The organism is Streptomyces sp. NPDC032822, assembly GCF_055578825.1.
This window is the reverse complement of sequence record NZ_JBVIOL010000036.1, coordinates 1-48,078: the sequence shown is the minus strand read 5'-3', so window position 1 is coordinate 48,078 and position 48,078 is coordinate 1. Positions and strand designations below refer to the sequence as shown.

Sequence of the window (48,078 nt, the reverse complement as noted above, 5' to 3'; positions counted from 1 at the left end):
TCCGCGACGACATCCACGAAGCCTTCCTCAGCCTGGCCTGCGGCATCATCTGCTGGCGCCGACTGAAGAACCTCGCACTTTGTTAGGAGTTCTTAAGGCCCAGGCCGGAGGTCAGTGCGATACCCCCGAGCCAGGAACCCGCGGCGATGCCGACCTGGAAGGCGGACGTGGCCAGGGCCATGGGAAGGGACCGGCCGGCTCCGGCGATGCGGACGACCTCGCCGACCACGATGGGGTTGCAGGCGAAGCCGGCTGCGCCGAGCAGCACGACCAGGACCACGGCCACGACGCTGTTGGTCGCCCACAGGGTGATCGCGCCCAGGAGTACGGCCGTGACTGCGGTGGCCGGGATGAGCGTGGTGTAGGGCCGTCGGTCGCCGAGGCGTCCGCCGACCGTGGTGCCGGCCAGGGCGCCGATGCCGAAGCCGAGCATCGCCAGCGGCACCACGGAACTCGCGAGGTGGGCCCGCTCGGTCAGCAGCGGGGCGACGTAGCTGTAGGCACCCATGATGCCGGCCTGGATGAGCGCGATGGCCAGGTAGACCAGCCACAGCCGCGGATGCTTGAGCGCGGCCGTCTCGGCGCGCAGAGATGTGTCGACGTGTGTGGTGTCGGCGGGCAGCCGGCGGGCCACCACCGCGGCGGCAGCCACGGCGAGAGCGGCGAGCATCCAGAAGGGGGCCTGCCAGCCGCCCAGCTGGCCGGCTGCCGTACCGAGCGGGACGCCGACGATGTTGGCGAGGGTGATGCCGCCGACCATCACACCCGTGGCACGGGTACTGGCGGCCGGTCCCGCGGCGGCGGTCGCCACCACCGCGCCCACGGCCCAGAAGGTGCCGTTGCCCAGCGCGGCGGCGACCCGGCCGACGAGCGCGAGCCCCAGGCTGGAGCTGAGCGCGCTGACGACGTGACCCGCGGCGAAGACCAGCAGCGCGGCGACCAGGGCCGAGCGACGCGGCAGGCGCCGGGTCGCAATCGACATCACGGGCGCGCCGATCATCATGCCGACGGCGAAGGCGGTGATCAGTGTCCCGGCGCTGGAGACGCTGACACCGAGGGCTCCGGAAATTTCCGGCAGCAGACCGGAGACGACGAACTCGCTGGTGCCCATGATGAAGGTGATGGCACCCAGCAGCCACACCACCGGCGGCAGCTTGACCTTCCCGGCAGGCGCTGCCGTGCCGCCGTCACCCGTCAGGGGTGCGGCGGCCGAGGGGTCCGGCTTCGTGGACGAGGGGGAACTCACTGACGATCCTTTCAAGAGAACTGGCGCGGGCCCCGGTCATCCGGAGACGTTCCGGAGAAGCGGCATGCGCGCCGTAGGCGGTGCGGGCGGTGCACTTCTGACCCGCCGCAATCCACCAAACCAGCAGCCGGGCCCGGCAGACAGGCACGCTTGTGAGGGGTAACAGCAGGGACCCCCTCAGGCCGAGAACCTGAGCGTGCACATGGCGAATCGGGGTACGGCCGCGGCACGGGAGGCGGGCCGTCCTTACCGATGCTCGCGCAGGTGGTCAGAACTGCCGCACGCCCGGTGGAGCAGATCGAGCCGGACCGCGATGCCGCCGCCCTGATCACCGACAACGCTGGGCAACGCCTGAACTGCGCTGCCCGCTCCCTTCACCCGCAAGGAGCTCCCGATTGACCTCGGTGCCGTACTCGGGCCTGCCCGATACTGGTAACTACGGCTATTCGGACCTGCGGAATTGCAGGTCCGGATGCGGAATGTCCCTCTGCATGGTGAGGCCGGCCCACTTCGGTCCCACGGTCCTGTCTCCCGCGGTCCGCTGCAAACGAGACGAGTGCGCTGTCTCGGAGGAATGGCGCCGGGCACAGCCCGCGTGGCTCTGGCCACGGCGGATGGCGTGTGGACTCGACGCCGGAGGAGCGTGGTTCCGCCATCGCACCGGACACCGTCCTGCCGGTGTGCGAGGTGCCCGACGCCGGCTCAGGTCTCGGCGGGCAGATGGATCGAGGCGAGTTTGGCCGGGTCGACGACGATGTGGATGCCGGTGATCCGGCCTTCGGTGACGGTGAAGGCGATGAGGGAGAGAGGGGTTCCGTCGGGGTGCCAGGACATGTGGCCGGGGATGCCGTTGACCAGCACGCGTCGATGGCGGGCGACCTCGCCGGAGAACATGCGGGCCCCGGAGGCGACCTTGGTGGCGCCGAGGGTGACGACCACGCCGTCGGAAGTGTCGACGGTCAGCTTCACGTTCGGGTCGAGGACACGCAGGAGCGCTTCGAAGTCGCCGCTGCGGGCGGCGGCGCCGAATGCCTGGACGACCTCTCGGTGCTCGCGGCCGGAGCCCGCCGGCCGGTCCGTGGCGTGGACCTTGCGGCGGGCGCGGCTTGCGACCATCTTGGTGGCGGCGGTGGACTTGCCCAGGATCCGGCCGATTTCGTCGAACGGGACGGCGAACATGTCGTGCAGGACGAACGCCAGGCGCTCGCTCGGGGTGAGCGAGTCGAGCACGACGAGCAGGGCGAGGCCGACCGAATCGGCCAGCGCCGCCTGCTCGTCCGGCGCGGGGTCATCGTCGGGTATCACCACGAGGTTCGCGAACTCCTGCTCGTAGGCGATCTCGGGGTGGGCTCGGCGGGATCTCAGGAGGTCCAGGCTGATGCGGCCGACCACCGTGGTCAGCCAGCCCGCCAGGTTGCCGATGGTCGCCGCGTCCTGACGAACGAGGCGCATCCAGGCTTCCTGGACCACGTCCTCGGCGTCGGCATGCGAGCCCAGCACGCGGTACGCGACGGCGCGCAGCCGATCGCGCTGGGCTTCGAACGCCTCGGTCACACGGCCGGACGGGTGGGCGGTCACGGCTTCCGCTGCTGACGGAGCGAGACCCGGTTGCCGTCCGGGTCCACCGCCTCGATGCGGACCCCGAACGGATAGTCCTCGGGCTCGGACTCTTCGAAGACGACGCCGCGTTGACGCATGATCTCAAAATCCTTTCGCAGATCGTCGGATTCGAGGATCAGCGGACCGGGCGCGCCCGCTGCCCCCGGTTGCCCCGCAGCCGCCGCATGCGACCACAGGATGATCTGCACCGGGCTGTCTGGAACCCCGACGGTGAGGAACCGTCCGTCGGGCCCCGGGAAGTCGAGCCGCTTTTCCAGGCCCAGTCCCTCGGTGTAGAACTCCAGTGCGCGGTCCTGATCGGTGACGTAGATCGTCACGTACATGATCTTGTTCAGCATCCTGCTCTCGATTCACTCGTTGATGCGACCGTTCGTATGCGGTCGTCCCTCCCATGACGAGTGCCGACGGGAGAAGGTAACAAGACCGGTCCGCGGGAGCGGAAACGGAACAAGCCTCACCGCTGATGCCTGAGAAGCATCGTGCGGGCTTCGTCTGACGTAGTCCGGTACCTACCGGGCAGTCGATGCAACTCCCCGGCCTTGAACGGGCTGACCTTGCTGATCGGAGACCCCGGCGCGGGCAAGTCGACGCCGGCCCGCACCTGGCCGGCCTCCCAGATCCTTCTCGCTCGCCGCGGCGCCCGCCGGTGTCGACCCCGTCCGGGCCGCCACCATCCCCCTCAACGGGCTGACCGCGGCCCAGTGCGTCGAGCTGCTCGGTGTCCAGGCGGGCCAGACCGTGCTCATCACCGGCGCGAAAGGGGTGGTCGGCGGCTACGCAGTGCAGCCGGCCAGGCGACGGGGAGCTGTGGTCATCGCGACCGACCTTTCGCCCGAGGGCGAGTTCGCGACCAAGATGGCAGGGGCCGACGTGTACGTGCCGGCGTCCCAGCCGCTCGTCGAGACCGTCCGCACGGTGCGCCCGCCAAGGGGTTGACGCCGTTCTGGACACGCCAGGCCGGGCGGACCGCCATCGGGGCGGCGGCGGACGGCGGCAGGTTCGTGACCACACGGCTCGACGCCCTGCCCCCGACCGAGCGGGGCATCCGGGTCCTCCTGACGCAGGTCGGCCCGGACGGAGTGATGCTGTCCGAGCTGGCCGCGGTGCAAGTCTCTTCGGGGTGAGACCTCCGCGAGAAGACAGCCGCCGCTGCCTCACGGCGATCCCCACGCCGGCACGCGGACGGGAGGCGGTCGACCAGCAGCACCGGGCCGGAGTCGGGCTGGGTGGCTTCACAGCCGGCCGGTGATTCCCGGTCGGCACCATGGGCCGAGGCCGGAGACGAGCCGCTGCGTGTCCGGTACGGCCGGGCTGATGCCCCGACAGACGGGCCCGGCAGCTGGGATTGTGCGGCCGAGTGCCCCGCAGTTGCCGGCCGGGGTCAGTGCTCGGTGTCGGCCTCAGCGGCGGCCGGGTCCCGGTGCTGGCTCGCTGCCCAGCTGGCCAGGAGCTTCAGGGCGTCAGCGGCCAAGGTGCCCGGGTCGGCGCTGTACACGGTGATGGACAGCCCCTGTTCGCCGGGCAGGTCCAGACTCTCGTGAAACAGCTCCATCTCTCCTACCGCCGGATGATGGAACCGCTTGGTTCCCTCGGTGAAGACGTGCACGTCGTGCGCGCCCCACAGGGTGCGGAAGGCGTCGCTGCGGGTGGACAGTTCACCGATCAGGTTCGACAGCTCCCGGTCGTAGGGGTTGTTGGTCGCCTCGACACGCAGCACCCCGACCCCGTCGCGGGCCACGCGTTCCCAGTCGGGGAACAGCCGGGGGGCTCGGGGGTCGAGGAAGACGAACCGGCAGGTGTTGACCGGCTCCACCTCGAACACCTCACTGAGCAAAGCGCGGGCGAGCGGATTGGCCGCCAGGATGTCCATACGGTTGTTGCGCACATAGGCCGGCTGGTCGTGCAGGGCTTCGACGATGCGCAGCACGCTGGGCCGCACGATGGCCTTCTTCGGGCGCCGCCTGACCCGGGCCGCACTGGTGTTGGCCGCCCGGGCCAGGGCGTAGAGGTGATCCCGCTCGGTGTTGTCCAGCCGCAGGGCCTGGGCGAGAGCATCCAGGACGCTGTCGGAGACCCCGGTGAGGTTGCCGCGCTCCAGACGCGTGTAGTACTCGACGCTCATCCCGGCGAGCATCGCGACCTCGCCGCGGCGTAGCCCGGGCACCCGGCGCTGCCCGTACACCGGCATGCCCGCCTGCTCCGGTGTGATCTTGGCGCGGCGGGATTTGAGGAATGCGCTGACTTCGGCCCGATTGTCCATGGAGCCCAGCGTAGGTAAACGAAGCGATCAGTGGGGGTCCCTGTCAGTACCCCTCACAGCACGGACTCCCACGACAGCGCCGGAGCGGAGTTCCTTGCTACCGCGCTGTCGCCGGCACCGCCGCAGTCGGCCTGAACTTCGAGGCACTTCTCTTTGCCGCCCTGCGCTGAGAGACCCCCTATACCGGCACATCCTTCGAAGAGTCCACGGCCACCATCGCGTCCAGCCCGCGGACCAAGCGGCGGCTACTCAGCGAGCCCGAGGACCTCCTGCGAGTCGCGACCCCCGACCTGGTCGCATCCAGGAGCTGTACGACCAGCAGCTCGCCCGACTGCCAGGCCCAGCATCTGAACTCCGCCCTTGTCATACGCCGTTCAGGCACGAGCCAGAGCCCGGACCACCGTCGAAGGCCTGCCCCTGGTGCTCTCACGAGACCGTGTCGATCTCTCTCTTCACCAGCCTTCATGCCCCCCATCATCGACAGCTTTCACGCCGCCCCACGCCGGTGCCGCGTTCTGCCGCCCTGGGCTGTCTCCTAGCGCATCCCCAACGCGCCGAGGGTCTGCCTTGTCGTTCGGGAGCAGGGCCGAGGTGTTCATGCCCAGAGGGCGGGCCGGTGAGCCGTAGCTCCGGGACGTGCGCTCCTTCAGGGCCCGCCGCGGCGCCGCGAACTCCGCCACTTCGTCGGTGTCGTGGCCGTCATCGTGCGCCGACACAGGCATTCCTCGTCCTCGCACGGCCTCATCCGGCCCTGGACGGCATCCCAGGTGCTCTATGTATCTGCAGGTCAGACTGTGTGGGATGGTTCCACCGTGTCCGATCGGCCGTGGGTTGTTGCGCTCGGCCCCTGTGACCGCCGATGCTCTTGGTGTCGCGCCGACCAGGTCCGGGTTGACCAGCCGGCCTCGCCGTGACATCCACGTCCACGCACTCATCCACGGGGGAACACCCATGTCCATGCGCATCCGAACGAGCGCTCTCACCACACTCGCCGTCGCCGCCCTCGCGGCGGGCACGGTCCTGACGGCACCGGCCGCCGGCGCCGCGCCGAAGGCCGCCGCGCCGAAGTTCCTGTCGGCGTCCCAGCTGCCGCCGCACCCGACGTCGTCCTGGACCGCCGGGCCGGTCACCGAGGGGTTCCCGGAGTCACTCGGCGCCTGCGTGAGCACGGAGGGCGTGCTCGACTACGACTACCGGCACCGGGAGTTCCGGACCGACCTGGACACCAACGCCGTGCAGCTGACCGTCGTGACGGGCTCGCCCGCCCTGGCCAAGGCCCTGGCGAAGCACTACGACGACCTGATCCGCACCTGCGCCGCCCGCATCGAGAAGGCCTCGCCCGACGTCGAGGCCGAGGGCCGCGACTACGGCAAGCTGCCGGTGGAGGAGGGCGCCCGCGTCCGCGGCCTGCACACCGAGACGTCCGGGGGCGCCACCGACATCGCCCTGCTGTCGGTCGGACGGGACGGCAAGACCGTCACCGTCGTCAAGTGGGGACAGATGGGCGACTTCAAGAATGCGCCCGTGGCTGCCTTCAAGAAGACCACGAGCACGGCGGTCAACAAGCTGTACTGACCGGGCGGCCACGGGAAAGGGTCGGGGCTGTCCTTTTCGCCACGGGGGTCGAAAGGACGGCCCCCGTACCGGTCATGCCCCGAGGCGGGGACCGTCGTACTGCGGTCAGGTTTCCCCTGAGGAAGTATCTTTCTTCCCCGGCGTTATGGGCATCTGAGGCCCGGCCGTTGACGTCGCCGCTCAGTTCGCGAGACTGACACAGCAATGGAGCTCCCGCCGGGGGCTGATACTCCAGCTGTGGATCGTGATCTCGCTGGTGGGAGCTGGTGCGGGGATAGGGCGCGGCCACCGCTGATCATCGTGAGTCGTGTGGACTGACGATGAGACGGTGGCCGCAGGTCACAGCATGAATCCGGCTCGCCGGCGGGAGGCTTTCGAGGGCCTGACGGGACGCATAGCGGGTCGCTTCGCGAGGGTTGAAACTCGACGCAGGGCTGGGCGGTCGGTCCTGGGGCTGCTGGCGGAGCCGCCGTGCAAGACCTGCTGGACGATCGCCGAGTGGGCCGGGGAGAAGACCCCGCACGGGATGCAGCACTTGTTGTGTCGGGCCTCCTGGGATGCCGACGCGGTACGTGACGATGTCCGCGACTACGTCGTGGAACATCTGCATGACGAGGACGCGGTGCCGGTTGTCGACGAGACCGGGGACGTGAAGAAGGGCGTCCACACCGCCGGTGTCCAACGTCATTACACCGGCACCGCCGGGCGGATTAGGGATTCCCAGGTCGCCGTCTACCTCGTCCAAAGGTTGTCCCGCAATCTCTGGCTGGTTGTTCCTGACGGCGCCCTATGGTGCGGCGGCCGACATGCTTGTTGGGTTGGGAGGCGTAGTTGCCTGGCCCGGGATGTCCAGCCATGCGCCGATGCGGGTGACTGCATCTTCCACGGTGGCGCGCGGGGCGCCGGAGGCTTCGAGCGAGGTGCGGGCCACGGCGGCGAGTTGGGGGTCGGTGAGGGCGAGCGCCGTGCGGGCTGTTTCGTACTCCTGCAGCAGACCCGGACCGAACAGGAGAGGGTCGTCGGCGTTGAGGGTGCACCGGACGCCTGCTTGCAGGAGCCGCGCCAGGGGATGCGCAGACAGGGATGCGACGACCCCGAGGGCGACGTTGGAGGTGGGGCAGACGTCGAGGACTATGCCTTCCGCAGCCAGGCGGGCAAGAAGAGCCGGGTCTTCGACTGCCCGTACGCCGTGAGCGATCCGTCGGGCGCCGAGTACGTCGAGTGCGGCGCGCACGCCGGCCGGGCCGACAAATTCCCCTGCGTGCGGGGCGGGAATCAGCCCGGCATCGCGGGCAATGGCGAACGCCTCAGCGAACGGCTCAGGGGCGTGGCGGGCCTCATCTCCGGCCAGGCCGAAGCCGACCACCCCATTATCCGATCGTCTAACCGCCAGGCGGGCGGCCTCGACCGCTTCCGACGGGTCCGCGTTGCGTCGGGCGAACACCAGGATGCCGAAGCCGACGCCCAGCCGCGCGCCCGCGCGGCGGCCCTCGTCGATCACCGTGTCCAGGACGTCGAGCGCGGCGTCCGGATCGCCCTCATAGGTCAGGGGGTTCAAGTGCGGCTCGATCCATACCGCTCCGTCCGCGGCGGCGTCCTCGACCACCTCGCGTACCAGCCGCAGAAGGTTCCTGCGCGGGCCCTCGCGCACCACCCGGGCAGCGGCGCCGTACAAAGCGCCGAAGTCCTCAAACGAGGTGAAGCCGTTTGAATCTGGAGGTCGTTCGCCACGCTCGCCCGCCAGCTCCGCGAGCGTGGCGGGACGCATCGCACCTTCGAGATGTAGATGGAGATGGGCCTTCGGCAGATGGTCCAGGCGTCGCATGGCGCCTCACTCTATGGCTAGCCTCTTGACGGCCGTTGGGAGATGCAACCATCACTGCGTGGCTAATGTGATCACGGCGTCGGTGCCGTCATGGTCAGAGCCCTTCACGGGTCTGACCCCACGCTGCTTCGCCAAGTTGGTAGCCGAGGTTCGACGCGAGCGGGCTGCGGATCAACAGTGCGGGCGTCCCTGGAGTCTGCCGCTGGAGGACCGTGTTCTGCTGGTCACGGCGTACTGGCGTACAAACTTGACGATGCGACAGCTGGCACCGTTGTTCGGGATTTCGAAGTCGGCCGCAGACCGGATCATCGACCACCTCGTCCACTGTTGGCGCTCCGGCAGCGAAGACGGTTCCGTAAGGACACTGTGCTCATCGTGGACGGGACCTTGGTGCCGACCCGCGACCGCACGGTCGCCGAGCAGTCCAAGAACTATCGCTACTCCACAGCCCACCAGGTCGTTATCGACGCCGACACCCGCCTGGTCGTCGTGGTCGGCCGACCCTTGCCCGGCGGCAACGCGACGCTGCGGACATCGCTGGAAGCACGCGGCATGAGCTACGTTCTGGCCATCGCCTGCTCGGCCGAAGTTGCCACCGGCGCAGGCCGCATCCGGGCAGACAGCCTGGCCAAACGGCTGCCCAAGCGAGCCTGGCAGAAGCTGTCCGCCGCGGCGGGTGCCAAGGGGCACCGCTTCTACGACTGGGCCCTCATCGACCCCGCCGAACCGGGCCCGGGCCCGTCACCAGATGCTGATCCGCCGCAACCGCACCACCGGCCAACATGCCTACTACCGCTGTTTCTCACCCGAACCGGTGCCTTTGGCCGAGTTGGTGCGGGTTGCCGGATCCAGATGGCGGGTGGAGGAGACCTTCCAGAGCGGGAAAGGGCTGGCCGGGCTCGATGAACACCAGGTCCGCCGCTATCCCTCCTGGGCCCGCCGGGCCACCCTTGCGATGCTCGCCCACGCCTTCCTCGCCACCGTCCGCGCCGAGGAACACGCCCGCCGGCCCGCACCCGATGGGCTGTTGCCGCTGTCCTGCAACGAGATCCAGCGCCTGTTCATCGCACTCATCGTCCGTCCCGTCGACGACGCGGCCCACCGACTCGACTGGTCCCACTGGCGGCGCCGCCATCAAGCCCGAGCCCGCGCCGGCCGTCACCGTCGGCAGGGGACCGGTGGCCGAGCACGGCCGGCACCGTTGTCGGCCACTGTGTGGTTGCAGTGCCGGAGCTGCTACCTGGGGGACATGACTTCGTAGAGGTTCCCCGCGTCATCGGTGAAGTACAGGCCACGAGGGCACAACGGGTGGTCGATCCGACCGTTGTCGGGCTCGCTGGGATCGTTGCCATAGGGCACCGCGGCGGTTCGGAGCCGGTCGAGGATCGCGTCGAAGGACGACGGGTCCACGTCGAACGCCAGGTGATGGCCGACCGGATTCTCGACGGACATGAAGTCCAGCGTCAGAGAATCGTTGACCTGCACCGGCGCGAAATGCCGATCTGCACCCCGATAGTCCAGTCCCATGACGGAGGCGAAGAAGCGTGCTGCCGCCTCGTTGTCGACGGCTGGGACGATGGTGTGGTTCAGCGTGATGGACATGCTCTGCCTCTCAGTTCTCGACCGGCTGGGACAGGGCGCCGTGCAGGAAGACATCGATGAGGTCGTGCACTCCCAGCTGCGCCGACGAATCCGCTGACTCGCCTCCTACCGGCGGCCTGCCATTCCCGACGAACAGCAGACCCAGGAAGATCAGTGCTGCCTGCTCGGGAGGCAACCGCAGTGACTCCCGCTCAGGTTCGAAGAGTTCGGCGAGCGCCTCTCGCACGGGCAGGGAGCCGGCCGCACGGTCAGGCGGCGCCTCTGAGCTGCTGGGACGGCCACTTCGTCCCCGCCCTCCCGTCGCATGAAGCGCACCAACCACCGCGCCGACCCGGTCCAAGTGGGCATGCAGCGCAGAGGCAGCCTCGGTCAGCCGGGCAATGAGCGGCTGCTCCATGGACACCAGAGCGAGTTCATCGAGGGCATGGGCCGGGCTGAGAGCCTCCGTGACGCATGCGTCCAGGAGCTCCTCCTTGTCCGCGAAGACGCGGAAGATCGTGCCCTCTCCGATGCCTGCGGCCCGAGCGATCTGGCGCGTCGTTACCGCGCTGCCGTGCTCGATCACGAGGGGAAGCGCAGCACGAACGATCATTTCCCGGCGGCTGTCGGGGTCCATTGCCGGCGCTCTTCGCCGACTTGGTGTTGTCGTCATGGCCACAAGTATCGGAGTGAGTACTCACTCCGGTCAAGGGGCCGCCGAACGGAAGGGTGAGCTGCCCGCCCCGGCCGCCCTGCCCGACGTATGAAGATCACGATCTACAGCTGGAGTACCAACCCGACGCGGGGGTCCTTCACGCAAGAGCTGCAACTCCCGTACAGCCAGTCCTATGTTTCGCGCATCTGAATCAGTGACCGCTTGAAGCAGCACCGATTCCGGCGATCAAGAGGAGATGCGATGCGCAAAGCCGTGCTCGGTTTGTTCGTGGCACTGGCGGCGGTGCTCGCGGTAGCACCGCTCACCAGTGCCGACCAGAGCGAGACCATCGCCTGCTGCGGCAAGCCGCCCGGCCAGAGATAGAGGGCGCTCGCTGTGATCTCGACGTTGCATGAGGGGTCGTCAGCTCACCGGCGGCCCCTCGTCCTCGTTCGGAACGGTGACCAGATGAAGGGTCGGTCACGTCCGCTGGAGTGTTGTATTGACGGCCACTCGGTGATCTCGTCTTGAGGCTGTGCGGTGAGTCTGGTGGACAGGGTTGTCTCGTCGGTTTCTGACTCGATCGGATGGAGGCGGGCCTTGGCCAACAGGCCGAGTCCTGTGCAGTGGTGGGCTTCGGTCCACTCATCGTTCTACTTGGCCGCACCGCGCCGACCAGCCGGATGACGGCGGTGCGGTCGGGGAAGATGCCGACCAAGTCGGTGCGGGCGGGTGTGTCGGAGTTCGGGGAGCCGATGGTTGGTGCCCGGGGTGAACAGCCTGGACGCCGGTGCCCGCGTACGCCTTCGGCGTCACAGTGAGCAGAAACCGGCCGCTCGGATGGTCGGCCGATGGCCGGGAGTCGTGGATGGCATGGACGGCGGGCCAGGAGTGCCCGAAACGCAGCAGTTCGGTGGCGGTGACCGCGGCGGCTGTATGACCAGGCACTTCGCCCGGGAGGGTACAACCCCCAGTTGGCCGCGAGGAAAGCGGCGCCCACCGACGTCTGACGGCGCAGCTGCTCGTCGCAGGGCCACGCAGCGGCGAGCGGCAGTCGCGAGCGCGCCGTCTGGCGCACTGACCCAGCTTCGGGAGGGGTCCCGAACCCCGCCGCTACTGTCCGCCCATGCGATGGTTCCGCGGGAGAGGCAAGGAAAGTCAACTGTCCGGTGAATCGCGGGAGACGGCTGCTCCCGAGGCGGGATCGGAACCCGAACCGAAGACGGGGGTGGAGCCCGAACCTGAGCCGGCTCCGAAGCAAGCGGCGGTGCGCGGTGGAGCGACCGGACCCAGGCGCAAGCGGAGAAACCTCAGGAGTGACTCGCCGCCCACAGGGCAGCGAGAACCGCAGCCGGAGTCCGCCCCACGAGGAATTTCGGCGGGCAAGGTTATTGCGGAGAAGTCCGATCGCATTGAACCGCATCCGAGATGCGTGAGTTGCCGACGATGCATCGATCCTGAGGACTTGCGTCCCGACCCGATGGGGGAGCGGGGTTTGTGGGACGTCGCCGCGAACCTCGGTCTGACCCGGGAGGATCTGGCTGGGCCGATAGCCGAGGTGAGCGCCCAGCTCTACGCGCGGCGGTGTGATCGCTGCAATTCCTGGATGTGCCATGTGTGCGTGGACAAGCTCACTGGGCACGGCCGGCGGCCGGCCAGGCACCAAAGCTGCGGAGGCATCTTCCAGCCGAAACAGGTCGGTTGACGGAACGGGCTCTCTGCTCCTACCGGAGCAAGTGAGGCCCAGTACGGCCACGCAGGCCCCACGCCGTTACTGCGAGCATCCACGAACCGCCAAACGAGTGATCAAGGTATCAGGAACACGCATTTAGCCCCACGGCACGAGAAGGCGACAGGGAAGGGACGAAGCCATGGCAGGGGATACCGTTGCCTGGATCGCATTAGGCATCGTTTTCGGGATGCTGCTGATTTGGGAACTCTGGGCGTGGGTGTGCCGCGTGCGCGACCCGGATGAGTCTACGGAGACACCTCGAAGGGAAACCGTGCCAGCACCGCACTCGGCCTATACGCTCTCCTGCGCCTACTGCGGCTATGCGTGGCCAACTCCGGATCCTGCATCCGACACACTGAAATGTCCCAACCCTGCGTGCGGTCGAACACATCAGGGAATCCGGTACCCCGACCCTTGGGGCCGACCACACCGGTAAAGCAGAAGCGATCCTTCGTCGTGCGGAACCTCGGCATCGCTGCCGAACTGATCGTCTTCACCGCGGAGACGAACACCCACAGGCTCCTCATCGACCCGCAGAACATCCCCATCGAGTCGTTCGAGAGCGAACTGGTGGACATGATCAGGCGCTACCTGCGCGGCGGTCGGCAGCACGCAAGGGACGGACTCAACCACAGCCTCACGCTCTCCCTCATCGCACCGGCTCGCCAGCCCGCCTCGCTCGCCGGCGCACAGCCTGAACGCAACAGGCGAGGGGCCCGGGCATGTCCACCCATCGACCGTCGATCATCCAAGGCCGGCGCCGGAGCGGCCACAGCACCGTTACCCGCAGCTCATCGCGAGGTGTCCATCGGTCCGGAGACAGCTGCTCACGTCCAGTTCGAACTGGTTTCGCAGGGGGGAGCGGCCACCGCTTGGCGACGAGTCTGGGCAGTACTTGTCGATCACCGAGCCGTGAAATGCCGAGGAGCACTGACACCGCTCGGTGGCGGAGTCGACGTCATTGCTCTGCTCTTTGGTGGTGCTGCGGTTGCTGTTCAGGATGTCTTCGGGGTTTGCTGCCCTCGCCGGTCCGCGTCCTGTCGGCGAAGGCCCTCGAGAATGACGTTCATCAGAGGCCGTGCTGTCGGTTCCCATTGATCTCGGTCCAGTCGGCCGAGGTAGGCGATGAGCAGGAGGACCCCGCGGGCGTCCACGTCCGTGCGGATGGAACCGGCTGCTTTCCCGGCGTCCAGCAGTTGGCTCAGGGCGCCTTCGATGGGGTTCTGGCTGTGGGCGACAAGGTCTTGCCATGCTGCCGGCTCGAGTACTGCCAGGACGCCGTACTTGATCTCGGCGTAGTCGATCACTCGGTCGAGCCAGTGACGCAAGGCTTCCACGGGCTCGTGTTCCGCCAGTAGAGCGGAGGCGGCGGTCACGAGTTCTTCGACGTCGCGCCGGTAGACCTCGGCGAGCAGCGCTTCGCGGTGGGGAAAGTTCCGGTAGAGCGTTCCCTGTCCTACCCCGGCGCGCTTGGCGATCTCGTTGAGGTGAACGTGGTGGGACTCGGCGAGGGCTGCGCGAGCAGCCTCAACGATGCGGGTTCGGTTCTGCACCGCATCCGGACGGCGTGCTGGCGCACTCATGGGCCTCTCCTGAGGTTCCGACTCCGACAAGTGGACACGTGTCCGGTAGGTTGGGCGTGCAGCGGACACGTGTCCACTTTACTCGGAGGCAGTAGTGCTTTCTCTTCACGGCAAGATCGTCGCCATCACCGGAGCCAGTGGCGGTATCGGCGAAGCCACGGCCCGGCTGCTCGCTCAGCGCGGCGCTACGGTCGTCCTCGCAGCGCGCCGCAGCGAGCGTATCGACGCCATAGCGCAGGAGGTCCGGGAGCAGGGCGGCCGTGCCGCCGCGTGCGTCGTCGACGTCACCAAGGCCGAGGACCTGCAGCACCTGGTCGCCACCACCGTCGACCAGTACGGCCGTATCGACGTACTGGTGAACAACGCCGGCATCGCCCCGATCAGCCCGCTGGCCGACCTCGACACCGAGAGTTGGTCGGCCATGATCGATGTCAACCTTCGCGGCATGCTCAACGCCGCCGCGCTGCCCGCCTTCCGCGAGCAAGGATCGGGTCACCTGGTGAGCATCGTCTCGGTGGCCGGTCTGTCCGGCGTGTCCCCCTCGATGGCTGTCTACGCCGCGACCAAGAACGCGGTGCGCACCGTCCACGAGGGGTTGCGCAGGGAGTCCACCGACGGGGTGGTGCGCACGACGGCCATCTCACCGGGATACATCCGCACCGATCTCGCCGACTCCATGGCAGAGCCGAACATCCGCGAGCAGACGCGCAAGAGCATGGACGTGATGGGCATTCCTCCGGCGGCGGTCGCCCGCGCGGTGGCCTTCGCCATCGAGCAGCCCAGCGACGTCGAGATCGGCGAGATCAACGTTCGCCCCACCGTCCAGGCATGACACTTGCCGTCACCGGTCAAGTGAGCCGGCCGCCAGCTGTCTGCGCAACGCCCCTGTCTGGCCGGGCATCCCGACGAGCAGAACACAACTGGCGGGCGGCATGACCCGCCTCGTCGGGGAGGTAGGGGTGGTCCTGCCGCTCTGGCTGATGCCGGCAGCCGAGTCCTCGGTCAGAGAGTCGGCTGGCGGGCTCGGGCCGCCTCAATGTCCGGGACATGCTCTTCGGCCCAGAGCCGCACGGCGCGGAGTGGGATGAGCAGAGAGCGGCCCAGCGGTGTCAGGGCGTACTCGACGCGGGGCGGGTTCTCATCGAACGCTTGGCGGCTGATCAAACCGTCGCCTTCCAGGGCGCGCAGCGTCTCGGTCAGGGTCTTCGGGGTGATGCCCTGGATATGCCCCTTCAGTTCGGTGAAGCGGCGAGGTCCGTCGGCGAGGGCGTTGACGACGAACACGGTCCAACGGGCACCGATACGGTGCAACACCGTGCGGCTCGGGCACGTCGCTGCCATCACGTTGTAAGCCTTGCCCATGGCTGCTCCCCGTTCCGTTGAAGATACCGGTATCAAATCCATACCGTCGTATCCGATCCTACGAGAAGGAGTGAGACGCATGGAGCGGATCCTGGTCATCGGCGGTGCACGGGCGCTCGGCGCGGCCGTCGCGAGGCGTGCGGTGAAGGACGGGTACGACGTTGTGGTCGGCGCCCGCGATCTGGCCGCGGCCGATGGGCTGGCGCGCGAGATCGGAGCCACCGCGATACGGGTTGATCTGCAGGACGAGACGACGCTCGCGGACGCGGCGGAGCGTCTGAAGGAGGGAATTGACCACATCGTGACGACCGGTTCGGCGCCGCACGATGTTCGCGCGACCGAGCTGGATCGCGACAAGCTGCTGGCTGCGTTCACAGCGAAGGTGGTCGGCCCGATGCTGGTGGCCAAGCACTTCGCGTCGGTACTGCGGCCGACCGGGTCCATGGTGCTGTTCTCCGGTGTTGTCGGCTGGCGCCCGGGGCCGGGATCACTCGTCAAGGGGGTCACGAACGGGGCGGTCGAGTACGCCGCGCGCCACCTGGCGGCGGATCTGGCGCCGGTACGGGTCAATGCCGTCTCGCCTGGTGTCGTGGACTCGGGCGCATGGGATCGCCTCGGTGACAACAAGAGTGCCTTGTTGGGCAAGAGCGCGGCCGGGACCTTCGTCGGACGCCACGGCGAGCCCGACGACGTCATCGACGCGGTGATGTGGCTCCTCCGCGCGGGTTTTGTCTCCGGCGAGACGATCCACGTCGAGGGCGGCACCCGTCACAAATCCGCCTGACGCCTAAAAGGCGTCCCGCAACTACTGGTCAGGGTTGGATGATTTTGCTGTGGCCGGCGTGATCACGGCGTCAGAGTCGTGCTGGACAGCTCGCCGTAACGACAGCTTGGTTTGATAATCTGCGGCGATGGACGAGGTGTTGGACGAGGGGCCGTTCTTTCATGGCACGAAGGCCGAGCTGAGGATCGGAGACCACCTCACCGCCGGTTTCCGTTCCAACTACCGGCCCGAAATCGTGATGAACCACATCTACTTCACCGCGTTGCGCGACGGCGCGGGACTCGCCGCCGAACTCGCCGCCGGCGACGGGGCCCCGCGAGTGTATGTCGTCGAACCGACCGGGGAGTTCGAGAACGACCCAAACGTCACCGACAGGAAGTTCCCCGGCAATCCCACCCGTTCCTATCGCAGCGGGGAGCCGCTCCGGATCGTTGGCGAGGTCACCGACTGGACGCGACTGACACCCGAAGCGCTCCAGATGTGGCGGGACCGGCTGGCCGCAATCCGTCTGGACGACCGCGCCGAAATCATCAACTAAGGGTGTTACGCAAGGCCGCGACCTGGCCATCTCCCTTGTTTGGCAGGGGCGTTGAGGGCCGATCGGGTGTAGGCAGAGAGGTTCACCGGGCTGCGGATGACGCCGTTAGCGCGTCTCGATGACGCAGGTCTCCGTTCACCCGGGCGCGGCGCCGGGTGGATGACTCGCCCTGGGACGCATTGGCCAAGAGGTCGTCTCATCCTGTTGCTTTATCCCTGGATGCGGCTTTGGTGTGCTGGTGTCGGATCTCGCCAGGAGATGGTGTTCTCGCCGGTGAGGCGGCGGGCCATCAGGTCGGTCATCGCGAGGTGGATCACTGCTTCGGAGCGGTGTGGGTGGGTTTCGTAGTCGTGGGACAGGCGGCGGTGGAGCATCAACCAGCCGTAGGTCCGCTCCACCGCCCGCGGTTTGGGGATGGGGGTGAATCCCCTGATTGCTGGGGTGCGTTGGACGATTTCGAGGTCGATGCCGAGCGTGGCTGCGTGCTCGACGAAGTGCTTGGGGTAGCCGCCGTCTACCCAGGCCTTGCGCAGGCCGGGGTGGTCGGCGGCAACCTTGTTCCAGGAGGGTGCGGCCGGCCGTGGAGTCCTGGTCGCTGGCCGCGGTGACCAGCACTGCCAGCAGCAGGTCGAGGGTGCGGTGATGATGCTGCGCTTGCGGCCTGCGATCCTTTTGTCCGCTCTGCCAACGGCAGAACAGCGGCCGGACCGGGCTCGACGGTCACTACCGTCCAGCCTCATGACGACGATTACGACGCGTACGGTCGAGTACCCGGCCGACGGTCTGACGATGATCGGGCACCTCGCGCTCCCGGCCGGTGTCGACCGCCGGCCTGCAGTGCTGCTCGGACCAGAGGGCACGGGGCTCAGCGACGTCGAGCGCCGCCGGGCCGATGCTCTCGCCGAGCTGGGATATGTAGCGCTGGCCTTCGACCTGCACGGCGGGCGCTATTTGAGCGACCCCGAGGAGATGCTGGCCCGTTGCATACCGCTGCTCGCTGATCCCGACCGGATGCGGGGCATCGGCCATGCGGCGCTCGACGTGTTGCGCACCGAACCGCGGACCGACCCCGACCGGATCGCTGCCGTCGGCTACGGCACCGGGGGTGCCGTCGGGCTGGAACTGGGGCGCGACGGCGTCGACCTGCGCGCGATCGGGACAGTCAACGCGCTGACCACGGGCCGACCGGGCGAGGCGGCGCGCATTCGCTGCCCGGTGTGGGCCGGGGTCGGGTCGGAAGACCCGATCATGCCGCCCGCGCAACGGAACGCGTTCACCGCTGAGATGCAGGCCGCGGGCGTCGACTGGCGCCTCGCGGTCTACGGCGGCGCCTTGCATGCCTTCCATCACCCGGCGGTCGACCACCCCACGGTCCCCGGCGTCGGCTACCACCCACAGCACGCGCAGCGCGCCTGGCGCGACGTCGTCGACCTGCTCGCCGAGTGCCTGCCCGTGACGGAGGATCTGGGGGCATGATTCAAGCGACCATGCTGGCGCCAGGCTCGGTCGGCGTCATGCACTGACCAGGTCGAGCGCAAGGCGGTCTTGAACGACGCGGTCGACGGCATCGTCGCGTCCATCGCGATGCCGCTCCCGTGGGACCTGTGGGGCCTCGAGCAGCGTGGACGGGTTCGGCAGATCGGGGCAAGGGTGCCTTGGGCTGGACGGCGGGCCGGGTGAGTCTGCGGGTCATGAGCGTGATCGAGGCAAGGGTGAGCATCGCCTCGGAGTGCTCAGGCCGGGTCTCGTAGTCGCGCACGTTCCGACGCGCATGCGATAACCGGGCCAGCGACCTCTTGACCACCCAACGCCTCGGCAGGATCACGAAGCCCTTGGCGCCCTGGGGTCGGCCGTCCGCGGGCGCGACCGCGCGCCGCGAGCGGCGGTACCACCCGTGGACGTGATGCGCGCCCTGCGCCCGCACCGCACCCCCCCACGCCCGCGCCCGCGCCGTCTACGGCCGGGCCCGCTCGACAGCGGCCTCACCCCGTTCGGCCGCCCCAGCCTGAGGCTCGGCGCGGCGCAGCCCTCGTTCCGGCTGGCCCGCCGAGCATCGACTCCGCGATTCACAGACCGTTTTCCATGGCCCGAACCGCTCAGGCAGGTCGCGCCACTGCACCCCGGTCCGCACCTGGTGCAGAATCCTGTCGATCACCTGCCGATGATCGCGCCACCGGCCACAACATCTGTTGCTGACCGGCAGGAACGGACGCGGCTGTGCCCACTCCGCACCCGTCAAGTCTCCCCGCCCCATGTCTGGGACGACGAGACAGCAGTTGGATGGTCACATGCTCGGACGGGCGGGCCCTAGTCGACGCCGGGCGCGGTGTTCTTCCTGCTCCGCGTATCGGCGACGGCGTACGGAAGCCCGGGAAGGAGCAGCGCCAGGGCCGCCCACAGCGGCAGTGTGAACAGTTCCCCGTCGCCGCCCAGCCATTGGGAGAGCAGCACTGCGGGCAGGCCGACGACAAGGGCGACCACCAGGGTCCTGCCGATCCCCAGGGTGCCGCGCCGCAGCTCCCAGGCGACCGTGACCGCTGCGACGACGGTCCAGAAGGCAACATCGTTGGCGCTCACGACCCGTTCGGTGGTCCACCGGAGCAGACACGTGGCCAGTATCAGCCAGCCGATCATGAAACAGACCATCGCCGCCGTGCGCAGCAGTCGGCGGGCAAACGGAGCGCGGGCCCGGGCCCAGGTGGCGGCGAACTCCCTCACGTCGTTGCCCACGACGTCCTGGGGCGTGCGGCCTGCGGCTACCGCGTCGTCCAGGTGGGCGGAGAGCTCATCGAGCATCTCCCGGACGGATCCGTCGTCGATACCCCGGTACTCCCAATTGCTGCGGCAGACCGCGAGTATCTGTTGGTTAGTCATGGTTCGCTGGTCCATTGTGGTGCGCTTCCCCCGTGGGTTCGGTAGCGGTCAGGATCCGCCCCACACGCCCGCTGAAGGCGTGCCATACGGCCCGGCCGCTCGCCAGTTCGACACTTCCCGCTTCGGTCAGGCGGTAGTACTTGCGTGGGGCGCCACCGCTGGCCGACGGGGCGCGGTATGAGGAGATGAGCCCCTCTCGCTCCAGCCGGGTGAGCAACGGATAGATACTGCCTTCGCTCACGAGGTCGAGCCCGTTGTCGGCGAATGCCGCCACGAACTCGAAGCCGTAACGCGGCCGTTCGGCGATCAGCGACAGCAGGCACAGGTCGAGCACTCCGCGCAGCAGCTGACTACGACGCTGGTCACCGGTAGCGGGCGGCCCCTTTGTCATGCGGTACAAGGTAGTCAGTCATTGTCATGCACCGCAAGATACTTGCGGTGCATGACAATGCTCTGACGACACAGGTGCTCGTGACAGGTCCGACTCCAGCATGATCGGCCGGACAAGTCCTTCGAGGGCCTGTTTCGGAAGCCCGCTTCGAGTGAGCGGTCAGTGGGCAGCGAGCATGTCGGAAAGACTCACAGCGGGGCGGCCAAGCATGGCTGCCAGCGTGCGCTTCTGGCGCGCGGTCAAGGAGGCAACGAAGATCACGACGTCGGCGTTGACCTGGTCGCAGGCCTGAGCTACTTCACGGACTTTTCCATAGCTCAGCAGGGTCCGCGAGGAGTAGGGCAGGCCCATCTTCCGGACTCCGCCGTCCGAGACGCCTCGTCGCTGCACAATCTGGACGACGACCCGAGCGCCGCGCGCTGCCAGTTCTGTGGCTGCTGACGCCATGAGCGTTTGGAAGTCCTTCTGCTTCGCGGAGAAAAAGCCAACCAGGACTACATCAGCGCCCATGGCCGTGTGCCGAGACGCGCGGCGCCGGGTTGGCTCCCGCGGAATACGGCGGGTCAGGCGCCGGTCGCGCCTTCGGGGTTGATGCACGGACCAGAGGATAGAGGCCTGGCTACCTGGAGCGATACCCCGTTTCTCGCCCAGCAGAGGGTCAGCACGTTCAAGTACAACGACCTGGCCAGTCTGGAGCAGGAATTCCGCCGCTATCCCGGCGAGGTCGTCTGCCTGCTGATGATGCCGTTCGAGGAGGAATCCCCTAGCTACGGCTTTCTGACCGCGGCCGCTGAGCTGGCCCGGCAACACGGCGCCTTGTTCGTGCTCGACGAGATGCGCTCCGGTTTCCGGGTCGCGCTGGGCGGCGCGCAGGAGCGGTACGAGGTGCAGGCGGACATCGTGACCTTCAGTAAAGCAATGGCCAGCGGATATCCCATCTCGGCGGTGGTGGGTCGCGAGGAAGTCATGCGAGCCGTTGGCGAAGTGCACATCGGGTCGACCTTCCACGTAAACGGAGCGGAAATGGCTGGTGCTGTCGCAAGGATCACCCAACTCCGTGATTCCGAGGCGTTGAAACATATCGAGGATCTGGGTGTGACCTTGCAGCGCGGCCTGGCGGAGCAAATTTCTCGAACCGGACTCGACGCCCACGTGCTGGGGGTGCCCCAAATGCCCTTCATGCGCTTTCGGTACGCCGATGACGCCACGCGACGAAGGATTCAGGACGCCTTCTACGCCGAAACCACGCGTTGTGGGATCTTGTTTCATCCCAACCATCACTGGTACATCAATGCCGCGATGACCCATGCCGACATCGAGACCGCTCTCGACGCCACCGCAGCTGGATTCCGGGCGGCGGAGATCGCCGCGAGTCGCGATTGAGGACGCTGCGGAGGGTCGTGCCGGCCATGAGTTGCCGGCCGGCGCCGTTTGTCCTGCTCCAACCTCGACGGAACCTTGAATCAGAACCAGCCTCGATCCTCCAGCGAGGTTCGGCTCTGATCGACTCGATGGTTCGCCCGTAATGTCCTCGTGCTCTTCGAGGTGGGCCGTCGCGTGATGCCTCGGGCGCGCCGGGTTCCACAGGCCCGGAAGTCGCGGAGTGTCCTCCGTTCTTGTCTTCGTCGGGGCGGACGTCGGTCGTGAGGTCACTGAGCCGTTGCCGGCCGGTGGTGAACACGCTGTCTCAGAGCCGGCTCTCGAAGCCGCGAAGTCCGGGTCTGGAAGTCTCCATAGACGGAGTTCGCGCCAAGGCGCCAGGCCGCCAATCCGTGCCGAGCCCGATTGGCAGCATGGCGCCTTGGCGCCTAACGGCCGCACGTCGGCCATGGACAATTGCCAACGCCTTTCCCCATGATCGTCATGCCGCTCGGGGCGTAATCGCCGCGGGATTCCATAGGGACAGGTGAATTGATGGTGCAGACAGACAGCGCGCCGTCCTTGGCGACGACCGCGACGCGGGCCCTGGTCACGTTGTGGGATCCCGGTGCCCGGATCAGCGCGCCGCTGTGGCGACGTACCGAGCGACTGGGGCGACGGGTGCTCGCCGCCCTGAAGTCACCGGACGCGCCGGCAGAATGGCAGGAGATGGCTGGCCGGCTGCGCCGGGACCCGCTGTGCCCGGTGGCTCAGCGCACGGTGTGCGAGCTGATTGACCGGCCCTGGGCGACGGAGCACGAGGGCGCGGCGGAACTGCGCGCGGCCGTCGAGGAGTTCCAGGCCCGCAACCGCATCGTCCTGGACACCGGCGCACGACACGACCGGGCCGCTCCGTGTCCCGACGTCGACCTCCTGCGGATGGCGGCAGCCGGCTCCAGCGCGTCGCTGGACACGGCGCGGGGTGCCTGGGAGCTGACCGTGGTACTGGACCTGAGGGACACAGGCTCCGGCGACCGCCTGCGCAACGCCATCGCCTCGTGCCTGGCCCTGCGGGACCAGACGCTGCCGCGGGATCGTTACCGGATCGTGGTGGTGGAGCAGGACGATCGTCCCCGTCACGCCGAGCTGTTCCAGCGGCTCTCCGACCTGTATGTGCACGCCTCCAACAGTGGCCCCTACAACCGAAGTTGGGCCCACAATGTGGGCGCTGTGGCCACCGGCGGCCGGGAGGAGAATCTCTGTTTTCTGGACGCCGACGTGCTGCTGCCCCGCGATTTCCTCGGACGCCACCTGCGGCGGCTGCGCACCGAGGGCGGTAGCGCGCTGCTGCCCCATGCGAGCCTGCTCTACCTGGACCATCTCTCCACGCAGCTGGCCCTGGACAAACGGTTCGCCAGGGGCGGCGGGAACGTCGACCGGGGACGGCTGCACGGCTACCAGTTGGTGACCAACCGGGGCGGCTGTGTCCTCGTACGGAGTTCCCTGTTTCACGACCTCCACGGTTTCGACGAGCGGTACGAGGGCTGGGGCGACGAGGACAACGAGTTCTACCGGCACCTCACGGCACACACGCCGGTCCTCCACGGATCCGAGGTCCTGCTGCACCTGGACCATCCGCGTCCGGTGATGGAGCAGGACGGGCGCCGCCCCAACGAGCGGCTGCTGGGCGACGTCTCCAGCAGGCCCACCCGGATCGGCCTGCTCGACCGCTATGTGCCGTCGCCGTCACCGGTCTGACGGCCCCGGCGGTGCACCGGATCTGTTCTCTTCCTGTGGAGGTGGAGTATGCGCCGAGCACTTCTCAACGCGGCCCGTGTGATTCTCCTGGCCGGCGTCCTCGCGGCGGGCGTCTACAGGCTCGCCAGCGGCGGCGCCGACGCTTCCGGAGCCACTGACAACCGGCCCGGGACCCCTTCCGTGGCCGTCCACTCCGACCCCGGGCGAGGCTGATCCCTATGCGCGTACTGATACTGGCTTCGAGTTTCCACCCGGTGATCGGCGGCGCCGAGACGTACCTTCACGAAGTCGCGGTCGGTTTGGCCCAGGCGGGCCATCGCACGCTCGTGGTGACCGACGTACCCCGCGGGTACGCCCCCTCGGACGCCTTCGACGATCCGCCCCAGGTGGAAGTACGGCGCCTGCACCGCTACCGGGACATCCTCGCCTCCGACAGCAAGATCCTCTGGGAGGAACTGGCACACGGACTTCAGCCTGAACTCGCCGAGTCCCTCGAGCAGTGGCGTCCGGACCTGGTGTTCACCAACAGTCTGGGCACATCGTTCGCGGGCAAGACCCTTTCGCTTGCGGCGGGAATCCCCTGGGCGGCGGCCTTTCATGAGCAAGAACCCGAGGTGGCGCCGCTGGGCCACGCCCGTCTCGGGCTGGTGTATGGCGTACTCAGACCCGATCTGGTGCTGGCGGGCTCGCAGTTCTACGCACAACGGGCCGTGCGCTGGGGAAGCGGGTCGAACACCACGGTGATCCACCACGGTGTGGACACCGACCTCTTCCACCCGGATGTCGACGGCGGCCCGGTCCGGCGGCGGTATGGGATTCCCGACGACGCGACGCTCATCGTGTCCGCCGGGCGGCTCAAGGAGCGCAAGGGCCACCTGGAGACGATCCGTGCCTTCGCCCGGGTCAGGCGCGAGCGGCCGGACTGCAGGCTGCTCATCGTCGGCAGTGTGAGCTCGGCGTCTCTCGACTACGCACACCGGCTGGACGAGGAGATCGACCGGTCAGGGATGAGGGACGCGATAGTCATCGACCGCGACGTCACCTTCCCGGCGATGCCGGGCATCTACGCCGCCGCGGACATCGTGGCCCAGCCCAGTCATGCCGAGGGGCTCGGCATCGCCGTACTGGAGGCGATGAGCGGCGGCCGGGCCGTCGTCACCACCGATGTCTCCGGCATCCGGGAGGTGCTCGGCCCGCCCGGTATCGCCGAGGTGGTGCCCGCGCGGACCGTGGAACCGCTCGCCGATGCCCTGCTGCGTCTGGTAAAAGATCCCGGTGCGCGGGCTCGTCTGGGCCGCCGCGCCCGGGACCACGTGCAGACGCGCTTCTGCCGCCGAACCATGATCACAGAAACCGAGAGGGCGCTCACCGCGCTCATCCAGGCCAGGCCTTCGTCGAACCACCCGGAGAACCCCCTTGCGACAGCATGACGAACAGTGGACCGATGAACTGCGCCGGCTCGGCCACGCCGGTGCCGAACCGCTGGACGCGGGGATGGAGGCGGCCGTCTACCGCCTGGGTGCGGGCCGGATCGCGAAGGTGTGGGGGCGGCGGACGCCGGACGAGCTCACCCGGCTGAAGACCTTCTACGACGAGCTAGCCGACACCCCGCTCAGTTTCCGCACTCCGCGCATCCTCGCCGTCCACGCCACCGGACTCGGCGTGTGCACCATTGAGGAGGAACTGCCCGGCATCCGGCTGGACCGGGCCACGACCGGGGGCCGGGCCCGGCTGGTGCCCCAGGTCCAGGAGCTGTTCCTCGACGTCCTCGACGAACTCTCTCTGGTCCGGACCCCGGCCGCGCTGGACCTGATGCCCTACATGGACGAGCCGGACCCCTTCCGGCCCGCCGGGCAGAGCTGGGTGGAAGCGCTGGCGGCGCTCGTGGAGCGCCGCGTCCGGCGCTCGGACGTCCTGCACGCCGCGGTCCCGGACCTCGACGAGCGCGCCGCCCAGGTCGTCTCGCTGCTGCGGGCCTGGGGCGGCGAACATCACGGTGTGGTGCACGGCGACCTCAATCCCGGAAACATCCTCGTGGACGAGGAGCTGCGCCTCACCGCCGTATTGGACTTCGGCCTGCTGTCGCTCCCCGGCGATCCGGCGTTCGACGCGGCCGTCACCGCGCACGTGGCCGACATGTACGGCCCGGAGGCCCTGCTGGTCGAGCGCGGGTACGACGCGGCCCTCACCCGGCGCTTCGGACACCCGCAGGAGCTACTGACCCTTTACCGGGCCGCCTGGGCGCTGATCACCAGCGATCTGCACGACGCGCAGGGACGCGACGGGCACTTCGCCTGGTGCGCGCAGATGCTGCGACGGGACGAGGTCACCCGACTGCTGGCCGACGCCGGCGCCCCCGGGCCGCTGCCCCTGCCGCGACACGTGGCGGCGACCGCGGACGCGTACCCGATGGCGGACGTGCCCGGCGTACCGGCGGTGCGGGCCGACGGCGGGACGGCGGACGGCATGGAACGCGTGGCGCCACGGGCTGTGCTCTTCGATGTGGGCATGACCCTGGTGCATCCCAGTGGGCAGCTCATGCTCGATCTCGTGCGGGCCGAGGTGCCCGGCCATCGCGTCGACGCGCGGGACTGTGCTGCCGCCTTGGTCGCCGCCGCCGAAGCCCGCCGACTGCCGCTTCCCCGGGCCCTGTCAGGTGACGAGAAAGTGGGAGCCGCCTGGGGGGCACTGCTGGGACTGGACCAGGTCACCGCCCTGCGGGTGTGGCGGCGCGTGCTGCTGCGCCGTGACCTCTACCGCGAACTCGACCCGGACGCCATGGAGTTGCTCACCGGGCTGCAGGAGCGCGGTATCGCCGTCGCCGCGGTGTCCAACTCCGACGGCACGGTGGGGCAGTTGCTGCGCCGCTTCGAGCTCGACCACTTCTTCCACACCGTGGTGGACTCCGCCCTGCTGGGCGTCGAGAAGCCGGCGCCAGAGATTTTCCGCGCGGCCTGCTCGGCCCTGGACGTGCGTCCCGAGGAGTGCTGGTTCGTCGGCGACGGCCCGGTCAACGACGCGTTGGGAGCGCGGGCGGCCGGGATCGGCACGGCGTTCCTCTACGACCGCTACGCAATCCACGGGCGGCTGCCCGGAACGCGCCGTATCGCCTCCCTCAACGACCTGCTGAAGAAACTTCCGTAACCTCCCGCCTCTGCAGGAACCGCTGACGGGCCGTCCGGTGACAGCCCGTCAGCAATTGATTTCAAAAGTGTCGAAGCGCTTCACAAGATGGCCGGACGTACACGTCGGAGCGAGGCGGGATCTCTCCGAAAGGCACCGCGTGGGGGTGCTTTTGGCGGCTGATTTCCTTGACTCTGCTCTCTCGATCATGCGACAGTCACAACTTCTTCAGTGTCGAAGCGCTTCAACTCTGGGGTGCGTGCGTACAGTCACAGGGGTCTTCATGCTGTCAACTGGAGCCAGCCTTCCCGTCGAGCCCTCGGGCGTCTCCGCACTGATGTACGCGGGCCTGGACGGCACCGCCCAGGACGTCTACAGACTGCTGCTCAAGAATCCGAACTGGAACATGCGGCACATCGCCGACGAGCTGGGGATCGACGAGGGCGACGTCGGCCTTTCCCTGGACCGGCTGGCCGACAAGGCCCTGCTCACGACCGTGCAGCCCCACTCGGGCCGCCGTGTGCCGATCAACCCGGAGATGAGCCTGGGCGCCATTCTCGCCATCCAGGAGGCGCAGGTCGCACAGCGCTGGCAGGAGATCCGCCGCGCACGTGACCAGGTGTGCGACCTCGCCTCTACCTACCTCACCGCCGGGCACCCGGAACCGCTCCCCCTGGTGGAGCACCTTTCCGGACTCGACGCCACACGGGAACGGCTCGCCGTGCTGGCCGAGGAAACCGAGACCGAGGTCCTGTCCTTCGCGCCCGGTGGCCCCCAGCCCGTCGACGTCCTGGAAAGTAGCCGGGAACTGGACCTGAGGACCCTGTCCCGCGGGGTGCACATGCGGACGGTCTGCCTGGAGAGCATTCGCAACAGTCGGCCCACCATGGAGTACCTCGAGTGGCTGGTGGGCGAGGGCGCTGAGGTACGGACCGTGCCCGTGTTGCCCATGCGGCTCATCATCGCCGACCACACGACCGCCGTGGTCCCCCTCCGTGCGGACGACCCCCGCGAAGGCGCTCTGGTCATCCGGCATCCCGGGATCGTCACAGTGTGCGTCGCGCTGTTCGAGCAGGTCTGGGCGGGGGCCGCCCCCGCGGTCGGCGGCGAAGCCCGTGAGCGCGACGAGGGGGATCTGAACGAGCAGGAACGCGAGTTGCTGCGGTTGCTCGCCATGGGACACGCCGACGAGTTCGCGGCGCGGCAGCTTGGTGTCTCCCTGCGCACCGTCCGCCGGATGATGTCGGGGCTGATGCAGCGGATGGGTGTGAAGTCCAGGTTCCAGGCCGGTGCGAAGGCCGCGGCCCTGACCTGGATCAGCGGTTCGCCACACCTTCCGGATTGACATCGTCCAGTCGGCTGCCGATGTCGAAACCCAGCGAGCAGCGGGTCAGCAGCCAGCCAGGCAGCAGGCCGTTGGGGAGGCGGGTCAGCTCCAGCAGCCGCTCGCATAGCCCCGAGACGGCGGCTTCGGCCGACACCGCCGAGACGAACGCGATCAGGCTCAGGTCGGCGTCCGCGGCGTGGCAGCGCACGCGCTCGACCACCACGCCGTGGGTGCAGCGCCCTTCGTCCATGAGGTCCGAGGCCAGTCGGTCCCAGTCGTCCGGGGGCGGGGCGGCGGCCCCGCTGACCATTTCGCCACGCACGGGATACATGGGGTTGGTCCTCCTCTGACAGGCCTCTCGGAGGAGACCAGGCTCGCCGGCACGGGCAGAGAGATGGGCGGACGTGGAATCAGCCGCGCGGCATGATCCCCGTTGCGACGGGGCCGGGGGTGCCGCTGTGTCCTTCAGCGAGCCCGAGTCGCCGCTCTTGACGGTGGTGCCTCATTGGTGAGGTGGGGGAGGGGTTGGTAGAAAATGCCGTCCCGGGGCATCGCGAACAGGACGTTGATGTGCTGGCGGGCGAGGCGGGGAGGGCTTGAGTGTGGGTCTTTCAGCGGGCGCGTGGCTTGTCGTGGTAAATCCGGGCGGTTGTAGTAGGTCCGAGAGATCGAAGTGGGCTCCCAGGGCCCCGCGCTGGTCGTGGACGGCGGCGAGCGAGCGGGACAGGGAGGGGGATGTCGATCGTGCCGGTCCTCGGGACCGCGACGGTCTGCTCGTCCAACGTGTCGAAGATGTCGTCGATCAGACGGGCGGCCAGGGGCGGGTTCGTGGACCGGATGAGTTCGACGAGTCTGCGGCGGCCGGCTTTCTGTTGTGCGGCCGCAGGGCCGTGGCGTTCCAGCAGCCCAGTGATGGCCTGGTCGTCGAGGTGAGGTCCAGTACGCGCTCCGGCGACGAGTGAAACTGGGTGAGCGGGCCGCGTATCCGGTTGGAGGTACGGATGGCCTCGGCCGCGAGGTCCTGGTCGAAGTCGACGAGGATCGTGAACTCGGCGGCGAGCTCCAGGGAGCGCAGGGTGTGGCATGGTGCGGGCCGCGTCTGCGATCACGGCGGTGTTCTTGCCCTCGGCCTTGGCCTCGCCTGGATACAGGTCGGCGATCAGGCGCATCACAAGTCCTGGACTGTAGGTGGCCTTGCCGCCCGCGTCGCCACTGCCGGTGAATGGGAGAGCGCCGATGGATGCGGGCTGGTCCACGATCACCAGGACGGTGCCGATCGTGGAGGTCGGTCTATCGAGAGCGGCCCGCAACTTCGGCTCGTTGTCGGGCGGTTGCTTGGCGAGGACCTTGCTCTCGGCCGGGGTGAGCCAGTGGCCGTGATGAGCACTCTTACCGACGTCCAGGCCGAGGAACACCGCCACGTTCTCGGTGTCGAACATCACGATCCTCCAAGGGAGTTGAACGTGCTGACCTCGGTATGGGTGCCGTAAGCCCGCAGCGCGCCGGCGTGAGTGCCGGGCGGTGAGCGGGTTGGGCCAAGAGGCTCGTCGGGGGCCGGTGCGGGCTCCGGTGCCGTGGGCCTGGGCGGGGTGAGCGACGCAGTGCCAGGGCGGCTGCCGGAGGCGGCGAGTGGGCTCATGTCACCGTCAGGCCGTCGATCAGGACCGTGCCCGCCGGGACCACCGAGCCAGGCAGGACCACCGTGTTCTCGAGCCAGACACCGGCGCCGACACGGGCGCCCGCTCCGATCACCACCGGGCCGCGGAGCACGGCGCTGGCCTCCACCCTGGCCCCGGCTCCGATGTGCACGCCGCTTCCTCGTTCGCCGCCGGAGGGGGCCAGCCAAGGAATGCGGCCCGCAGCGGCGTCGAGGTTCGCCTCGCGCAGAGACTTTAGGGTGCCGATGTCCCGCCAGTAGCCGTCGAGCCGGGCCGCCGACACCCGGCGCCCATCGGCCAGCAGGCGGGGCACCAGATCGGCCGCGTAGTCGAACACGGCGTCCTGCGGGATACGGTCGATCGCGGCGTGCGAGAGGCAGTAGATGCCGGCGCTCACCCAGTGCCACTCGTCGTCGGGCACCGGGGGCTTCTCCCGCGCCCCGGTCACCGCGTTGTCGTCCCGGATGTCGAGTACGCCGAAGTGCCGGGCACCCTGGCGGCGGATCGCCGCGACCGTGAGGTCCGCCCCGGTGCTCTGATGGCAGGACCGGACCCGGGCGAAGTCGTCACCGGAGAGCACATCTCCGGAGGAGACCAGAACCGCGTCGTAGGCGCGGAGCCGGTCCGCGAACCTGGCCAGTGCCCCCGCCGGCCCAGTCAGCCGCGGTTCCACCACGGTGTGCACGGGCACCGGAGAGCTGTGACGGGCGAGGAGCGCCAGGACCTGGTCCGCGTGATGGTGCAGGTTGACAAACACCTCCCGTACTCCCGCGGCCGCCATCCGGTCGAGGAGGTGGATCAGCATCGGGCTGTCGAGCACCGGCACCAGGGGTTTGGGCAGCGTGTCGGTCAGCGGCCTCATCCGGCTTCCGGCGCCGGCGGCGAGGATGACGCCCGCGGTCCTCATACCCTCGCCCGACGGGTTACTCGCATGCGTGGGCATGCCTGTTCCTCTCTCTCGCGTCTTCTCGGCCAGTACCGTCAGCCGGCCGGCGGCGGGGACGGTGAGCGATGGCCGCGCGGGGCACGGTGGAGAAGACCGCCCGGACGTCGTCCTCGGTCAGTCCCACGGCGAGCATGTTGAGGCGCTGCTGCGCGTAGTCGGTGGTGCCGGCCGCCACGATGCCGTCCTTGCGTCGCCACAGGCCCACGTCGTCGACGTTCAACTGCTCTCCCGCCATCGAGCCGACCTCGATGTGGTCGGTGAGAGCGGCCAGCCGGTCCGCGCCGACGTAGTCGACCGTGCGCCGGCACACCTCCATGTCCACGTGCAAGCCGTCGAAGTTCAGGCAGGGAGTGAGCAGCCCCTCGCGGGTGAGCATCAGCAGCGTGGCGGGGACCGGTCCGAGCAGTGCGTCGAGATCGGCCGTCTCCCAGTCGTGCGCGAGGAACGGAGCGAGTTCCCTCGAACGTCGCGCACGTTGCTCGGTGGTGCGCCAGCAGTGCACGAAGGTGCGTGGCATGTCGTTGTAGAGGTGGTCGGTGAGGACCAGGTAGGGGGAGGACTCGTACACCGTGTGCAGATGGGCGACGACATCCCTGGTGCGGCGTGCGCTGCGTTCCGGGTCGTCGTGGTGGAAATGGCCGAACGCGGCACGGCAGCCGTGGTCGTAGAAGAGCTCCAGCAGGCCCGCGAAGGTCAGGTCGGCGGAGGCGCGCTCGTCGAGCTCCATGGCGTCCGGGGCGAGGACCAGATAGCGCAGCCCGAGGTCGCCGAGCCCGGCCAGCGTGCGCCATTCCTCCTCGGTGGGCAGCCACTTCCCGGCCTGCGGAACTCCGCCCTCGGGCCCCAGTAGCGGGCCTTCGACCGCGAACCCCGCGATGTTCGGCAGTTCCCCCGCGTTGTGCAGGACGTCGTAGTGCTTCAGCACGTCGACCAGACCGGAGAGCATCCCTCGGCGCAGGAAAACCGTAGGCAGAATCTCCTGCCCACGTTCTTCCGCGAGCCGGTTGAGCGGAATGAGATCCTCAGGTGCCAGAGAGGAGAAATCGAATCCCCCCATGCCGTGCACGTGATAGAGAAACGGCCGCATTTCACTTCTCCTTTGGTGGGCTCCAACTGATGGCTGGTCGGCGAAGTGGTGAGGTCACCCCCAGCCCCAGGTGTCCTCCGTGGACGAGGTGGCCAACACCGTGCCGGACCGGTCCGATGCCTCAATGGAGGGCGCGGCGACGGCGCCGAGGGCGGCGGTGAAAGCGAGGAAAAGAGCGCAAAAAAGCATGACGGATCTCCAATCGCATTCAATACGGGATGATTTGACAAAGTGCCCGATTGGCGAGCACTCGAAAGTTGAGCGAGCGGCGCGAATTGCATGGAAGGTGAGGGCTGAGCGTATGGTTTGATTCCCTCGGGGCCGAATCCCATAACGATGATGCCCAGGCGGAAGTCCGGGCGCCACCGTTCCGGCTGGCAGCTACGAGCCTGTGCCCCTTCCTGCCAACCCCCCTGCGGCTCAAGGAGCTTGAGGGGTGCTTGACACCGCGGCGGCGACCGCTCATTGTCAGTCTTCGGCCCGCTGACCGCGATCACTCGCCCAGCCGGCCCGGATCTCCTCCCTCACGGCCGAATCCCACTCAAGGTCGGAGGGATTCCATGCCGTCAAACTTTTCGCCGCCCCTGAGGGCGGCTGCCCACTCCACACCCAAGGCCGCGGCGGTGCCTCACTCCTGGCTCGCCATGCTGGGGCCCGCCTTTGTCGCTGGCAGCGCGTATGTCGACCCCGGAAACTTCGCCACCAACATGGCGGCGGGCTCGACGTTCGGCTACCGGCTGCTGTGGGTCATCGTGCTGTCCAGCGTCTGCGCCATGCTCGTCCAGGCCACCGCGGCCAGGCTGGGGCTGGCGACCGGGCGGGACCTGTCCCAACTGTGCCGTGAACACCTGCCCCGGCGATGGCGTCTGGGGCTGTGGATCCAGGCCGAGGGCGTCATGATCGCCACCGATCTCGCCGAGGTCGTGGGCGGCGCGATAGCCCTGCAGCTGCTCTTCGGTGTGCCGCTGCCAGTCGGAGGCGCCATGACCGGGCTGATCGCCTTCGCCGTACTGTCCCTGGAGACGCGCAGACAGCGCCGGTTCGAGGCGGTCGTCGCGGCGATGTTCCTGGTGATCGTGGCTGGCTTCTGTTACGACCTGATGGTCGCCGGTGTCTCCACCGACGGGCTCGCCGCCGGGATGGTTCCCGGGTTCGCGGGACCCGAGAGCCTGGTCCTCGCCACCGGGATCGTCGGGGCCACCGTGATGCCGCACGCCATCTATCTGCATCCTGCGCTGACCGCGGGCCGACGCAACACCGCGGCCGTACCTGTGAGCAGGTCCTGGCTGCGCGGACTGCGCGTCGACGTCGCCCTGGCCCTCGGTATCGCGGCGACCGTCAACATCTCCATGCTCGTGATCGCCGCGCAGCTGTTCGCCGGAGAGTCCCTCGACGACCTGTCCGCGGTCCACCAGCTGATGGGTGAGCGCACCGGCTCCGCGGCGGCATGGGCCTTCGCCGTGGCCCTGCTGGCGTCCGGCTTCGCCGCCTCGTCGGTGGGCACGTATGCGGGCCAGACGGTGATGAACGGCTTCCTGCGCCGATCCGTACCGCTGCTGCTGCGGCGGATCGTCACCCTCGTGCCGGCGCTCGCGGTGCTCACCGCCGGCGTGGATCCGAGCACCGCGCTCGTGTGGTCGCAGGTCGTGCTGTCCTTCGGCGTGCCGTTCGCCCTGGTGCCCCTGGTCTGGTTCACCTCCCGCCGGGACGTGATGGGCGAGTTCGTCAACAACCGTGCCACCACGTTCGCCCTGTGCCTGATCACCGCCCTGATCGTCGCTCTCAACGTCCTTCTGCTCTGGGGAGTTTTCACCTCATGACCCACTCGCCCGCGGCCGATGCGCCCACGGCCACCGCAACGGACGGCGGCCACCGCGTCCAGGACGCCCGAGAACTCGCCGACCAAGTGCTGGCCCGTCTGACCCTCGACGAGAAGATCTCCCTCCTGCACAACCACCAGCCGCCCGTGCCCCGGATCGGACTGCCGCCCTTCCACCCCGGCGGCGAGGTCCTGCACGGGATCGTGACGAAGACCCCCGGCACGGTGTTCCCGCAGGCCGTCGGGCTCGGCGCGACCTGGGACCCCGCCCTCCTGGAACGAATCGCCGACGTCATCGGCTCCGAGGTGGACTCCTTGCTCCAGCGCGACCGCGCTCACGCGGCGATGTCGCGCAACGTCTGGTCCCCCGTGGTCAACCTGCTGCGAGACCCCCGCTGGGGGCGCAACGAGGAGGGCTACAGCGAGGACCCCCTGCTCACCTCGGTGCTGGCAGTGGCGTTCTGCGCCGGGCTGCGCGGCGCGGCGCCCGGCGAACGACCCGCCCGATGGCGCCTCGTGCCCACGCTGAAGCACTTCATCGCCTACAACCACGAAACCGACAAGTTCGCCGTGTCCATGGACCTGCGCCCCCGGGTCCTGCACGAGTACGACCTGGTGCCCTTCCTGGAACCGGTGAAGGCCGGGGTGGCGGCGGCCGTGATGCCCTCCTACCACGTGCTCAACGGTCGCCCGAACCACCTCAGTGAGCACCTGCGGTTGCTGCGAGCCCACAACCCCGACCTCGCCGTGATCTCCGACGGCTTCGCCCCGTCCGACATCATCGAGAAGAGCCGCTACTTCGAGGACCGGGGGCACGCCTACCCCGCGGCCATGCGGGCGGGCCTCGACAGTTTCACCGACCACTGGACGGACCCGACCATCACGGTCGAGGCCCTGCGCAACGCCGTCGCCCAAGGACTGCTCACCGAGGAGGAGGTCGACGCCTCGGCCCGGCGGATGCTGCTGCTGCGGGCCCTCGCCGGCGACCTCGACCCCGCCCAGCTCCCGGGCACCCCCTGCACCCTCGACGCACCGGACCACCGCGAGCTGGCCCGCGAGGCCGTACGCCGGTCGGTGGTGCTGCTGCGCAACGACGGCACCCTTCCACTGCCCGACGCGCCGGGCCGGCGCGTCGCCGTCATCGGCCCCCTGGCGGACCGCTGCTCCCGCGACTGGTACGGCGGGCCGCTGCCGTACCGCATCACGCCGGTCGACGGCATGCGCGCCCGGTCGACGGGAACGGTCGTGTATGAGGCCGGCCTCGACCGGATCTCCCTGCGGCACCGAAAGGACGGCCGCCGACTGACGGTGGGCGCGGACGGCGAGGTGCGTCTGACGACCGCGGACGACGACACGGTCGCCTTCGAGGTGTTCGACTGGGGCGAGGGCGGCATCACCCTGCGGTCGGTGGCGAACGGCCTGTTCCTGTCCCGGGAGCGGGGCGAGAAGCGAGCCGACGGCAGCCGACACGAGAGACTGCGCTGCGACCGCCAGGAGCCGTACGGCTGGGAGATCGAACAGACCTTCCGCCTGGAGCGGGGTGACCCGGACGGCTCCTGGTCACTGCGCAACGTGCACTCGGGGCGGTACGTCGCGCTCGACACGTCGTCCGACGACGACAGCGAGGTGGATCTGACGGCGGCCGACGCAGGCAGTGCCCTGCCGCTGGACCTGGAGACCCGCTCCCAGGGCATCGACACCGCGGTCCGGGCGGCACGCGCGGCGGACGACGTCGTCGTCCTGGTCGGCACCCATCCGCAGATCAACGGCAGTGAGGGACACGACCGGACAGACCTCGGACTGCCCCTCGGCCAGTCAGAACTCGTCGCGGCGGTCCTCACGGCCCATCCGCGCACGGCTGTCGTGCTGGTCAGCGGACACCCCCTCGGAGTCCCCGAACTCGCCGAACGCGCAGCGGCACTGCTGTGGACGAGCCACGGTGGCCAGGAGCTCGGCAACGGCCTGGCCGACCTGCTCTACGGCGACCACGCTCCCACCGGACGATTGCCGCAGACCTGGTACCGGTCGGCCGACGACCTCGGCGACATTCACGACTACGACATCATCAAATCCCGGCTCACCTACCTGTACTCCGACCGTGAACCGCTGTTCCCCTTCGGGCACGGCCTTGGCTACACGAGCTTCCGGTACGCAGCGCCCGTGCCGGACACCCCGACCGCGGGCCCGGACGACGTGGTGACGGTCTCGGCCGAGGTCACCAACACCGGCGACCGTGCCGGGGAGGAGGTGGCGCAGCTCTATGTACGTGCCCTGGACGCCCCGGTGCCCCGCCCGTCGCGCCAACTCCACGGATTTCGGCGGGTGCGGTTGGAGCCCGGCGAGACCCGGCGCGTACAGTTCCCGCTCCCCGTTCGGGAACTGGCCCACTGGGACGTGGGGCGTCGCCGGTACGCCGTGGCGCCCGGACGCTACGAACTGACCGTGGCGCCCAGTGCCACGGGCGACGGCCCGGCGGGTTCCATCCTCACCGTCACCGCCGAACCGCTGCCTCCGCGCGACCTCGCCTCCGCACTGGTCCGGGCCGTCGACTTCGACGACTACCACGCCGTACGGCTGATCGACGCGAGCCCGACGACCGGGGAGGCAGTCGCCGCCCGGGAGCCCGGCGCCTGGCTGCTGTTCCGAGACGTGGAGTTCCGCCCCGAACACACGGGCGCGGTACTGCGGTTGGGCGGCGTCGAGCGGGAGGCCGGCCGAGTCGGTTCCCGCGCTCGCATCGAGATTCGCGTCGACGACCCCGCCACGGGTTCCCTGCTCGGCGTCGCCGACCTGCCGCAGGGCGCGAACGGGCGTTACGACTGGCAGACCGACATCGTGCCGTTGGCGCCGGTCGTCGGGCGACACGACCTCTATCTCGTCTTCACCGGTCCCGGCCGCCTCGCCTCGCTCGGGCTGACCGCCGCCCCGGACGTCGGCGCACCCTCGGAGGCCGTCCGATGACACGATCCGCGCGCAGTCACCCGCCGCGCGGGTGGCAGAACCGGGTCCGGCAGCGACTGGACGTGCTGAGGCCCCTGCCCGGCGCCGGAGCCGCCTGTCTGGTCGCGCTGCTGGCTGTCCTCAGTGTCCAGGCGCTCCAGCCCGCGGTGTCCGCGTACGCGACGGGCGCACTCGTCGACGCCGTGACAGGCGCGGCGGGCCACGCATGGTGGCCGCCGTTGCTTCTGCTCGGCGGCACTCTGATCGCCGCACAGACCGCCGACCTCCTCGGCAGCGTCCTACGGACCCTGGCCGCCCGGCGGATCGACGGGGCCCGCCGCGACGCCGTGGCCGCTCTGGTGCTCAGGGCGCCGGGCGTCGCCGCGCTGGAGATGCCTGGCGTCCAGAACGACCTGCTGTTGTCGTCCGCCCGGCAGACGTCCAGCTGGACCGAGAGCACGCCCGGCCAGGCGGCCGTGGCCCAGCTACGGCTGTGCTTTCGGGTCGTGCAGGTCTCCAGCTGCTGCGTGGTGCTCGTCCAGTACGCCTGGTGGCTGGTCCTCGGACTGGTCGCCACTGTGCTGGCCGCCCGCCATGTGCTCAGCCGCAACACCCTGGCCATCGCCGAGGTCGCGGTCTCGGGCGCGCAGGCCGCCCGCAGGGCCCGGTACTGGCAGGACCAGGCCTTGGCTCCCGGCCCGGCGAAAGAGACCCGTCTGTTCGGTCTTCAGGACTGGCTCACCGCCAGGTGGCGCAGCAGTTTCCTCTCCTACGTCGAACCGATCTGGCTCCGGGGCGGCCAGCTGGGCTCACGGCACTGGGCCGCACTCGCGGTGGTCGGGGTGGCGGCACTGGTGGCCCTGGAATCGATCGGCCGGGGAGCCGTGGCGGGAAAGGTGTCCGCCGGCGGACTCGGGGCCATGGTCACCGCCGTGATCGCTGTCCTGGGCATGGCCGCCTCGGACAGCGACACGGTCAGCGCGGCGGGCGGCCTGCCAGCGGCGGCCTCGCTGCGGCGGCTGCGGAGCGAACTCGCCCCCGGGCAACGCGCCGTGGCGCGGGCCTCAGGGGAAGGAGGGGCGGAGCCGCCGTCACCTGCCACGGCCCGGGCTCCGATCGTCCGGCTTGAGGGCGTCGCCTTCGGCTACCCGGGCGCCGACCGGCCCGTACTGGACGGCTGCGACCTGGAGATCCGTCCCGGTGAGGTGCTCGCCCTGGTGGGGCGCAACGGAGCCGGCAAGAGCACCCTCATCAAACTGCTCGCGGACCTCTATCGACCCGACACCGGCCGGATCACCGTGGACGGGACGGACGTGGCGTCGCTCGACGCTGACGCGTGGCGCCGTCAGGTGGCGGTCGTCTTCCAGGATTTCGTGCAGTACGGCCTCACCGTGGCGGACAACGTCGCCCTGGGCGCCCCGCATCGGCTCCCCACACCGGACCGGCTGGACGCCGCCGCCCGGGAGGCCGGCAGCGAGCGGCTGATCGAACGGTTGCCGGACGGCTGGTTGACCCCGCTGTCACCCGCGTTCACCGGCGGCGTCGACCTGTCGGGAGGCCAGTGGCAGCACGTGGCGCTCACGCGGGCCCTGTACGCGGTACAAGCTGGGGCCCGCCTCCTCGTCCTGGACGAACCGACCGCGCATCTGGACGTTCGCACGGAACTCGAGGTGTTCCGCAGAGTCGTCCACGGCCTGCGTGACGTCTCCGTGGTGCTGGTCTCGCACCGGATCTCCACGATCCAGCAGGCCGACCGCATCGCGTGTCTGGACGGTGGCCGGATCGTCGAGACCGGCACCCACGAGGACCTGATGGACCTCGACGGCGTCTACTCCGCCCTGTTCGCCGCACAGGTCTCCGATCGTGAGGCCCTGCGGGACGTGACGGTCCGATTGGGGAGGTCCCAATGACACAAGGACGGTTCTCCGTGTGGCTGGCGCTCTTGAACCGGTGCCGCCGCACCGCACCGGGCGCGACCGCGACACTGGCCGGGCTGATCGCCGCCGGAAGCGCGGCCGTGTCCCTGCTCGCCCTGAGCGTGCGGTCTCTGGTCGACAGCGCGGAGGCGGGACAGGACGGGCGGATGCTGAGCGCGGCCGCGGGCGCCACCGTGTGCGTCCTGGTCGTCCACATCGGCTCCGGCGCACGCGAGGCGCTGCGCGGCAGCCTCGGCGAACGGGTCGGCCTGGACCTCGACCAGGAGATCCTCGGCATCGTCACCGGACTGCGCCGACTGGAGCACCTTGAGCGCCCCGACTACCTGGACCGTGTCTCGCTGGCCCTGGGAAGCGGACCGAACCTCGTCTCGGCGGCGTGGGTTCCGCTGGAGTCGGTCGGCAGCGTGCTGGGCATCGGAGCGAGCGCGGTCCTGCTCGTGCAGGTGCATCCCGTCCTGCTGCTCCTGGTGCCGTTCGCCGCCGTCCCGCTGCTGCTGCACCAGTACGCACAGCGCGGTATCCGGACGGCGATGCTTCGGTCCGCCCAGCCGAGCCGCCGTGAGGAGCACCTTTTCGGCCTGCTCATCTCCGCCGCATCCGCGAAGGAGATCATGGTGGCCGGGGCTGGGGAGCGACTGCGCGAACTGCGGGACGACGAGTGGCGGACGGCCACCCAGACCCAGCACCGGGCACGGCTGCGCGGGGCACTGCTGGCCTCGGTGGGCTGGCTGCTGTTCACCTGCGCCTTCGTGGGCGGCCTTGCCTACGCCGCTTATCTCGCGAGCCAGGGACTGCGATCGGCGGGGGACCTGCTGCTCGCGGTGACGCTCTCGGCCCAGTTGCGCAGACAGGTCGAGCAGACCGTCCACAGCGTCGGCGCCGCGGTGGGCGGAACAGAGGCCCTGGATCCGTATCTGTGGCTGCTCGATCACCGCGAACAGGCCGAGCCCCCCGCCCCGCATACCGCGCGGCTGCCCGGCGCGCTGCGCCGGGGAATCACGCTGGAGGACGTCGGCTTCCGCTATCCGCGGGCCGACCGGGACGCCGTACGGGCGGTGTCCGCGCAACTGCCCGCCGGGGCCACCGTGGCCGTCGTCGGGGAGTACGGGTCCGGCAAGACGTCGCTGGTCAAGCTGCTGTGCGGGTTCTACGAGCCGACGCACGGCCGGATCACGGTCGACGGCGTCGCGCTGGACGAGACGGACATCGGCGTCTGGCGGGCCCGTGTCAGCGCCGCCTTCCAGGACTTCGGCCGCTATCGGACCACCTTGCGCGAGGCGGTCGGCATCGGCGACCTGGCGCGGGCCGGTGACGAGCCCGCAGTGCTCCAGGCCGTGCACGACGGCAACGCGCACACCGTCGTGGAGCATCTCCCGGACGGCCTGGACACCCTGCTCGGCAAGGACTTCGGCGGCACCGACCTGTCGGAGGGCCAGTGGCAGCGGCTGGCGTTGGCCCGGTCGGCCATGCGTCCGACCCCGCTCCTACTGGTACTCGACGAGCCGACCGCCGCGCTTGACGCGCCCAGCGAGTACGCCGTTTTCCGCCACCATCGGCACATCGCCCGCAGGCTCGCCGCCGACCACGGGACGGTCACCGTGATCGTCTCGCACCGACTGCCCACAGTGCGGGACGCCGATCTCATCCTCGTCATGGAAGAGGGGCGTCTCGTGGAGGCCGGCACCCATGAGCAACTGCTGTCGGAACACGGCCGCTACGCCGAACTCCTCCAATTACACCGGGAGTTGCACCGACTCTGAGCCTCCCGTTGGACCCTGCGGTTCTCCCACTGGCCCCATCCTTCGTTCACTCAAGGAGTTCCTCCATGCCCTACCGCCAGCCCCTGGCCCCCTGGATCACCCATGTCGCCGATCCCGCCGACCTGCCGGTGCGGGGCCCCGACGACCCGGGCCCGAGCCAGGTCGTCAGCGCCGAGCCGATCAGCCGGGAAACCGACGGCCTCGTCCTGCGGGCGAAGACGTCCACCGGCGACGAACTGCACGTCACTGTCCGGGCCGCCGGGGAGGGCGTGATCAGGGTCCGGCTCGCCCCGGACGCCGACGCCGTGCAACGCTCGGCGCGCGCCCTGCACCTGGTCACCCCCGCCCCGTACGCCGACGCCCGGGTCGAACCGCGCGAGGGGGGAACAGTCGTGGACGCCGGTTCGGTGCGCGCCGAGATCGACTTCGCCCCCTGGCGGATCCGCTTCACCGACGCCGACGGCCGACTGCTGACCGAGCAGAACGGCCATGAGTCCGACATCACCTTCAAGCTGCGCATCCTGCCCTTCGGACGGTCCCACGCGACCGACGGGACGACGGTGGCGTACCACGAGACCTTCTCGGCGCTGCCCGACGAGCGGTTCGTGGGGCTCGGTGAGAAGTTCACCGTGCTCGACAAGCGCGGGCAGCGGATCACGAGCTGGAACTACGACGCCTTCAGCTCCGAATCCGAACGCTCCTACAAGAACGTTCCGTTCTACCAGTCCAGCCGCGGCTACGGCGTCCTCGTCGACAGCGGCGCCGCCACCGAGTTCGACATGTGCCACTCGACGCACTCCTGTGTGCAGATCACCGTCCCCGACGACCTGCTCGACTACTACGTTCTCGCGGGTCCGGACCCGACCAGCGTCCTGGACCGCTTCCACCGCCTCACCGGCCGTCCGGTCACCCCACCCAGGTGGGCGCTGGGCACCTGGATCTCGACCGGTTACCTGCGCATCAACCAGGAGGAGACGGTGGCGCAGGCCCGGCGAATCCGGGAGCACGGCATCCCCTGCGACGTGCTGCACCTGGACGCGTACTGGCAGCAGCGGGGCAACTGGTCGGACCTGCGCTGGGACGAGGAGTGCTTCCCCGACCCCGAGACGATGCTCAAGGAGATCTCTTCGCTCGGCTTCCGGGTGTGCGTATGGATGAACCCGTACATCAGCGTCAACAGCCCCCTGTTCCAGGAGGCCGCGGACGCGGGCCGCTTCCTCACCCGCGAGGACGGTTCACTCTACGTGGCGGACGTCTGGCACGGCGCGCGTCCCGAGTGCGGCATCGTCGACTTCACCGACCCACAGGCCACAGCCTGGTTCCAGAGCCTGCTCAGGCCGCTGCTGGAGCAGGGCGTCAGCGTTTTCAAGACCGACTTCGGGGAGGGGATCCCGTTCGACGCGGTCGCGTCGAACGGGATGACCGGCGAGGAACTGCACAATGTCTACTCGCTGCTGTTCAACGACGCTGTCGCTGATGTGACCGAGGAGATCGCGGGGCACCGCGTGGTATGGGCCCGGTCGTCGTTCACCGGTGGTCAGCGGCACTGCGGCCAGTGGGCGGGCGACAACAACACGACCTTCTCCGCGATGGCGTCGACGCTGCGCGGCGGCCTGTCCTACGCGTTCAGCGGTGTGCCGTACTGGAGCCACGACGTCGGAGGGTTCACGGGCGTGCCGTCCGGTGAAGTCATGGCACGCTCCGCCCAGTTCGGGGCGTTCTCGCCGCTCATGCGCTTCCACGGCACGAGCTCGCGCTTCCCGTGGGACTTCCCCGAGGAGGTGGACCGGGCGATCATCGACGCCGTACGACTGCGCTACCGGCTGCTGCCCTACCTGTACTCGGCGGCCGTCGAAGCGGGCCGCTCGGGTGCCCCGATCATGCGGCCGCTGGCACTGGCAGCACCGGACGAACCCGCTGCCTGGACCGCCGAGTCCGAGTACCTCTTCGGCCCGGACCTGCTGATCGCTCCGGTCACCAACACCGAGGGCGAGCGCGGCGTCTACCTGCCGTCGGGCAGCTGGATCGATCACTGGACGGGCGAGGTCCACGAGGGTGGCCGCCATGTGCGGGTGACCAAACCCCTTGATCAGGTGCCGCTGTTCGTACGGGCCGGTGCTTTGGTCCCGCTGGCCGAGGGAACACCCGAGACCACTGATGGCCTGCCGGACGGCGTCACGCTCGCCTGCTGGACGGGCGGTGCGGGCGAGACGACTGTCCACGACGAGCGGGGCACCAGCCTCGTCCGGCTCACCCGCACCGGCGAGCGGTCCGAACTCACCGTCGAGGGCCCGCTGACGGTGCGCGGCGTCATCTTCCCCACGATCGCGGGGGTCCAGCCGCCCACAGCCGTGACCGTCGCCGGACAGCCCGCGACCCCGGACGCCGACGGCGTGTGGCGAATCAGCGGGGAGACCGCATGATCCACCTGGTCTGCGTCTTCGGCGGCGGCGACGTCGCTCTGCTGCCGCATCTGATCCAGCACTACCGCGGCCTCGGCATCGAATCCTTCCGGCTGGTCCGGCACGCCGAGCGCGCCGACGACCCGGAATTCGCCCTCGCCGAGGAGTACGCGCGCGCCTGCGGGGTCGAGCTGTTCCACACCCACATCGGCCCGTGGGACCAGAACCTCAACGAGCGCATCACCGAATACGTGATGAGCCTCAGCCCCGACGACTGGTACGTGGTCGTGGACCTGGACGAATTCCAGGTGTACGACCGCCCGTTGGACGACGTGGTCGCCCTGTGCGAGCAGGAAGGATACGAGTACGTCACCGGCTGCTTCCTCGACCGGGTCGCGGTCGACGGGTCCTTCCCCGCCGTGGACGACACCTCGTTGTGGCGGCGCTATCCGTTGGCCGGATCGGTCGGGGTGAACCTGGCCAAGGCGCTCCCGATGAAGGCCACGCTGGCCCGCGGCCGGGTCGGCCTGCTGTCCGGCCACCATGGGGCCGCCGACGGAACCGGGCTGCCCGCCCACCGGAGCTTCGCGCAGGTGCACCACTTCAAGTGGACGGACACCGTCGTGGACCGGATGCGCCGGCGGGTGGAGCGGTTCGACACCGGGACCTGGAAAGTGTTCTATCCGGCGGTCATCGCGGAGGCCCAGGCCGTCCTCGGGCACATCGAGGCGAACGGCGGGCGCATCAACGTCCGGGACGAGCGGCTGCGCCTTCAGCCGTGCGGCAGCTCGTACGACGACCACCCCTACTGGAAGGAGCTGGCCGATGAAGCTCATGGCTGGGCCTGGACCCTCACCTACTGACACACTCACCGACGAACCGGCGCCGGTGACCGTGCTGGACCTGTCGGGGCGGGGCCTGTCCGCAGTCCCGGAGCCCGTGCGGGCACTCACCTCGTTGCGCTGGCTCGATCTGAGCGGCAACCAGCTGACCGAACTGCCGCACTGGCTCCCGGAACTGTCCTCGCTCCAACGTCTTGACCTGGACGGCAACCGGCTGTCCAGGCTGCCGGAGCGAATGGGGCGGCTGACGGCCCTGCGCCATCTCGGGCTGCGGGGCAACCGGCTGACGGAGCTTGAGGAAGCAGCGGTGCCCTCGGCGGGGCTGTTCCGGCTCGACCTGACGGACAACCGGCTGAGCCGAGTCCCGGACGCCTGCGCCCGGCTCGGGCAGTTGCGGCAGCTGCGCCTGGCGGGCAACTCGATCACCGTGTTGCCGCAGTGGCTGGGCGACCTGGACGACCTGCGGGTGCTGGACCTCAGGGACAACAGCCTGACGGAACTGCCCGCGCACTCCGTGCTGCCCGGCAGCCTCAACATGCTGGGACTCGCCGGGAACAAGATCGGCCACCTGCCCGACTGGCTCGGCGCTTTGAGCGAGCTCAGCGTGCTGGATCTGAGCGGGAACCGCCTGCGCGAGCTTCCGTCCGCCCTGTCGGAGCTGGCTCAGCTGCGCAGGCTGGACCTTGCGGCGAACCGGCTGACCCACCTGCCGGGATGGCTCGGCGGTCTCTCCCGGCTCACCTGCCTGGACGTCAGCGACAACCGACTGACCGAGCTGCCAGGGCGGTTGGCCGAGCTGACCGCCCTGACCCGGTTCGGCGCCCAGCACAACCGTCTGACGGACGTGCCGGACAGCCTCGGCCAGCTCACCACACTGACCTGGTTCAGCCTGAAGGGCAACCCCCTGCCCGGTCCGCCGGAGTGGGCGAGGCACCTGACGCAGTTGCGCTGGGGCGAGTTCCGCAGCGAGGAAGGACCACGCGCGGCGGCCTGACGCCCTTTCTCTCCCTGGGCGACGTCTCAGCGGGCACGCTTCTCGTAGAAGACGTCGTCCAGGTCAGGAAGTCCCGCTCCATCGCACGGAACGTGGCCATCGCGTCGTACGACGTGTCCACGATCGGTTTGCCGTGGTCGTTGAAAGAGGTGTAGAGGAGCACGGCCGGCAGGACCGGCACCGCCGGCCGGTCCAGTACCGCGCCGGCCGCCCGCTGCAGGTCTGAACCCTTCGGCCTCATGGATGGTCAGCGGCGTCGCCGCCCTCACCGCGTCGGCGAGGTCTGGTGGCTTGATCACCCGACCGCCGAGGCTGACCGTGCGCACAGCTTGGACAAGGTCCTTGGAAGCAACGGCTTTCAGCAAGTACCCCCGAGGCCCTGGAATCGAAGGCGCACTGCACGTAGCCGGTCCTGTCCATGGCAGTCAGCATCACCGTCGGGGACCGGCATGCGGCCGGGTAGTTCGCGGGCCAGCGCCAGCCCGCCTCTTCCGGGCAGACTAATGCGCCTTCCGGTCAGGGGCAGGGCCGTCAGCGCCCGGCCATGTCACCCAACCAGCGCAGACTCGATTTTGGGGTGGCGCGCGAAGGTCTCCCGGTCCACCGCCACGAGTCCGAACGTCGGCTCCCAGCGGCCCCACGCGAAGTTGTCGAGTGCGCTCCAGTGGAGGTAGCCGCGCACGTCGACGTCCTCGTCGGTCGTCTCGAAGAGGTGGCGTAGCGCCTCGGCGGTGGAGGCGATGCGGCGGGAGTCGTCGGCCGTGGCGATGCCGAGAGCGTCGGGCCGGTAGGCGGTCCTGGTCAGGGTGTTGTCGGGGTTGAGGGGGTGGGTGACGATGCCGTTCTCGTCGATGGCTTGGCTGGAGTACGACTGGACGCCGACGCAGTCGTCGTCCAGGGCCGCTTCCAGGTGTAGGTCCTCGCGGGTGGGCGAAGTGGTGCAGGGTGACGACCGGAGTAAGAGAGCATCTGATCAACGTTCAGATCGATCTGCCTGATTCGTCGGTTTCGATTCGCCAGGATGGTGCGGATTCTCCGGTGAGCTCACGACTAGTTTTGTTAGCCATGGCCCAGTGGACCATGGCGCGGGATCGCTGGGGCAGGGCTTCATAGTCTCGGACGAGGCGCACGGCCCCGCCTGCACGCCGCCCTGCTGACCGAGCTTCACCGCGCCGCCCTGCTGGACCTGGACGACTGCTCCGTGGACGGATCGCATGTCCGGGCCCTCAGAGGAAGGGTCGCGTCGGCCCCTCACCCGTCGACTGCGCCCGCCCCGGCTCCAAGCACCACCTGATCGTCTACCGCCACGGAACCCCGCTCGCCATCACCCTCACCGGCGGCAACCGCCACGACGTCACCCAGCTCCTGCCCCTGCTCGACGCGCTCCCGCCGCTACGGGGACTGCGGGGGAGCCCCCGCCGCAAACCCCGGCGTCTGTACGCCGACCGGGGCTACGACTTCGGCAAGCACCGCCGCCTGCTGTGAAAACGCGGCATCAAAGCCCTGATCGCCTGACGCGGCGTCGCCCGCGTTTGCGGGCTGGGCAGGGCGCGCTGGGTGGTCGGGCGGACCTTGCCCAGGCGGGCATCAGGTCGGCGGCGTAGGCCGGGGGGCGGTCGGCGTCGCCGAGCTCTCAGTGGATCCAGCCCCCCCAATGCCCGGAGTACGTCTCTTTTCAGCCATGCCCCTACAACGTCCCGGCACGGAAAGGTACTTCCGCACAGGAGGACCCGTCTGACATCTTGCATCCACCACTCGTTTCGTACGGCCCGGCCGGTGCCCTCAGCACGGCCGGGCCGTCTTCGGAGGACGCTTTGATACCCCACATATCCAGCCGCTCCAGACGCACGCTGGTGCTGGCGGCCACGCTCGGCACCGTCCTCGCGTTCGGCGCCCCGGGCGCCCTCGCGGGCACACTCCCCGTCGCCCCCTCCAAGGTGCCGACCGCCAAGGCCGACGCTCCGGCCGCCGTGCCGGCTTCCCAGAGTGCGGCCTGGGTGGCCGGCACGCGTGCCTACCTCGTGATCACCGCCCCCGGTGACAGTTCGGCGGTCCGCTCCGCTATCGCGGCGAACGGCGGCACCGTCTTCTCGAACTTCGACGCCATCGGCGTGATCGTCGCCCACTCGGCGTCCAGCGGATTCGCCGCCACCATGCGCGGCGTCACCGGCGTGCAGCAGGTCGGCGCCACGCGCACCTCGGACGTCCCGGCCGACGCCTACAACCCGGCGCTCCCGGCCAATCCGGCTCAGGCCTCGACCCCGGCCGGAGAACCGGTCCGGGCCGACATGAGCCAGATCAAGGCCGACCAGGCCTGGGCCGTGAACCCGGGCTCCGCCTCGGTCAAGGTCGGCATCCTGGACACCGGTGTGGACGACCAGCACCAAGACCTGGCGCCCAACTTCGACGCGGCCGACTCGGTCTCCTGCGCCTACGGCAAACCCGACACCCGTGCCGGCGCCTGGCGGGACGTCGACACACACGGCACCCACGTAGCGGGCACCATCGCCGCGGCCAAGAACGGCAAGGGCGTCGTCGGCGTGGCCCCCGGAGTGAAGATCGCCGCGGTCCGGGTCGCCGAGCCGGGCAATGCCTTCTTCTTCGCCGAGAACACCATCTGCGGATTCGTCTGGGCCGGTGACCACGGCTTCCAGGTCACCAACAACAGCTATTACACAGACCCGTGGCAGTTCAACTGCCCCGACAACATCGACCAGGCCGCCATCATCGAGGGCGTCAAGCGCGCCCAGGAGTACGCCGAGGGCAAGGGCTCCCTCCAGATCGCCGCCGCGGGCAACGAGAACTACGACCTCGCCCACAAGACGACCGACTCCGCGAGCCCGAACGACTCGACACCGGTCACCCGCACCATCACCAACGCCTGCCTCGACATCCCGACCGAACTGCCGGGCGTCGTCACGGTCGCGGCCAACGGCACGGGCGTCACCAAGGCCTCGTTCTCCAACTACGGGCAGGGCGTCATCGACATCGCGGCGCCGGGCAGCAACGTGTACTCCACCGTCCCCGGCGGCGGCTACGGCAGCAAGAGCGGCACCTCGATGGCCACCCCGCACGTGGTCGGCGTGGCGGCACTCATCGCCAGCGCCAACCCGGGCATCACCCCGGCCCAGATCCGCGCCAAGCTGGCCACCCAGGCCAACGACATCGCCTGCCCCTCAGACAGCCGCTGCACGGGCACGACGGCCAACAACGCGTTCTTCGGCGAGGGACAGACCGACGCCCTCAAGACCGTCGGGACCACCCCGCCGCCCGGCAAGTACTTCGAGAACCTCGCGGACTTCGCCGTCAACGACAACGCGACCGTGGAGAGCCCGATCGCCGTCACCGGCGTGACCGGCAACGCCCCGGCCACCCTCAAGGTAGGTGTGGACATCAAGCACACCTACACCGGTGACCTGAAGGTCGACCTGGTGGCGCCGGACGGCACCCTCTACACGCTGCACAACCACGCCGGCGGCAGCGCCGACAACATCGCCCAGACCTACACCGTGAACGCCTCCTCAGAGGTCGCGAACGGCACCTGGAAGCTGCGCGTCAACGACAACGCCGCCTCCGACACAGGCAAGATCGACGCCTGGAACCTGACCTTCTAGCGCAGGACCCGGCAACACCCGCGTACAGCACGCACCGCGCCGGCGACAGCTCACCGCCCACGACCGCGAACGAGGCGGGCTGCGGTCTGCTCGGCCAGGGCTGCGAACTGCTGGGCGGCACAGGGCATATGGGCCTCGGCGGCGGTGCACGCCGCGGCCGGGGCCCATATGCCGGAGGCGTCCAGGAAGGCCGCGGACGGCCTGGGGCCGGTGTCCGGCGCACCTGCGCCTCCCCTGAGGAATCTGTAGGACTGTGTCCGCGCTGCCCGTACAGGCAGCGCGGACACAGCTGCGCGCGCTGCGGCCCCGAGGAGTGCCAGCCGGCTCAGCGGCGGGCCGCCGCCCCGGCCCGGGCCGCGGAGGCGGCCTCGCCGCGGGAGGCCTACGGCCTTCCCTTGTTCTTCGCAGGGAATCCCGGCCTTCAGGCCGGGCGGGAATGTGATCCTCGGTTTGGAGGCGCGAAGCGCCGGAGATCACTGCGTCTGG

Annotated in this window: 36 protein-coding genes and 7 pseudogenes; 23 read left to right on the top strand and 20 right to left on the bottom strand. The window is 69.1% G+C overall.

The annotated features are described in order from the left end of the window. Nucleotides 1–82: 82 nt before the first annotated feature. The 3 genes from ACZ5VD_RS42870 to ACZ5VD_RS42860 all read right to left on the bottom strand — a co-directional run bounded on the left by ACZ5VD_RS42870 (nucleotide 83) and on the right by ACZ5VD_RS42860 (nucleotide 3,204). Nucleotides 83–1,246, bottom strand: a complete 1,164-nt coding sequence (locus ACZ5VD_RS42870) for an MFS transporter (RefSeq protein WP_468685901.1) — start codon at nucleotides 1,244–1,246, stop codon at nucleotides 83–85. A gap of 702 nt (nucleotides 1,247–1,948) precedes the next feature. Next, complete coding sequence (locus ACZ5VD_RS42865; RefSeq protein WP_468551786.1) at nucleotides 1,949–2,824, bottom strand: sigma-70 family RNA polymerase sigma factor; 876 nt, start codon at nucleotides 2,822–2,824, stop codon at nucleotides 1,949–1,951. After that, a complete protein-coding gene (locus ACZ5VD_RS42860; protein WP_468685899.1) occupies nucleotides 2,821–3,204 on the bottom strand; it encodes a VOC family protein in 384 nt (127 codons plus the stop codon). The genes ACZ5VD_RS42865 and ACZ5VD_RS42860 overlap by 4 nt, the downstream gene beginning before the upstream one ends. 594 nt (nucleotides 3,205–3,798) lie before the next feature. On the opposite strand from ACZ5VD_RS42860, the gene ACZ5VD_RS42855 reads away from it, so the two are divergent. Beyond that, the gene (locus ACZ5VD_RS42855) at nucleotides 3,799–3,990 is read left to right on the top strand and encodes a hypothetical protein (protein ID WP_468685898.1); all 192 of its coding nucleotides are present in this window, start codon (nucleotides 3,799–3,801) and stop codon (nucleotides 3,988–3,990) included. Between the two features lie 257 nt (nucleotides 3,991–4,247). On the opposite strand, the gene ACZ5VD_RS42850 is transcribed toward ACZ5VD_RS42855, so the two are convergent. Continuing rightward, complete coding sequence (locus tag ACZ5VD_RS42850) at nucleotides 4,248–5,126, bottom strand: helix-turn-helix transcriptional regulator (RefSeq protein WP_468551790.1); 879 nt, start codon at nucleotides 5,124–5,126, stop codon at nucleotides 4,248–4,250. A gap of 951 nt (nucleotides 5,127–6,077) precedes the next feature. Between ACZ5VD_RS42850 and ACZ5VD_RS42845 the strand changes: the two genes are divergently transcribed. Next, complete coding sequence (locus ACZ5VD_RS42845) at nucleotides 6,078–6,701, top strand: hypothetical protein (protein ID WP_468551791.1); 624 nt, start codon at nucleotides 6,078–6,080, stop codon at nucleotides 6,699–6,701. Nucleotides 6,702–7,047: 346 nt separating this feature from the next. After that, nucleotides 7,048–7,443, top strand: a pseudogene (locus ACZ5VD_RS42840) (transposase); the annotation flags it as partial. A 45-nt stretch (nucleotides 7,444–7,488) separates the two neighbouring features. On the opposite strand, the gene add reads toward ACZ5VD_RS42840, so the two are convergent. Further along, nucleotides 7,489–8,526, bottom strand: a complete 1,038-nt coding sequence (add, locus tag ACZ5VD_RS42835; protein ID WP_468685896.1) for an adenosine deaminase — start codon at nucleotides 8,524–8,526, stop codon at nucleotides 7,489–7,491. A 58-nt stretch (nucleotides 8,527–8,584) separates the two neighbouring features. Here add and ACZ5VD_RS42830 point away from each other — a divergent pair. After that, nucleotides 8,585–9,039 (top strand): annotated as a pseudogene (locus ACZ5VD_RS42830) (transposase family protein); the annotation flags it as partial. A gap of 723 nt (nucleotides 9,040–9,762) precedes the next feature. Here the strand turns inward: ACZ5VD_RS42830 and ACZ5VD_RS42825 are convergent. Together ACZ5VD_RS42825 and ACZ5VD_RS42820 are read right to left on the bottom strand one after the other, a co-directional pair. Then, a complete protein-coding gene (locus ACZ5VD_RS42825; RefSeq protein WP_468551793.1) occupies nucleotides 9,763–10,128 on the bottom strand; it encodes a VOC family protein in 366 nt (121 codons plus the stop codon). A 10-nt stretch (nucleotides 10,129–10,138) separates the two neighbouring features. Continuing rightward, complete coding sequence (locus tag ACZ5VD_RS42820) at nucleotides 10,139–10,744, bottom strand: TetR/AcrR family transcriptional regulator (protein ID WP_468685894.1); 606 nt, start codon at nucleotides 10,742–10,744, stop codon at nucleotides 10,139–10,141. Between the two features lie 279 nt (nucleotides 10,745–11,023). Between ACZ5VD_RS42820 and ACZ5VD_RS42815 the strand changes: the two genes are divergently transcribed. After that, nucleotides 11,024–11,146 (top strand): hypothetical protein, encoded by a 123-nt coding sequence (locus tag ACZ5VD_RS42815; RefSeq protein WP_468551795.1) that lies wholly within the window; start codon nucleotides 11,024–11,026, stop codon nucleotides 11,144–11,146. Nucleotides 11,147–11,298: 152 nt separating this feature from the next. Here the strand turns inward: ACZ5VD_RS42815 and ACZ5VD_RS42810 are convergent. Both ACZ5VD_RS42810 and ACZ5VD_RS42805 read right to left on the bottom strand, forming a co-directional pair. Continuing rightward, nucleotides 11,299–11,492: pseudogene (locus tag ACZ5VD_RS42810) on the bottom strand (transposase); the annotation flags it as partial. A 1,997-nt stretch (nucleotides 11,493–13,489) separates the two neighbouring features. Next, nucleotides 13,490–14,077 carry a TetR/AcrR family transcriptional regulator gene (locus ACZ5VD_RS42805; protein WP_468685892.1) on the bottom strand — a complete coding sequence of 196 codons (588 nt, stop codon included), beginning with the start codon at nucleotides 14,075–14,077 and terminating at the stop codon, nucleotides 13,490–13,492. A 94-nt stretch (nucleotides 14,078–14,171) separates the two neighbouring features. On the opposite strand from ACZ5VD_RS42805, the gene ACZ5VD_RS42800 reads away from it, so the two are divergent. Continuing rightward, nucleotides 14,172–14,909 carry an SDR family oxidoreductase gene (locus tag ACZ5VD_RS42800; RefSeq protein ID WP_468685890.1) on the top strand — a complete coding sequence of 246 codons (738 nt, stop codon included), beginning with the start codon at nucleotides 14,172–14,174 and terminating at the stop codon, nucleotides 14,907–14,909. 170 nt (nucleotides 14,910–15,079) lie between these two features. On the opposite strand, the gene ACZ5VD_RS42795 is transcribed toward ACZ5VD_RS42800, so the two are convergent. Then, nucleotides 15,080–15,439: a winged helix-turn-helix transcriptional regulator gene (locus ACZ5VD_RS42795; protein WP_468551798.1), complete on the bottom strand. Its 360-nt coding sequence runs from the start codon at nucleotides 15,437–15,439 to the stop codon at nucleotides 15,080–15,082. Nucleotides 15,440–15,518: 79 nt separating this feature from the next. On the opposite strand from ACZ5VD_RS42795, the gene ACZ5VD_RS42790 reads away from it, so the two are divergent. Together ACZ5VD_RS42790 and arr are read left to right on the top strand one after the other, a co-directional pair. Further along, the gene (locus ACZ5VD_RS42790; protein WP_468685889.1) at nucleotides 15,519–16,223 is read left to right on the top strand and encodes an SDR family oxidoreductase; all 705 of its coding nucleotides are present in this window, start codon (nucleotides 15,519–15,521) and stop codon (nucleotides 16,221–16,223) included. A 127-nt stretch (nucleotides 16,224–16,350) separates the two neighbouring features. Continuing rightward, nucleotides 16,351–16,761: an NAD(+)--rifampin ADP-ribosyltransferase gene (gene arr / locus ACZ5VD_RS42785; RefSeq protein ID WP_468685888.1), complete on the top strand. Its 411-nt coding sequence runs from the start codon at nucleotides 16,351–16,353 to the stop codon at nucleotides 16,759–16,761. A gap of 209 nt (nucleotides 16,762–16,970) precedes the next feature. Here the strand turns inward: arr and ACZ5VD_RS42780 are convergent. Beyond that, a pseudogene (locus ACZ5VD_RS42780) lies at nucleotides 16,971–17,441 on the bottom strand (transposase); the annotation flags it as partial. A gap of 58 nt (nucleotides 17,442–17,499) precedes the next feature. Between ACZ5VD_RS42780 and ACZ5VD_RS42775 the strand changes: the two are divergent. Next, nucleotides 17,500–18,237, top strand: a complete 738-nt coding sequence (locus ACZ5VD_RS42775; RefSeq protein ID WP_468685886.1) for a dienelactone hydrolase family protein — start codon at nucleotides 17,500–17,502, stop codon at nucleotides 18,235–18,237. 478 nt (nucleotides 18,238–18,715) lie between these two features. Here ACZ5VD_RS42775 and ACZ5VD_RS42770 read toward each other — a convergent pair whose 3' ends face one another. The 4 genes from ACZ5VD_RS42770 to ACZ5VD_RS42755 all read right to left on the bottom strand — a co-directional run bounded on the left by ACZ5VD_RS42770 (nucleotide 18,716) and on the right by ACZ5VD_RS42755 (nucleotide 20,473). Continuing rightward, the gene (locus tag ACZ5VD_RS42770; RefSeq protein WP_468685885.1) at nucleotides 18,716–19,015 is read right to left on the bottom strand and encodes a transposase; all 300 of its coding nucleotides are present in this window, start codon (nucleotides 19,013–19,015) and stop codon (nucleotides 18,716–18,718) included. A gap of 53 nt (nucleotides 19,016–19,068) precedes the next feature. Beyond that, nucleotides 19,069–19,635: a hypothetical protein gene (locus ACZ5VD_RS42765; RefSeq protein ID WP_468685884.1), complete on the bottom strand. Its 567-nt coding sequence runs from the start codon at nucleotides 19,633–19,635 to the stop codon at nucleotides 19,069–19,071. After that, nucleotides 19,628–20,026, bottom strand: a complete 399-nt coding sequence (locus ACZ5VD_RS42760) for a PadR family transcriptional regulator (protein WP_468685883.1) — start codon at nucleotides 20,024–20,026, stop codon at nucleotides 19,628–19,630. The genes ACZ5VD_RS42765 and ACZ5VD_RS42760 overlap by 8 nt, the downstream gene beginning before the upstream one ends. 159 nt (nucleotides 20,027–20,185) lie before the next feature. Beyond that, nucleotides 20,186–20,473 carry an HflX-like GTP-binding protein gene (locus ACZ5VD_RS42755; protein ID WP_468685882.1) on the bottom strand — a complete coding sequence of 96 codons (288 nt, stop codon included), beginning with the start codon at nucleotides 20,471–20,473 and terminating at the stop codon, nucleotides 20,186–20,188. Between the two features lie 6 nt (nucleotides 20,474–20,479). Here ACZ5VD_RS42755 and ACZ5VD_RS42750 point away from each other — a divergent pair, with 6 nt between their 5' ends. The 5 genes from ACZ5VD_RS42750 to ACZ5VD_RS42730 all read left to right on the top strand — a co-directional run bounded on the left by ACZ5VD_RS42750 (nucleotide 20,480) and on the right by ACZ5VD_RS42730 (nucleotide 27,611). Next, a complete protein-coding gene (locus ACZ5VD_RS42750) occupies nucleotides 20,480–21,409 on the top strand; it encodes an aminotransferase class III-fold pyridoxal phosphate-dependent enzyme (RefSeq protein WP_468685880.1) in 930 nt (309 codons plus the stop codon). Nucleotides 21,410–21,940: 531 nt separating this feature from the next. Further along, entirely contained in the window at nucleotides 21,941–23,143 is a 1,203-nt protein-coding gene (locus tag ACZ5VD_RS42745) for a glycosyltransferase family 2 protein (RefSeq protein ID WP_468551807.1), read from the top strand. A gap of 218 nt (nucleotides 23,144–23,361) precedes the next feature. Next, nucleotides 23,362–24,573: a glycosyltransferase family 4 protein gene (locus tag ACZ5VD_RS42740; RefSeq protein ID WP_468685879.1), complete on the top strand. Its 1,212-nt coding sequence runs from the start codon at nucleotides 23,362–23,364 to the stop codon at nucleotides 24,571–24,573. Next, nucleotides 24,560–26,287: an HAD-IA family hydrolase gene (locus tag ACZ5VD_RS42735; RefSeq protein ID WP_468551809.1), complete on the top strand. Its 1,728-nt coding sequence runs from the start codon at nucleotides 24,560–24,562 to the stop codon at nucleotides 26,285–26,287. Before ACZ5VD_RS42740 ends, ACZ5VD_RS42735 begins: the two co-directional genes overlap by 14 nt. A gap of 262 nt (nucleotides 26,288–26,549) precedes the next feature. After that, nucleotides 26,550–27,611 carry a LuxR C-terminal-related transcriptional regulator gene (locus tag ACZ5VD_RS42730; RefSeq protein WP_468551810.1) on the top strand — a complete coding sequence of 354 codons (1,062 nt, stop codon included), beginning with the start codon at nucleotides 26,550–26,552 and terminating at the stop codon, nucleotides 27,609–27,611. On the opposite strand, the gene ACZ5VD_RS42725 is transcribed toward ACZ5VD_RS42730, so the two are convergent. The 4 genes and pseudogenes from ACZ5VD_RS42725 to ACZ5VD_RS42710 all read right to left on the bottom strand — a co-directional run bounded on the left by ACZ5VD_RS42725 (nucleotide 27,583) and on the right by ACZ5VD_RS42710 (nucleotide 31,143). After that, entirely contained in the window at nucleotides 27,583–27,924 is a 342-nt protein-coding gene (locus ACZ5VD_RS42725; RefSeq protein WP_468551811.1) for a hypothetical protein, read from the bottom strand. The genes ACZ5VD_RS42730 and ACZ5VD_RS42725 overlap by 29 nt on opposite strands. Nucleotides 27,925–28,058: 134 nt before the next feature. After that, nucleotides 28,059–29,032 (bottom strand): annotated as a pseudogene (locus ACZ5VD_RS42720) (IS110 family transposase). A 196-nt stretch (nucleotides 29,033–29,228) separates the two neighbouring features. Continuing rightward, the gene (locus ACZ5VD_RS42715; RefSeq protein WP_468685878.1) at nucleotides 29,229–30,194 is read right to left on the bottom strand and encodes a nucleotidyltransferase family protein; all 966 of its coding nucleotides are present in this window, start codon (nucleotides 30,192–30,194) and stop codon (nucleotides 29,229–29,231) included. After that, entirely contained in the window at nucleotides 30,175–31,143 is a 969-nt protein-coding gene (locus ACZ5VD_RS42710) for a hypothetical protein (RefSeq protein WP_468685876.1), read from the bottom strand. The genes ACZ5VD_RS42715 and ACZ5VD_RS42710 overlap by 20 nt, the downstream gene beginning before the upstream one ends. A 701-nt stretch (nucleotides 31,144–31,844) precedes the next feature. On the opposite strand from ACZ5VD_RS42710, the gene ACZ5VD_RS42705 reads away from it, so the two are divergent. The 7 genes from ACZ5VD_RS42705 to ACZ5VD_RS42675 all read left to right on the top strand — a co-directional run bounded on the left by ACZ5VD_RS42705 (nucleotide 31,845) and on the right by ACZ5VD_RS42675 (nucleotide 43,978). Further along, nucleotides 31,845–33,104, top strand: a complete 1,260-nt coding sequence (locus ACZ5VD_RS42705) for an Nramp family divalent metal transporter (RefSeq protein ID WP_468551814.1) — start codon at nucleotides 31,845–31,847, stop codon at nucleotides 33,102–33,104. After that, a complete protein-coding gene (locus tag ACZ5VD_RS42700; RefSeq protein WP_468685874.1) occupies nucleotides 33,101–36,064 on the top strand; it encodes a glycoside hydrolase family 3 C-terminal domain-containing protein in 2,964 nt (987 codons plus the stop codon). The genes ACZ5VD_RS42705 and ACZ5VD_RS42700 overlap by 4 nt, the downstream gene beginning before the upstream one ends. Further along, nucleotides 36,061–37,953: an ABC transporter ATP-binding protein gene (locus ACZ5VD_RS42695; protein ID WP_468685873.1), complete on the top strand. Its 1,893-nt coding sequence runs from the start codon at nucleotides 36,061–36,063 to the stop codon at nucleotides 37,951–37,953. The genes ACZ5VD_RS42700 and ACZ5VD_RS42695 overlap by 4 nt, the downstream gene beginning before the upstream one ends. After that, on the top strand, nucleotides 37,950–39,740 hold the full coding sequence (locus tag ACZ5VD_RS42690; protein WP_468685872.1) for an ABC transporter ATP-binding protein: 1,791 nt from the start codon (nucleotides 37,950–37,952) through the stop codon (nucleotides 39,738–39,740). Before ACZ5VD_RS42695 ends, ACZ5VD_RS42690 begins: the two co-directional genes overlap by 4 nt. A gap of 65 nt (nucleotides 39,741–39,805) precedes the next feature. Then, complete coding sequence (locus ACZ5VD_RS42685; RefSeq protein WP_468685871.1) at nucleotides 39,806–42,163, top strand: TIM-barrel domain-containing protein; 2,358 nt, start codon at nucleotides 39,806–39,808, stop codon at nucleotides 42,161–42,163. Beyond that, nucleotides 42,160–43,005, top strand: a complete 846-nt coding sequence (locus ACZ5VD_RS42680; protein WP_468551819.1) for a glycosyltransferase family 2 protein — start codon at nucleotides 42,160–42,162, stop codon at nucleotides 43,003–43,005. Before ACZ5VD_RS42685 ends, ACZ5VD_RS42680 begins: the two co-directional genes overlap by 4 nt. Further along, nucleotides 42,968–43,978, top strand: a complete 1,011-nt coding sequence (locus ACZ5VD_RS42675) for a leucine-rich repeat domain-containing protein (protein ID WP_468685870.1) — start codon at nucleotides 42,968–42,970, stop codon at nucleotides 43,976–43,978. The genes ACZ5VD_RS42680 and ACZ5VD_RS42675 overlap by 38 nt, the downstream gene beginning before the upstream one ends. Nucleotides 43,979–44,509: 531 nt before the next feature. Here the strand turns inward: ACZ5VD_RS42675 and ACZ5VD_RS42670 are convergent. Then, nucleotides 44,510–44,900, bottom strand: a pseudogene (locus tag ACZ5VD_RS42670) (family 1 glycosylhydrolase); the annotation flags it as partial. Nucleotides 44,901–45,229: 329 nt separating this feature from the next. Between ACZ5VD_RS42670 and ACZ5VD_RS42665 the strand changes: the two are divergent. Further along, nucleotides 45,230–45,553: pseudogene (locus ACZ5VD_RS42665) on the top strand (transposase); the annotation flags it as partial. 278 nt (nucleotides 45,554–45,831) lie between these two features. Further along, nucleotides 45,832–47,592 carry a S8 family peptidase gene (locus ACZ5VD_RS42660; RefSeq protein WP_468685902.1) on the top strand — a complete coding sequence of 587 codons (1,761 nt, stop codon included), beginning with the start codon at nucleotides 45,832–45,834 and terminating at the stop codon, nucleotides 47,590–47,592. Nucleotides 47,593–48,078: the final 486 nt, after the last annotated feature.

Coding starts and splice junctions, on each gene's coding strand:
- ACZ5VD_RS42860 (WP_468685899.1), bottom strand. CDS start 3,204: ATGCTGAACAAGATCATGTACGTGACGATCTACGTCACCGATCAGGAC.
- ACZ5VD_RS42850 (WP_468551790.1), bottom strand. CDS start 5,126: ATGGACAATCGGGCCGAAGTCAGCGCATTCCTCAAATCCCGCCGCGCC.
- ACZ5VD_RS42845 (WP_468551791.1), top strand. CDS start 6,078: ATGTCCATGCGCATCCGAACGAGCGCTCTCACCACACTCGCCGTCGCC.
- add (WP_468685896.1), bottom strand. CDS start 8,526: ATGCGACGCCTGGACCATCTGCCGAAGGCCCATCTCCATCTACATCTC.
- ACZ5VD_RS42825 (WP_468551793.1), bottom strand. CDS start 10,128: ATGTCCATCACGCTGAACCACACCATCGTCCCAGCCGTCGACAACGAG.
- ACZ5VD_RS42820 (WP_468685894.1), bottom strand. CDS start 10,744: ATGGACCCCGACAGCCGCCGGGAAATGATCGTTCGTGCTGCGCTTCCC.
- ACZ5VD_RS42815 (WP_468551795.1), top strand. CDS start 11,024: ATGCGCAAAGCCGTGCTCGGTTTGTTCGTGGCACTGGCGGCGGTGCTC.
- ACZ5VD_RS42805 (WP_468685892.1), bottom strand. CDS start 14,077: ATGAGTGCGCCAGCACGCCGTCCGGATGCGGTGCAGAACCGAACCCGC.
- ACZ5VD_RS42795 (WP_468551798.1), bottom strand. CDS start 15,439: ATGGGCAAGGCTTACAACGTGATGGCAGCGACGTGCCCGAGCCGCACG.
- ACZ5VD_RS42790 (WP_468685889.1), top strand. CDS start 15,519: ATGGAGCGGATCCTGGTCATCGGCGGTGCACGGGCGCTCGGCGCGGCC.
- arr (WP_468685888.1), top strand. CDS start 16,351: ATGGACGAGGTGTTGGACGAGGGGCCGTTCTTTCATGGCACGAAGGCC.
- ACZ5VD_RS42775 (WP_468685886.1), top strand. CDS start 17,500: ATGACGACGATTACGACGCGTACGGTCGAGTACCCGGCCGACGGTCTG.
- ACZ5VD_RS42770 (WP_468685885.1), bottom strand. CDS start 19,015: ATGGGGCGGGGAGACTTGACGGGTGCGGAGTGGGCACAGCCGCGTCCG.
- ACZ5VD_RS42765 (WP_468685884.1), bottom strand. CDS start 19,635: ATGACTAACCAACAGATACTCGCGGTCTGCCGCAGCAATTGGGAGTAC.
- ACZ5VD_RS42760 (WP_468685883.1), bottom strand. CDS start 20,026: ATGACAAAGGGGCCGCCCGCTACCGGTGACCAGCGTCGTAGTCAGCTG.
- ACZ5VD_RS42755 (WP_468685882.1), bottom strand. CDS start 20,473: ATGGCGTCAGCAGCCACAGAACTGGCAGCGCGCGGCGCTCGGGTCGTC.
- ACZ5VD_RS42745 (WP_468551807.1), top strand. CDS start 21,941: ATGGTGCAGACAGACAGCGCGCCGTCCTTGGCGACGACCGCGACGCGG.
- ACZ5VD_RS42740 (WP_468685879.1), top strand. CDS start 23,362: ATGCGCGTACTGATACTGGCTTCGAGTTTCCACCCGGTGATCGGCGGC.
- ACZ5VD_RS42730 (WP_468551810.1), top strand. CDS start 26,550: ATGCTGTCAACTGGAGCCAGCCTTCCCGTCGAGCCCTCGGGCGTCTCC.
- ACZ5VD_RS42725 (WP_468551811.1), bottom strand. CDS start 27,924: ATGTATCCCGTGCGTGGCGAAATGGTCAGCGGGGCCGCCGCCCCGCCC.
- ACZ5VD_RS42715 (WP_468685878.1), bottom strand. CDS start 30,194: ATGCCCACGCATGCGAGTAACCCGTCGGGCGAGGGTATGAGGACCGCG.
- ACZ5VD_RS42710 (WP_468685876.1), bottom strand. CDS start 31,143: ATGCTCTCCGGTCTGGTCGACGTGCTGAAGCACTACGACGTCCTGCAC.
- ACZ5VD_RS42705 (WP_468551814.1), top strand. CDS start 31,845: ATGCCGTCAAACTTTTCGCCGCCCCTGAGGGCGGCTGCCCACTCCACA.
- ACZ5VD_RS42700 (WP_468685874.1), top strand. CDS start 33,101: ATGACCCACTCGCCCGCGGCCGATGCGCCCACGGCCACCGCAACGGAC.
- ACZ5VD_RS42695 (WP_468685873.1), top strand. CDS start 36,061: ATGACACGATCCGCGCGCAGTCACCCGCCGCGCGGGTGGCAGAACCGG.
- ACZ5VD_RS42690 (WP_468685872.1), top strand. CDS start 37,950: ATGACACAAGGACGGTTCTCCGTGTGGCTGGCGCTCTTGAACCGGTGC.
- ACZ5VD_RS42685 (WP_468685871.1), top strand. CDS start 39,806: ATGCCCTACCGCCAGCCCCTGGCCCCCTGGATCACCCATGTCGCCGAT.
- ACZ5VD_RS42680 (WP_468551819.1), top strand. CDS start 42,160: ATGATCCACCTGGTCTGCGTCTTCGGCGGCGGCGACGTCGCTCTGCTG.
- ACZ5VD_RS42675 (WP_468685870.1), top strand. CDS start 42,968: ATGAAGCTCATGGCTGGGCCTGGACCCTCACCTACTGACACACTCACC.